At 63.9% G+C, this 53763-nt stretch carries 40 protein-coding genes; 14 read left to right on the forward strand and 26 right to left on the reverse strand.

Going from position 1 to position 53763, the window contains the following annotated elements; all coding sequences use genetic code 11:
• Nucleotides 1-176: 176 nt before the first annotated feature.
• Complete coding sequence (locus MLE18_RS16270; RefSeq protein WP_243439854.1) at nt 177-1082, reverse strand: sulfotransferase family protein; 906 nt, start codon at nt 1080-1082, stop codon at nt 177-179.
• A gap of 241 nt (nt 1083-1323) precedes the next feature.
• Nucleotides 1324-2349: a hypothetical protein gene (locus MLE18_RS16275; protein ID WP_243439855.1), complete on the reverse strand. Its 1026-nt coding sequence runs from the start codon at nt 2347-2349 to the stop codon at nt 1324-1326.
• Between the two features lie 299 nt (nt 2350-2648).
• Here MLE18_RS16275 and MLE18_RS16280 point away from each other — a divergent pair, with 299 nt between their 5' ends.
• A complete protein-coding gene (locus MLE18_RS16280) occupies nt 2649-3440 on the forward strand; it encodes a glycosyltransferase family protein (RefSeq protein ID WP_243439856.1) in 792 nt (263 codons plus the stop codon).
• 120 nt (nt 3441-3560) lie between these two features.
• On the opposite strand, the gene MLE18_RS16285 is transcribed toward MLE18_RS16280, so the two are convergent.
• The 13 genes from MLE18_RS16285 to MLE18_RS16345 all read right to left on the reverse strand — a co-directional run bounded on the left by MLE18_RS16285 (nt 3561) and on the right by MLE18_RS16345 (nt 20614).
• Nucleotides 3561-3899: a hypothetical protein gene (locus MLE18_RS16285; protein ID WP_243439857.1), complete on the reverse strand. Its 339-nt coding sequence runs from the start codon at nt 3897-3899 to the stop codon at nt 3561-3563.
• 39 nt (nt 3900-3938) lie between these two features.
• Entirely contained in the window at nt 3939-4634 is a 696-nt protein-coding gene (locus MLE18_RS16290; protein ID WP_243439858.1) for a hypothetical protein, read from the reverse strand.
• Nucleotides 4635-5055: 421 nt separating this feature from the next.
• The gene (locus tag MLE18_RS16295) at nt 5056-6507 is read right to left on the reverse strand and encodes an outer membrane homotrimeric porin (RefSeq protein WP_243439859.1); all 1452 of its coding nucleotides are present in this window, start codon (nt 6505-6507) and stop codon (nt 5056-5058) included.
• A 399-nt stretch (nt 6508-6906) separates the two neighbouring features.
• Nucleotides 6907-7416 (reverse strand): cyclic pyranopterin monophosphate synthase MoaC, encoded by a 510-nt coding sequence (moaC, locus tag MLE18_RS16300; RefSeq protein WP_243439860.1) that lies wholly within the window; start codon nt 7414-7416, stop codon nt 6907-6909.
• Nucleotides 7416-8537, reverse strand: a complete 1122-nt coding sequence (gene dnaJ / locus MLE18_RS16305; protein ID WP_243439861.1) for a molecular chaperone DnaJ — start codon at nt 8535-8537, stop codon at nt 7416-7418. The genes moaC and dnaJ overlap by 1 nt, the downstream gene beginning before the upstream one ends.
• Before the next feature lie 6 nt (nt 8538-8543).
• Entirely contained in the window at nt 8544-8771 is a 228-nt protein-coding gene (rpoZ, locus tag MLE18_RS16310; RefSeq protein ID WP_243439862.1) for a DNA-directed RNA polymerase subunit omega, read from the reverse strand.
• A 153-nt stretch (nt 8772-8924) separates the two neighbouring features.
• Nucleotides 8925-10880, reverse strand: coding sequence for an OPT/YSL family transporter (locus MLE18_RS16315; RefSeq protein WP_243439863.1), 1956 nt, complete (start codon nt 10878-10880; stop codon nt 8925-8927).
• Nucleotides 10881-10892: 12 nt separating this feature from the next.
• Nucleotides 10893-12872, reverse strand: coding sequence for a DUF6785 family protein (locus MLE18_RS16320; RefSeq protein WP_243439864.1), 1980 nt, complete (start codon nt 12870-12872; stop codon nt 10893-10895).
• A gap of 6 nt (nt 12873-12878) precedes the next feature.
• On the reverse strand, nt 12879-17693 hold the full coding sequence (locus MLE18_RS16325; RefSeq protein ID WP_243439865.1) for an FtsX-like permease family protein: 4815 nt from the start codon (nt 17691-17693) through the stop codon (nt 12879-12881).
• Entirely contained in the window at nt 17694-18434 is a 741-nt protein-coding gene (locus tag MLE18_RS16330; protein ID WP_243439866.1) for an ABC transporter ATP-binding protein, read from the reverse strand.
• 2 nt (nt 18435-18436) lie between these two features.
• The gene (locus MLE18_RS16335; protein ID WP_243439867.1) at nt 18437-19150 is read right to left on the reverse strand and encodes an ABC transporter permease; all 714 of its coding nucleotides are present in this window, start codon (nt 19148-19150) and stop codon (nt 18437-18439) included.
• Between the two features lie 103 nt (nt 19151-19253).
• Nucleotides 19254-19754 carry a hypothetical protein gene (locus MLE18_RS16340; protein WP_243439868.1) on the reverse strand — a complete coding sequence of 167 codons (501 nt, stop codon included), beginning with the start codon at nt 19752-19754 and terminating at the stop codon, nt 19254-19256.
• Entirely contained in the window at nt 19745-20614 is an 870-nt protein-coding gene (locus MLE18_RS16345) for a pseudouridine synthase family protein (protein WP_243439869.1), read from the reverse strand. Before MLE18_RS16345 ends, MLE18_RS16340 begins: the two co-directional genes overlap by 10 nt.
• 51 nt (nt 20615-20665) lie before the next feature.
• Here MLE18_RS16345 and MLE18_RS16350 point away from each other — a divergent pair, with 51 nt between their 5' ends.
• Complete coding sequence (locus MLE18_RS16350; RefSeq protein ID WP_243439870.1) at nt 20666-22801, forward strand: AsmA family protein; 2136 nt, start codon at nt 20666-20668, stop codon at nt 22799-22801.
• 70 nt (nt 22802-22871) lie between these two features.
• On the opposite strand, the gene MLE18_RS16355 is transcribed toward MLE18_RS16350, so the two are convergent.
• The gene (locus MLE18_RS16355; protein ID WP_243439871.1) at nt 22872-23189 is read right to left on the reverse strand and encodes a hypothetical protein; all 318 of its coding nucleotides are present in this window, start codon (nt 23187-23189) and stop codon (nt 22872-22874) included.
• Nucleotides 23190-23375: 186 nt separating this feature from the next.
• On the opposite strand from MLE18_RS16355, the gene MLE18_RS16360 reads away from it, so the two are divergent.
• Both MLE18_RS16360 and MLE18_RS18155 read left to right on the forward strand, forming a co-directional pair.
• Nucleotides 23376-26579, forward strand: a complete 3204-nt coding sequence (locus MLE18_RS16360) for a UvrD-helicase domain-containing protein (RefSeq protein WP_243439872.1) — start codon at nt 23376-23378, stop codon at nt 26577-26579.
• On the forward strand, nt 26576-29545 hold the full coding sequence (locus tag MLE18_RS18155; RefSeq protein WP_243439873.1) for a PD-(D/E)XK nuclease family protein: 2970 nt from the start codon (nt 26576-26578) through the stop codon (nt 29543-29545). The genes MLE18_RS16360 and MLE18_RS18155 overlap by 4 nt, the downstream gene beginning before the upstream one ends.
• 692 nt (nt 29546-30237) lie before the next feature.
• Here MLE18_RS18155 and cyaB read toward each other — a convergent pair.
• From cyaB to MLE18_RS16405, 8 genes are all read right to left on the reverse strand, one after another.
• Entirely contained in the window at nt 30238-30849 is a 612-nt protein-coding gene (gene cyaB / locus MLE18_RS16370) for a class IV adenylate cyclase (protein ID WP_243439874.1), read from the reverse strand.
• Between the two features lie 7 nt (nt 30850-30856).
• Entirely contained in the window at nt 30857-31936 is a 1080-nt protein-coding gene (locus MLE18_RS16375) for a protein-glutamate methylesterase/protein-glutamine glutaminase (RefSeq protein WP_336605593.1), read from the reverse strand.
• Nucleotides 31937-31947: 11 nt separating this feature from the next.
• Entirely contained in the window at nt 31948-32802 is an 855-nt protein-coding gene (locus MLE18_RS16380) for a CheR family methyltransferase (RefSeq protein ID WP_243439875.1), read from the reverse strand.
• 2 nt (nt 32803-32804) lie between these two features.
• A complete protein-coding gene (locus tag MLE18_RS16385; RefSeq protein ID WP_243439876.1) occupies nt 32805-34907 on the reverse strand; it encodes a chemotaxis protein CheA in 2103 nt (700 codons plus the stop codon).
• A gap of 13 nt (nt 34908-34920) precedes the next feature.
• Nucleotides 34921-35280 (reverse strand): response regulator, encoded by a 360-nt coding sequence (locus MLE18_RS16390; RefSeq protein ID WP_243439877.1) that lies wholly within the window; start codon nt 35278-35280, stop codon nt 34921-34923.
• Between the two features lie 3 nt (nt 35281-35283).
• Entirely contained in the window at nt 35284-35574 is a 291-nt protein-coding gene (locus MLE18_RS16395) for an STAS domain-containing protein (RefSeq protein ID WP_243439878.1), read from the reverse strand.
• A gap of 54 nt (nt 35575-35628) precedes the next feature.
• Nucleotides 35629-37419 carry a hypothetical protein gene (locus MLE18_RS16400; RefSeq protein WP_243439879.1) on the reverse strand — a complete coding sequence of 597 codons (1791 nt, stop codon included), beginning with the start codon at nt 37417-37419 and terminating at the stop codon, nt 35629-35631.
• A 168-nt stretch (nt 37420-37587) separates the two neighbouring features.
• A complete protein-coding gene (locus MLE18_RS16405) occupies nt 37588-38220 on the reverse strand; it encodes a DedA family protein (protein WP_243439880.1) in 633 nt (210 codons plus the stop codon).
• Between the two features lie 841 nt (nt 38221-39061).
• On the opposite strand from MLE18_RS16405, the gene MLE18_RS16410 reads away from it, so the two are divergent.
• The gene (locus MLE18_RS16410) at nt 39062-40957 is read left to right on the forward strand and encodes a methyl-accepting chemotaxis protein (RefSeq protein ID WP_243439881.1); all 1896 of its coding nucleotides are present in this window, start codon (nt 39062-39064) and stop codon (nt 40955-40957) included.
• A 137-nt stretch (nt 40958-41094) separates the two neighbouring features.
• Nucleotides 41095-41349, forward strand: a complete 255-nt coding sequence (locus MLE18_RS16415) for a hypothetical protein (protein WP_243439882.1) — start codon at nt 41095-41097, stop codon at nt 41347-41349.
• A gap of 413 nt (nt 41350-41762) precedes the next feature.
• Here MLE18_RS16415 and cls read toward each other — a convergent pair whose 3' ends face one another.
• Nucleotides 41763-43217 carry a cardiolipin synthase gene (cls, locus tag MLE18_RS16420; RefSeq protein ID WP_243439883.1) on the reverse strand — a complete coding sequence of 485 codons (1455 nt, stop codon included), beginning with the start codon at nt 43215-43217 and terminating at the stop codon, nt 41763-41765.
• A gap of 155 nt (nt 43218-43372) precedes the next feature.
• Here cls and MLE18_RS16425 point away from each other — a divergent pair, with 155 nt between their 5' ends.
• The 8 genes from MLE18_RS16425 to MLE18_RS16455 all read left to right on the forward strand — a co-directional run bounded on the left by MLE18_RS16425 (nt 43373) and on the right by MLE18_RS16455 (nt 53192).
• A complete protein-coding gene (locus tag MLE18_RS16425; RefSeq protein ID WP_243439884.1) occupies nt 43373-43606 on the forward strand; it encodes a hypothetical protein in 234 nt (77 codons plus the stop codon).
• A 184-nt stretch (nt 43607-43790) separates the two neighbouring features.
• Complete coding sequence (locus MLE18_RS16430) at nt 43791-44939, forward strand: GGDEF domain-containing protein (protein WP_243439885.1); 1149 nt, start codon at nt 43791-43793, stop codon at nt 44937-44939.
• A 356-nt stretch (nt 44940-45295) separates the two neighbouring features.
• Nucleotides 45296-45379 carry a K(+)-transporting ATPase subunit F gene (kdpF, locus tag MLE18_RS18235; RefSeq protein WP_419714899.1) on the forward strand — a complete coding sequence of 28 codons (84 nt, stop codon included), beginning with the start codon at nt 45296-45298 and terminating at the stop codon, nt 45377-45379.
• Entirely contained in the window at nt 45376-47154 is a 1779-nt protein-coding gene (gene kdpA, locus MLE18_RS16435) for a potassium-transporting ATPase subunit KdpA (RefSeq protein WP_243439886.1), read from the forward strand. The genes kdpF and kdpA overlap by 4 nt, the downstream gene beginning before the upstream one ends.
• Before the next feature lie 13 nt (nt 47155-47167).
• Entirely contained in the window at nt 47168-49240 is a 2073-nt protein-coding gene (gene kdpB / locus MLE18_RS16440; protein ID WP_243439887.1) for a potassium-transporting ATPase subunit KdpB, read from the forward strand.
• A 9-nt stretch (nt 49241-49249) separates the two neighbouring features.
• Nucleotides 49250-49837, forward strand: coding sequence for a potassium-transporting ATPase subunit KdpC (kdpC, locus tag MLE18_RS16445; RefSeq protein WP_272881732.1), 588 nt, complete (start codon nt 49250-49252; stop codon nt 49835-49837).
• A 9-nt stretch (nt 49838-49846) separates the two neighbouring features.
• On the forward strand, nt 49847-52534 hold the full coding sequence (locus MLE18_RS16450; RefSeq protein WP_243439888.1) for a sensor histidine kinase: 2688 nt from the start codon (nt 49847-49849) through the stop codon (nt 52532-52534).
• On the forward strand, nt 52506-53192 hold the full coding sequence (locus MLE18_RS16455) for a response regulator (RefSeq protein ID WP_243439889.1): 687 nt from the start codon (nt 52506-52508) through the stop codon (nt 53190-53192). Before MLE18_RS16450 ends, MLE18_RS16455 begins: the two co-directional genes overlap by 29 nt.
• 166 nt (nt 53193-53358) lie before the next feature.
• Here the strand turns inward: MLE18_RS16455 and MLE18_RS16460 are convergent.
• Nucleotides 53359-53763 (reverse strand): sulfite exporter TauE/SafE family protein (locus MLE18_RS16460; protein ID WP_243439890.1); only part of this gene is annotated, 405 nt, incomplete at its 5' end.

Genomic DNA, 53763 nt, shown 5'->3' on the forward strand with positions numbered 1-53763 from the left:
CATACCGCCTTTGACGGACAGCGGCCCATGGACGTCTACCGGGAAGGAACGGCCTCCCAGAAGGCGGCATGACAATCAACCGGACTTTAGCTTAGAAACGCCGCCAACCTGTCCAACCTACCGGGACACCTCAACACTTCGCTCCTTTGCTCCAACAGTTTCGAGATGTTTTGGATCTACTTCCGCATATTGAGATGGGGAAATTCAACATCTGGCACGGGCAGCTCAAGGAACGGACAAATCTTATCCCATCCATCTCCCTTAGTGAAATCAACTTCTATTAAATCATTTGGGCGCAATCTAAAGTAGGAGCGGACAGCGTCATAATGTCTGAAATATGCCCTGATAAACAAATCACGATCAAATTTGACATCTCCATACAACAACATCCTTCTCTTTATGGGCTCGTCTTCATTCAAAGACGTCACAGGGTGCTTGTCAAGAATGTATTGTATCGAATGAAGCCAAGAATCAAGATCTCTGATAGTTAAAATAAATTTTGATTGTGGGAATTTATAATCCAGATATTTAAAATAAATTGCAACATTGTTGTCGGCAGCGGCATGCAGACTCCGCAACTGATCAAAATTAGGGTTGTGGGCGACTTGGGCGTAACCCAGGACCCTCATGGCCTGACAAAATGTAGTCGTGCCAGTGCGGGATAGTCCGACCCCCCAGCAACGGAACTTGGGCTTCCGGAGGTTAGACTCAGTATGCCCGCGCCCCCTCTCATTAGTCATGATTACCGTAGGCCCAGCCATACTTTGCGAATCTCCGTGCGCCCCCCCACCAGCGTCGCCCGTGGAAGCCTGAACTCTCCAAGGGGAATTGACCAAGTGCCCCCCATCTGGGAACAGAGCCTCGATCACATCCCCTGCCTTGATGCCGGAGAGGATCAAGCTGAATCCAGCATCAATCGAAATGCCGGCAGCTTCAAGATCGTGGCGAGTGGTACCGCTCAGTTGCGGCAGGAGCAATTGCCCATTCAATTTAATCGTGACTGGGCAAGACTGGCGACCATTCGCCGCCCACCCAGTGATGCGACCGTTTAAATCTACCGTGTCAAGGTACCCTCTGAACATGGTCTCAATCCTCCGGGCCATCTTGCTGGCAGCTTGGTGAGAATGCTGGCAACACAGAAATGAAGCCACAGGATTTAAAAACTACAAATTCAATCCAGTACTCGTCATAGATCCTGACATGCATGAGCCAAACTTTGCCTCGGACGCGACACACGAAAACAACAATTACTTCAACCAAGCTGACTACACATTATCTTCAAAGGACCACGAGTTAAGACCAATCGCGGAGATGACACCCATGTCACGGCTGCGACAGCTCGTCTAAGTTATTTGTAAGCCAATCATATTTGTCAGCATCAAGCATAGAACCAAAAGTTTTCAAAGTATCAAGAAACACACCCCTATCAAATACACCATGATAGTGCACTGATACGCATTGCGACAGCCTGGCACGCCAATCTGAATGCGGAAAACATCCATACAAATGTATCGGAACATTATATGTATCAGGAAGAATGAAAACATTATCACATAATGATGATACCGTTGACGCCAATACAGATTGCTCAACAAAGAAATCGCCACAGCTTGGCCTTGAACAACTATGCCACACTTTACGGAAATTCTGGAGCCATGCACCAAGCAATTTCATGTTAGCAGAAGCGAATATCATCCCAGAGTTATAGTACTCGACAATCACTTCGCGCTCAATTGTCGTTTCAACATATCTATAGCTACTGACTCCACACGCACAATGAATTGATTTCCAGTATCCTCCATTACCGCTATCAAAGTCGGCAGCACCGCAATTCCGGACGTCAACAGGCCTAGCGGCGAAGGTGCGCCCACCGAGGCCAAGCAACACAGAGGGCTCCCGCAGTATAACTTTGTCGCTATCTAGGAACAATAGAGGTCGAAATGGTAGCGTTTTCTCAGCATGGGCCAATGCAACAATCTTGTTGGCCAGTCCGTAGGACTCGAAATCTTTGTTAAGTGGTTCAAAAACCATCTGCACGTTGAGCATGTCGAACTCATCCTGACAAGCGCATGATGGAAGTTTACCTGAACGCGGGGAATAACTCACAATGTAAGTATCTTTTACTCTGCCACCAAACTTACGAATACTGCGAACAAGCAGGCGCGACTTCCATTCAAATTCAGGCTCTGTGCAAATCACGATTGTTGGGATAGCAAGACATGAGATATTCGTCATCAGACAACCCCAAGCACAAACAAAATAAACAAACAAAAAGCCGACCATGTTTAAACATTCTGCACTGACGACTGCAGCGACACCAAGCAACTCAAAGCCATTAACAAGAAACATATAAGTATCATAAAAAAACAAACATAAGCACAAAATACGAAACAAAAAAACATACTGTTGCGGTTTAAGCGACACAAAAGATGATCACATTATCAGGAACACTACCACATCACCAGTGCATAGACTACGGCAACACAGAACACAGCAATCAATTGGTTACGCTAGACAAACAACATAATACCATTCTGCCACATCATTTATTTAAAGATACCATGTCATCACAACACTTGAAAACAACAAAAAGAAAGGCTATGGTAACACGAGACACGGCCACTAACCAAAAGCCAAAGGACAGATAAATGCGAAGCACCGGCATATTATTCTCAGCTAGCGGCGAACACTACATCGAGGAAGCAAATAAAGCAATAAATACATCGTTAAAGCACAACGAATGCCAGCACGCTTTATTCTGCGACATAGAACCACAACACAAGCACGACGGCGTTATCTATAAAATATTCAACCCCGCTGAAACACCGTACGCCGACAAACTCCATAGTTGCCTTACAACACCGTTTGAAAAAACTATCTACCTCGACTCAGACATACATGTCATCAGGCCAATTACAAATCTTTTTGACGTCCTTGACCGATTTGACATTGCAATCGCACACGCCCCAGGGTACAGAGGACTCGAAGATCCAGATGTACCTGAGGCTTTTTACGAATTCAACACCGGCGTAATTGCTTACAGAGCCAACACGGCTATACGGAATCTCTTCCGCAAGACAATTGACACATATTTATCGTGGCGTGCCGACCCGCCAAGACTCTACTACGATGAGCACGGAACATTAAACAGAAAAAAACTTGAGTACCTAGCCGATCAACCCGCATTTCGAAATTGCCTTTGGAATAGCAATGTCCGGATATGCACATTGGGGCCGGAATATAATTATCGAGCCACCAAGCCTGGCTTTGCCGTTGCTGCAATTCGTACCATTCACGGAAGACTTGAGAATATTACGCAAGCATCAACCATCCTCAACGATAAACTCGGGCCAAGGATATTTCAACAATTCCCACTTGCACAAGGGATTGATGAGTTCCGAAGCAGATGGCACGATCAAAATAAATGCAACAACACCTAGCAAGGCACCCCAAATACTTACCTTATGCCAGATTTTGTTAACCAAAAAGCTTAGGCTCGACACATTTTGTGCCGAGCCCAAGCCGATTCACCCTAGAATCTCAAATAAACTCTACTCTCGTTAGGGAGCAGGCGTACTGGTCATCACCATACTAGCCACCGGAGTCATCGCAGCAGTGGAAGAAGCCTTGAAAGAGACCTGCTTACCAGCTGCAAGGGCCGAAAGACAGGTAGCCAGCATACCATTAGCGTTAGCACCAGCCAGTGAGAAGGTGTAGGTTCCAGTTGTGGGCACGTTGTTTGCGGTAACAAGACTCACCTGGACCATGGGAACACCTGAAGCATTGTACCCTGTAAGCAAAACAGAGGCGTTGTAGTTAACGAGCGTCTGGCTAAATGCCAGCGAAGACATACCTGCCACCAAGATCAACAACACTAAAGAAGCAGCGATTTTTTTCATACAAGCCTCGCGAAGGTTGAGGTTTTAATCCGGAGGAGATCAGTCAAATTCGCCTGACTTTCTCGCCTTTTCTACTATCTTTGCATAATCATTCTCTGCCTGCAAAGCAATATCTTTCATCTGCCGAAGCGTCATCTTCTTTCCATCCAATTCATCAACCACATCGTCATCGTTTGGGCGCATATTCTCCATTCGTTTCGTCAATTGCTGCAACTCAAAGTATGTTATAGGCTTTCCGTCAAACTCATCTACAATATCATTTGGATTCGGGCGGTATATTTCTGCAAAATCCTTTGCTTCGTTGAGTTGCCGCATAGTCAAACCATCTTCGACAACTTCATCTAGACCGAATTCCTCTGGACCAACACTAACTGTACCACTTCTCGAAATCTTGCTAAGTGTCGTCTCCGACTTGACCTCATTTTTCTTCTCTTCGAGCCTGTTGCTACCTAGGGAAACTGGGTTTACGGCCGCTGCTTGTCCGATGGTCAACCCGTTAAAGCCATTGGAATTCTTGGCTGCCCCACCCATGCGGAAGTCCGAGAGCAAAAAAACAGTAGCATGTTTCTGGCCCTCGTCAACCTGTAAAGCGAAATTACTCCCCCCCGCCGCCACCACCGCGCGGTCGATACAGGTGGACAGGGCAACATTGTCAGCCCTGAAATATGTCGGGTTCCCGGACAGTTCGGAAGGGAGGTCAATGACAACCCCCGCTTGGGTGGCAAGCTTATCCATGCACCCCCTGAGAGACTCACCCGAGCACTCAAGGCGCTCGACCAGAGGAAATCCCGCCGCCTCGGCAGGTAACGGGACGGACCAAGCCGCTAAAGACAAGAGACAAAGAAGCAAACCACTTTTCATGTCCAACCCCCCGCAGTCAAACCGACCACTGGCAGCATCAAGAGGTTTGCCGGTCAAGGCTGATGAACTTCCAGACATATCCTTCGCTTTGGTTCAAGATCTGGCCGCCTGAATGTTATACAAAACAATTTCTTGGAGCCAGATCAACTTCTTATTTCTATTTATTAGTAATATCTATTTACTGCGCCTTAGTCAACTGAAACTGGGTTAATTTTCCACCCCCAACACCAAACACAAATAAAAGGCGGCTAAAAGGTGAACCCTTTAGCCGCCTTAGTCGCAGATGACAGATCCTTTAGAATCTGTACGTCACACCGAAGGCGACCTTCCAGGCGTCTCCGCCATTGGCTGCGTTCACAAACCTGCGGCCCCACACGGACTTGTCGAAATTGCCGTGAGCCCAGCCGGTTTCGACGACTGCAGAGAGGTTCTCATAGATTTTGTACTCGTTATCGAAGTTAATAGCGAGGAGATTTTCAGTAGTGGCCAAGTCCCTGCCAAGCTGCACGTAGTTGCCGGTTCCGGCCAGCAGGTTGGCGTTGCGCAGAGCGCGCGGGGAGTTGGTACCCTGGGCGAAGGTGAAGGTCAGCCTGTGGGTGAAGTCCTTGATGAAGCTCACCTTGTTCAGGCTGACGGCGAAGCCCCAGGAACCGGTGGGGTTGAGGGCCATGTGCCCGTTCACCATCTGCTGGGTGCAGTCGAACAGGAACGAGTTGCTTGGGCCCCAGTTCTGCACGATGGAGGGCATACGCTCGGAACCGTTGGTGGTGGAAGAGTCCTCGCCGGTGGCGTACCAGAAGGTCACCTGGGGGGTAACGACATCCAGACCGGTGTATTCGGCGGCCACGTCGAAGAACAGTCCGCTGCGGCGGTTCTTGCTGCGATCGTTGACGTTGCCCGCACCGTAGATCACGTCGGCGTAGAACTTGAAGGGGTCAAGCGCCGTAACGCTCATGGAGGTGCCCACCCAGAAATAAGGATTCTGGACGTTGCTGAAGTTCCTGGGGGCCAGATAGATGCCGGCCGAGAACAGGTTCGAGGCCAGGGACTCGGCCGAATTGCGCATGGAGCCGGTGCCGACGGTGAAGTAGCCAGCGTCGCGGCCGGCCACGCCGATCATGGCCCAGGGAGTAGCGGCGAAGCCCTGCAGGGTGATGGGCAAGGTCAGGAAGTAGGCGTCGAACTCGTCGGCAACCTGCGTGGTGGTGGGGTCGAAGTCCTTGTTGGTGTCCAGCAGCCTGGCGAACCCGCCCTTGACCATGAAGGCCTCGTTCACGGGGATGGCCACGGCGGCAGCGGCGACGCGGGTGCCGCCGAGCACGGGGCTGGAAGCCAGCATGGGGTTGGACATGGGCAGGTCGAAATCCTGCAGGCCGACGGTGAACTCAACGTTGGTGCCGGGCCACTTGAACTGCAGGAAGCACTGATACACGTCGAGGGCGGTGGTCGGGTTGTCCACAGTGAATGTGTCGTTACCCCAGATCCTGTTCTGGACGCGGATGCCCAAGCGGAACTTCAGGCCCTCGTTGGCGATGAAGTCGGTGCGCAGACGAAAGCGCTCCCAGATTGTGGTGGGGTCGCCGGTCCGGGTGCCGTTGGCGTTCCAGCCGGTGTAATCGATGTGCGACCAGACGTTGGCATGCACACGGGCGTCGCCCACCATCCTCACTTCCGTGGCAGCCTCGCTCTGGCTCGCAAGCCCGAGCAGAAGCGCGAAACACAGACCCAATAGCCCAAGACGTTTCATGAACCTTCCTCCTTAGAAATGTCACAGCAACAAAGGACTTCTCACAATATTCGCAATCACTCGGCAACCAGGATGCCAAGCGAATTGGAACCGGATGGATGGAGGCGATGGAGGAGCGGTCAGGACGCAGGCTAACAACCCCAAAAAGCATGCTCTTTCAGCTAGATACGACCAGACAATCAAGAATCTGTCAATCGTGCCCAAGGGGAGCGGCTGCCACTCTCTGCTTTGTTTGGCTCATAAAATAATTGAACAGAAAAGGAAAGAACTTCCACTTTTCATACCGAAACGGTGTGAAATACAGCTTGAAAATGAAAAAAGCCGCGGGCATGTGCCTGCGGCTTATGGAGCGTCCACAATCTCCTCCGCGAAAATTCCGCGGGGGAACGTCGATGAGGTTCAGGGGGTGGCTGTCTCCGCCCCGGCAGAAGCGCGGAACTCACCGCTCTTGCCGCCGGACTTGTAGAGCAGCCGGACGGAATCGATGACGATATCCTTCTGAACCGCCTTGCACATGTCGTAGATGGTAAGGGCCGCGACGCTGGCGGCCGTCATAGCCTCCATCTCGACCCCGGTGCGGGCGGTAACCCGGGCTTCGGCCTCCACACGCACGACGTGACGGGTGTCGTCCAGATGGAAGCGCACATCGACGGAGTCCAGCCCCAACGGGTGGCACAACGGGATGAGGCTTGCGGTGTTCTTGGCGGCGAGGATCCCGGCGATCCTGGCAGTGGCCAAGGCGTCGCCTTTGGGAATGTCCCTGCTGGTCAGCCGGGCGAAGGTTTCAGGGGAGAGACGCACCACGGCTTCAGCCACGGCCACGCGGGCGGTGACGGCCTTGCCGCCCACGTCCACCATGCGGGCCTGGCCCTTTTCGTCCAGATGGGTGAAGCCGTCCGGACCGCCCATCAGGAACCCATGGCCTTGTCTTTGGCTTTCTTGAAGAAATCCTTGACTTTGTTCAGGGGTTTGCCGTTCTCCAGTTCCAGGAACTCGCGCAGCAGCTCTTCCTGCTTCTTGGAGAGGTTCTTGGGCGTATGCACGATCACCTCCACCAGGAGGTCGCCGCGCTGATTGCGCCCGGGGTGCGGCAGGCCCATGCCGCGAAGGGAGAACACCTCGCCGGACTGGGTGCCCTTGGGGATGTCCATGGTTTCCTCGCCTTCGAGCGTGGGCACCTTGATCTTGTCGCCCAAGGAGGCCTGAACCATGCCTATATCCAGCGTAACGACGAGATCCTGGCCTTGGCGGCGGAAGGTCTTGTCCTCTTCCACGTAGACGACCACGTAGAGGTCGCCCGGGGGGCCGCCGTGCATGCCGGGCTCGCCCTCGCCGCGCAGCCTCAGGCGCGATCCGTCGTCCACCCCGGCGGGGATGCGCACCTTGAGTTCGCGCACGTCCTGCAGGAGCGCCCTGCCCTTGCAGCGCGGGCAGGGGCTGGCGACGACCGTGCCCTCGCCCCGGCAGACCGGGCAGGCCACAGCGATGCGGAAGAAGCCCTGGGACTGGTGCACCTGCCCCATGCCCCCGCACTGGCGGCAGGTTTCCGGCTTGGTGCCGGGAGCGGCGCCGGTGCCTTCGCAATCCGGACAGGGGACGTGCTTGGGAATCTTGAGGTTGACTTCGGTCCCCTTGGCCGCGTCCCGGAAGGAGACACGCAGGTCGTAGCGCAGGTCGCTGCCGGGCTGGGGCCTGGGGCCGCGACCGCGCGCGCCGGCGCCAGCGAAGCCGAAGAATTCCCCGAAGATGTCCGAGAAAGTGCTGAAGATGTCCTCGGCGTTGGAGAAGCCGCCGAACCCGGTGTCACCCAGGCCCTGATGGCCGAAACGGTCGAAGCGGGCGCGCTTTTGCGGGTCGCGCAGCACTTCGTAGGCCTCGGCCGCTTCCTTGAACTTCGCTTCAGACTCGGGATCGCCAGGATTGCGGTCGGGATGGTATTTGAAAGCCAACTGGCGGTAGGCTTTCTTTATCTCATCCTCGGTCGCTTCCCGGGAGACACCCAGAACGTCGTAATAATCAGCCTTGGACATGACCTTTTACTGCTTCTGCTCGGGAACGTAGATCCCGGCCTCCTCGATGGACTCGGCCGGGAGCACTTTCTCGCCGGCGATCTCGCGCAGCGAGGTGACGATTTCCTTGTTGTTGCATTCGACCAGGGGGTCGTAGCCTTCGCGGTACTGCTTGACGCGCTTGATGGCCATCTGCACGATCATGAAGCGGTTGTTGATCTTTTCCAGGCAGTCTTCAACAGTGATGCGAGCCATATGGTCCCTCGTATGAGCTGCCGGCGCTGGTTGCACCGGCCCGATTTCAGGAAATAAGCAGCCGGGATGATTCGTCAAGGGGCGGAACCAAAATCTCACCCCCAGCGAAACGAACAGAACTTTTTAGACGAACCCCGGCGGCCGGTCAAGCCGTCAATAGGCCATCTTGCCCAGGCTCTTGAGGATCAGCGTGCAGCCCATGGCGAACATGCCCGTAAGGCCCATGCCGCAGGAGAAGCCCGCCAGGAGCACCGGGGCGTACTGACGCCACATCTTGCCGTATTTCTTGTGGAAGTAGTACCGGCCCAGGAAGGCTCCGATCACCTCCAGGATGAGGCCGTGGGGAATGTGCTGCCCCAGGCCGCGCACCACGCCGTACACCAGCAGCACGGGCAGCCCGAACAGGTTCAGCACGGCGTAGGTCACAAGCCCCAGGCCAAGCCCCGCCCCCAGGTAGCCGCCGTTGAGCGCCTGGAAGAACAGGGAGTTGCCCTCCAGGGTGGCGGTCTGCATGAGCAGGCTATTGAGGGCCTGCAGATGCCACAGCTCCTGGGCGTAGGGGTAGCTGGCCGAGGGGATGGGGGCCAGCTGCCAGATAAACTGCGAGAACAGCAGGCTGGCGATCATGACCACGGGGAAGACCACGATCTCCGCCTTGATGATGCCGCGCAGGCTGGTGCCGGTGAGCTCGATCTCGCGGAAGTCCACGGTGGCCTTGCCGTAGTTGTGGATGGGTATGGGGGCGTACCAGATCTCGATGCCGTGGTAGCCGAAGAACTTGGCCCCCGCTATGAAGCTGGCCTCCCGCACCAGGGGCAGGCTCACGAACTGGCCGGCTATGCCCTCCATGCGGGCCGTGATGTAGGAGATCACCGGGGTGTAGATGAAACCGTAGAGCACGAAGAAGATCCAGGGGAAGTCCGGCACGAGCAGGAGGCACAGGAGCACGTACGCGGCCGTGGAGGCCAGGTAGATGGCTATGGAGACCCAGAAGTTGATGTCGCCGCGCCCGGGGTGGCTCTTGAATACGTCCCGGTAGTTTACGCCGCCGGGCCCCTTGCGGAAGCTCTTGACCACCTGCCACACGCCAATGACGCCGATGGCCAGGCCCAGACCCAGGCCGAAGCTCAGGTAGAAGTCGAAGTTGTTGGCGAACACCGTGTCCACGGTGCCCATGCCCTTGTGCCAGCGGTGCAGGATGCCGTGCTCATAAAGGATGGGGTTGGCCACGAAGGTGATGATCTGGCCGATGAGCCCGCCGATGACGGCCCAGAACGGCAGGACCATGCCCGTGAACACCAGGCCCAGGTCCAGTTGGAGGCCTGTGGCCACGGCGGGCATCACGTCCTCGGTGTGGCGCGTCAGATCGATCCAGGGGATGGGTATCAGGCGCACCGGCTCCGTGAAGATCAGGCCCGAGAGCACCGGGAAAAGCACGTATATCCCGCCGAAGAGGATGCCGATCACCCCGCCGATGGAGAACACCCTCCACTTCCAGCCGGTCTTTCGCTCCTCGGTGGTCTCGGCCAGCGCCATGGTGCCGAGCGCACCCACCGGGGCCATGGGGAAGGGCAGCTTCTCCACGTCGGAAGTGATGCGGTACAGGGCGTAGCCAAGGCCGAAGTGGTCCACCCGCTGCACCAGCTGGGAGCCGATCAGCAGCAGGACCGGCATGAGCCAGTCCTTGTGGAAGAACGTTCGGGCGGAGAGCGAATCCGAGCCGAGGCCCGGCGCCACCCAGGACGGGATGAACTCGGTCAGCCCCAGCATCTTGGCCGCGTCGGACTGCACCAGGTATTGACTCCAGAGCAGTCCCTGGAAAGGCGAGTGCATGGCCGCGCCGGCCATGTAGTACAGCAGGAAGACCTCCTGCTGCTTGAGGTCGGAGTAGGCGCGCTTGGCCACCTCGGCGAAAAGGATGATCGTCACCCAGCGCGCGGCCGGGCCGATGCCCGCCCCGATCACGAGGTTCAGGTACATGGACCCCGGCATCATGAGGAAGCCGATGAAGATGGCGCCCGCGATGGTCTTCCAGTTGAACCCCTCCTCGAAGTGACTGGGGGTTTCCAGAAGATCGCGGTATTCTTTCAGTTCTTTGTCGTCATACATTGCCTGACCCCGTCATGACGGCAGCACCTGGTAGCTCTGCCCCATCCACAGTCCCACCCCTGCGAACACGCCGCCCATGAGGAAGTCGCCCAGGATGAGGCCGATGAAGAACATGCGCACCCGATTGAAAAGCTCCACCCCGCCGTAGCGCAGCGTCACCTGGTTGCACAGCCAGCCCAGGAAAAAGCTGAACCATAGTATGCGCATGGAGGAGCTGTACATGGTCAGGTAGCCCACCGGGTGCAGCGGCCACCAGTAGAAGCGCTGGAAGCAGAGCACCAGGCCCAGCATAACGGCCGCGCCCACGGCGGCGAAGGCCAGAATCCAGTTGTTGCGGCCAGCGGGGGCCTCCAGGAGTTTCTGCACGTCCTCGTAGACGCGCAGCACGGAGGCGGTCTCCCACTCAACCTGCATGTCGCGCATGCCCACCTTGTGGCAAAGCACCAGCATGGCAACGAACGCGGCCACTATGCCGACGCCGAGAACGACGCAGATGCCCAGGAAGTAGAGCCGCTTGCGCGTGATGTTCTCTCCCACCTTGGAGGCGTGCACCAGCGAGGGCATCAGGGATTCGCGCAGGTCAAGGAACTGGACCTTCTGGATCACCGCGGCCATGAGCAGGCTCGCCCCTCCCAAGAATCCTGAGCCGAACACGGCCAGAAGGCCGTCCAGTGGCGCGGCGGTGAGGGTGAAATAGGCCAGGCCGCCCTGGCAGATGACCCGGGTGGCCACCACGAGCACCACCAGGAAGATGCCCAGCAGGATCACCGTTTGGGCCAGGGGCATGCCGAACCAGGCGCACCAGGCAGTAAGCCCCGCCCCGCCCAGGGCGAAGCCCCAGAAGGAGGTCCGGGCCGAAATCCATTCGGACTCCTTGGGCTGGCTGGAGCCCCTGCCGAAGGCGTCGCGCAGCACCTCCAGCAGGTGGTGCCTGGCCAGCCAGACGATGAACAGGAAGAACACCCCGTAGGCCCCGATCATCTGGGTCTCCTCGGGCAGGGTCAGCGTGGGCCCGAAGGTGACGCCCAGCGCGGACTGGGGCACCTGCAGCCCCACCATGGAGAGGGCGCCGGTGAGCAGCCCGCCCATGATGAAGAACATCCAGAAACTCAGCGATATCTGGCGCGAAGTCAGGAAGGCGAAGCCGATGTAGGCCGGGATGAAATAGAGTTTGAGCTTGGCGAACCCGGAGAACAGGCCCGTCTTGGCGAAGTACGGCCCGGCCAGCAGCACCGTGGGCACCTGCGGCACGGTGGGCAGGTAGAGGGAGAGCCCGTTGAGGGTGTGCAATAGCACAGGGATGGCCACGCCAAGCAGCAGGAAGCGGTCCGAGAAGAAGCGCCCCACCCTGCCCTCCTGGAAGGATTCCTCCATGAGGTAGGGCAGGCGCAGCAGCGGAAAGTTCATGCGCTCGTTGACTATCCACTGGCGGCTGAAGATGTTCACCGTGCAGACCATCACCAGCACGCACAGGGCGATGAAGCTGCCCCAGGCCGCCAGGGGCGCGGTCCAGGCCTTCCAGGGCACGGCTTCGAGCACCTGAAGCCAGCCAAGCCCCCTGCCCCCGGGCAGGCCGTTGTACAGCAGTTCCACGGCGGCGGTGTCGCCCACTGCCCAGGCCTGGGGCATGAGCGGGGCGAGGGTTTCAGCCCAACGGTTGCCCGGGCTGGCGAAATGCTCCAGTGCGGTGATGTTGATCAGGAACGTGCGCATGAGCCCGGTGTAGGCAACGCCGGAGACCACCACGCAGAGCATCCAGGCGGTAAGCAGCTCCGCCCCGGTGAACAGGGGCTTGCTGCGGGTCAGGCGCGCCAGCGAGGCCACGAACACGGTCATGCACACCAGCAGGACGAAGGGGGCCAGCGGGAAGTGGCCGCCGCCCAGGGGCGTGGCCGCCAAGTACATGTTGTTGTAAGGTGTGGCCAGGCACAACAGGACCCCGGACAAAAGGCCCGCGGCCACGGCGCGCAAACGGATGCTGCTTGATTTCATGTCCGGCTATTCCCGTGTGTCCGGTGGGTTCTTGGTGCTCGTGTCCACGCTGGCCCCGTAGGAGTCGCGCCGTTCCTGGTCCAGGGAGCGCCAGACGAGCATCTGCTTGCGCAGGTCGTCCAGGAAGCCCTTGTTGAGCCGTTTCCACATACCGGCCTCACCCGCCTCGCGGGTGAGCGTCACCTCGATCTCCAGATAGCCCGGATGCCACATGGCGGGCGTGAAGGAGATCATCACCCGCTGGTTGATGCCGAAATCGAACGGCGCGAGCCAGACACGGGCCTGGATGCGCAGGCAGGACTCCAGGGTGCAGAACTCGCCGTGGACTTCCTTGGGGTGCGGCCCCTTGTCCGGTTCGTTCCAGGGGCAGACGAAGTCCTGCGTGACCTCGCCCGTGGAGAACAGCCCGTGGGACACGTCCTGGTGGGCCTTGTAGTATTCCAGCAGGAAGCCGCCCGCGCAGTCCTGCTCTCGAATGTGCATCAGGAATGGCAGCACGGCCTGGATGGTGTTGCCCTTGGGCTCTGGCAGCGTCCAGGAGCGGTTCACGTCCGGTATGGCGATGTTGGCCGCCACCCGCGAGGGGTAGACCACCGAGAGCAGCACCACCAGGATCACAAGGCCCAGCGCGGCCACGCCCGAGAGCGAGCTGTAGTTGGCGGTCATGCCCTTCCAGAGGAACGTGCCGGAAAGGAACTCCGCCGCCACCTGGGCCAGCAGGTAGCCCATCACCGAGGAGAGCACCGCGAAGGCCAGCGCCTCGGCGATGAACAGGAAGGAGACATGCGTGGGGGCCAGGCCCACGGCGGTGTACACGGCGATCTCGCGTTTGCGCTCGAACACGGCCCCGATCATGGTGTTGAGCACGATGAGCATGGCGATGGCCAGGGGGATGACGATGTTGGGCACGCCCGCGTAGTTGATCGTGTCGGAGGACTGGAAAACGAAGGTGCCGGCCGGGAGCCCGGCGTAGATGGTCAGACCGAAGCGGTCGGCCAGGGTTCCGGCCAGATCGCTCGCCGCGCCGTCCTGCAGGGCCAGGCTCTTGAGCTGCCCGCCCATGCCCATGGCCGTCTCGTAGGGCAGGATGACCAACTGCTCTCCGGGCACATGCTGGTAGCGACCCTGGTAGGTCACGATGTCCTCGCCGGAGTCGATGGCGTCCTTCTCGCTCTCCGTGACCTCCACGGCGGTCTCGCTGGGGTAGACCACAGGGGTCAGGGGCTCGCCGTCCAGGTCGGTTATGCGCTCAAGCTCCTTGCCGGAGAATATGCCCGCCACCTCGAAGGGCCTGCCCCACAGCGTCACCACGGAGCCGGGGGCCGCGCCGATGCGCGCCGCCAGGCCGTCCGGCAGCAGCACCGCCTCGCGCTCGTTCTCCTTGAACCAGCGGCCTTCGGTGAGGATGCGGTCCATCTTGGAAACCGCGGGCTCCGCGTAGGAGAGGCCCAGCACGCCCTGAACGGTTTCGTGCCGCTTGGGGCCGCTGACCTGGGTGACGAAGGCGCTGACCCTGTCGCGCGATTCGATCACCGCGCGCGGGGCCGCCCTGCCCTGCCCCGCCTGGTCCGAGAGCACGTTCTCGGCCTCCACGGGGATGGACTTCCAGCCCAGGTTCTTGAGCATCACGCCCTGGTAGCTGCTCGAATCGGAGAAACGCACCGCGTGGTCCGTGCGGGCGCTGCGCACGGAGGTGAAGCTCATCACCGTGAAGGTGAGGATCACCAGTGTGGCGCAGGTCAGCGAGGTGCGGATCTTGCGGCGGCGCAGGTTGGTGACGCCGATGGCGAAAGAGGCCGCGAAGGCCTTGAGCTTGCCTATCTCAGAGGCTTTGACGTGCTTGGAGCGCCGCTGCAGCTCCTCCATCTCCTGCTCGAAGCGCATCACGATGATGAACCCCACAAGCAAGGCCAGCCCGATGATGAAGAAGGCCATTATGACGACCATGGGGCTGTAGGTCAGCTTGAAGGCCGGGTGCACGTTGTAGATAACGGCGATGACCGTGGTCAGGATGCCCAGGAAGCCCAGGAGGCGCTTGTGGATGTCCGTGAAGGCGAAGACCAGGCGCTCCATGCAGTAGGCGAAGGGAATGAACAGCGCGATGTAGAACAGCACGCCGATGAGCACGTCCTTCTGGGTCTTCTCCACGTCGTTGTAGACGCGGGTGGCGTAGGCCCAGGAGGAACGGGCCTGGGTCATGGCCTCGTCGTAGCGTTTGGCGGCGCGCAGCGATTCGGCCTTGTCCAACTCGCCGCGACCCTTGCTCCGCATCTCGCGGATGCGCTCGTTGAAGATGCCGTGGGTCTCCAGGTTGGCGATGCGTGGCTCCAGCAGGTTCCACATGTCGCGCGCGGCCCTCAGCTCCGTCCAGGAGAGGAGGGGCCAGTTGTCCACGGTATAGCCAGAGCCGGTGGGATTCTCCGGCGTGGAGTCCAGCAGGAGCATCTTCCTGGCAAGCACCGAGTCGGAGAGAATGAGCTTGTAGCGGCTGCCCGGCTCCATGAACAGGCTGAAGCATGTGGAGCTGAGCGTATCCAGCCGAGAGAACCAGTAGTGCATGGGTTCGGCCTCGCGGCGGGCGTCCAGCAGCTCCACCTTGGTGAAGTAGCGGAAGGTGCGCGGGTCGAAGGCGGAAAAGCCCGTGCTCTGGCGGCAGGCGAACATGGTCAGGTCGGTCTCGTTCACCAGGCGGCGCAGGCGCACGCGGTAGTTGTCCTTGACGGTCTGCTTCTTGTCGATGGCCCACTCGGCCTCGCCCGTCTCCTGCGAGAAGCGGAAGCCCTCCACCACTGCCTTGTCCAGCACGTGCTTGCCGTCGGCCAGCCCGGCCACCCTGAAGGAGCCGTCGGCCCCGGCGGCGGCCATGAAGCGGGATTCGCCCTGGAAGACCAGGAACACGGCCCCGGGCGCGGGCCTGTCCGGGAAGAGCTCGCCCTGGCGGATGAAGCGGGCGCGGCCGTTGATCGTGGCGAAGCCGTTGCGCGGCATGGTTGAGGGCGGCTCCCAGCCGCCGTTGGCCAGAGCCCCGGCCAGGCCGGCCACCATCTCGCACTGGCGGAGCAGGTTATCGCGGTCCACGGCGGCCGGCACGTCGTGCGGGGTGCCCCAGAGGAACCTGCCGTCGTTGACAGTGGCCAGGGTCAGCCCCAGCAGCCCGGCCATGGCGCTCACCTCGCCGCCGAGCTGGGGCGCGTCCACGAAATAGCTGCGCCAGGGGCGCACGCGGTCGGCGCGCAGGCCGTTGACGAAGCGCAGGTCGCTCTTGGGATAGCCGAGCTTCGCGGCCGCATCCGTGAGAAAGCCGGAGAGGCCCGAATAGGACTGCACCCGGTTGATCTCGGGCTTGAGGGCGTAGAGCCAGCCGTCGTTCACGGCCCCGATGCCGTCGCCGTGGCTGGAGATGTGCAGCGACACGGCGGAAACGATCTCGCCGTCGCCCAGCATCTGGCGCAGTGTCCGGCTGGACTCCACCTCGGCCAGCTGCCGGGCGGCGTCGGCCTGGATGTCCTTGTAGCGCTCGCGCACCGTGGGCAGCAGCCCCTCGAGCAGGGCCGACTCCTCGGCGTTCAGGCCGGTGAACCCCCCGCGCCAGCTGAGGGTTCGCAGCTTCTGGCGGCGGTCGGAATATTCGGCCACCTCCTGCTGCGTCTCGGCGCGGCCCTCCAGGCGCAGGCGCATGAGCCGCGTGGAGACGCGGTCCACCTCGTCCTTGAGGGCCACTTCAAGGCCCGGGGCCAGCAGGGGGTCGCCAAGGGGAGCGCCGCCCTTTTCCAGCAGGGCCAGCACCTGGGCGGCGTTGTCCTGCTTCTCGGCCAGCTCCTTGCGCTGGGTGCGCAGCTCCTTGCCCTTGACCTTGAAGGCCGCCAGGAACTCGCGCCACCCCGCCAGGGACTGGGCGTGCCCGGAGGTCGCCACCAGCAGCACGCCGCGCTTGGGCTTGTTCTGGGCGAAGCCGCGCGCCAGATGGGCCAGCGCGGTCAGGGAACCGGCTTCGTCAGCGCCCGGTGCGCGGCCGGACACGTAGGCGCGGGTGTCGTAGAATGCCTCGAAGGCCACCACCTGCCGGGCCAGGGCCGGGTCGGAGCCTTCAATGTAGAGGTAGATGTTGTCGTGCAGGGCCTGGCGCCACATGGACTTGCAGGAGAGCGTGGCTGTCTGGCCCAGGGTTCCGGCCAGTTCGCGCTCAGCCTGTCCGCCTTCGATCCAGTAGCGTGGGAACTGGACGGGGGTGAGTTCGGTCTTGTCCCGGTAGAACACCTTGGAGGCGGGCTTGCCGTCCTCCATGGGCCTGTCCACGTAGACGACGGCGCGCGCGCCGAGCAGGGCCGCGTTGGTCCAGTTCTTACCGGAATCCAGGCGCATGAGCACGATGGCCCCGGCCACGTCCTTGCCGTTGAAGTCAGCCAGTTCGCCCGCCCCGCCGTCGATGAGCGGGCCGGTGATGTCCTGGGCGGCCTCCGTGGAGAGGGCGTTCAGATCAGTGGGCTGGACGCTCACGCTGCGCCCGGCCACCCGCAGCACGGCCGGGCCGTTCTCCTTGACGGGCATCTGGAAGGATTGCCGCCCCGCCTTGCCAGCGCCAAGGCCCTCGAACCAGGCCTGGATCACGTCGGCGGCTTTGGCGGCCCCCGGGGTGCCGCTGCTCCTGTCGCCCAGGGAGGCCAGCGCGGCCACGGGGTCGGCGTCGAACGCCGCCAGCAGCCCCGCATCCACCCGATGGGCGTCCGCCTGGGGGGCGGCCTGCTTCTTTGCCCAGCAGGGAACCGCGGCCAACGCCAGCGCGGCCAGGAAAAGCAGGACTGTCGCTGCCGTCCGCCGCATCTAGTATTCCTTGGCCCCGATGCCGCCCAGGGTGATCTTGAGCTGGTCGCGCTCCTCGATCTTGTCGATCCGGCCGTCGCGGATCCAGACCACCCGGTCGGAGACGTTGAGCATCTTGTAGTCGTGGGTGGCGGAGATGATGGTCACGCCGCGCTCGCTGGACAGGCTCTTGAGCAGGGCGATGATCTCCTCGCCGGTGGAGAGGTCCAGGTTGCCGGTGGGTTCGTCGGCAAGGAGGATGGCCGGGTCGTTGGCAAGGGAACGGGCGATTGCCACGCGCTGCTGCTGGCCGCCGGAAAGCTCCATGGGCTTGTGGGCGTGGCGCTCGCGCAGGCCGACCAGGCCGAGCAGCGTGAGCCCCTTCTCGGCGGCCTCGTCGTCGGGCACGCCCGCGAAGGTCATGGGCAGGGTCACGTTCTCCAGGGCGGTCATGACCTGGATGAGGTTGAAGGTCTGGAAGATGTAGCCGATCTTGCGGTTGCGCAACCAGGCCAGCTCGTAGGCGTCCAACTGGGCGATGTCCACCTCGTCGATGAACACCTTGCCGGAGGTGGGCTTGTCCAGCCCGCCGATCATGTTGAACAGCGTGGACTTGCCGGAACCGGACGGCCCCATGATGGAGAGGTACTCGCCTGAATGGATGCCCAGGTCCACGCCCTTGAGGGCCTGCACGGTGATCCTGCCCAGGTCGAAAGTTTTGGTGACGCCTGAGACACGCACGATGTTGTTCATCTGGGACATGACTATTCCTCGGCCCGCATGGCCACCACCGGGGGCATGCGGGAAGCCACCAGCGCCGGGTAGGACACGCCGACAAGGCTGAGCAGGAAGCCGACTCCCACGGCGATGCCCATGCTGGCCAGGGCATCGGCGGCGGGCAGGTATTTCAGGGCGGCGAAGCCGAACCGGGCCATGCCTATGAGCACGCCCGCCAGCCCGCCCACGAGCGCGCCGATGAGCGAACCCGCCAGGCCCTGCATCCCGGCCTCCAGCAGGAACAGGCGCAGCACGAAGCTGTCCAGCGCGCCCAGGCACTTCATGGTGCCGATTTCGCGGAAGCGTTCGGTCACGGCCATGAGCTGGGCGTTGACGATGCCCACAGCGCATACCAGCAGGGAGAGGATGACGATCCAGCGGTCCTTGGCGCTTGCCGCCACCTCGTAGGTACCGGGGTAGCGCCCCGGGGCCAGGTCGAATCCGGCCTTGACCAGTTCGGACTGCAGGCTGGCGCTGCCCGAGGCCAGCAGGCCCATGGCGACGTCGTGCCCGATGAGCGTGAAGCCCAGGAAGGCAACGGCCAGCACGAGGCTCATCACCGTGATCAGCGAGCGGGAGAAGCGCACTTTCAGGCTCTTGACGCTGATCTCGAAGGATTTGCCCAAGGGCAGCCGCACCTGTCGGGCCACATGCTCGCCGGAAGGGGCGAATGGGCGCTGCGTGGGGGGTGTCTGGGCCATTGCGTACAAAATCCCATCTGCTTGAGTTTCCGATGAGACAACCACTTAGCCCACTTCGCCGCCGGAGCACAAGCCCGGGATGGCAGGGCCGCCCCACTTTCGGCTATTTCTGCTCGACGGGCTGTCCGGCAATGCCTCGGAGGTTGGTCCAGGTCTCCTGGTCCAGCTCCTTGACCTTGGCGGAACGCGCCTCGAACTCGTCCTCCAGGCGCTTGCGCTCGGCGGGATCGGCGGCCCGGCGGGAAGCCAGCAGGGCGGTCAGGGCGAAGCTCTCCTGGATCTTGGCTTGCCTGTAGGCCCGCTCCTTCTGGGGGTAGCGGTTCTGGTTGGCCTCGAACACCTGTTGGGCCTTTTCGTTGTCCGCCCTGGCGGCGGCGAATTCCTTGAGCACCAGATACACGGTGTTGCGGGTCAGGTAGCTGCGGTAGTCGTCCGGAGCCTCGGCCACAAGTTCGTCCGCCGCAACAAGGGCGGCCTTGGGCTTGCCAGCGTCCAGGAACTCCAGCACGCGGTCCTGCTTGGTCATTTGTTGGGGTTTGCCCCCTCCGAACATGGAACAGCCGGTGAGGGCCAGCGCAAGCGCGGCCACGAGGATCAGGCGCATGGGTTCTCCTCCATCACGCGTTGGATGACGTCTTGAAATTCGGCCCAGCCTGGGGCGCAGGCCGCGCACAGTCCCGGAAGGCTCACGCGCCAGTGGTGCAGGCGCAGCCCATGGACCGCCGCCGCGCCGGGGTCGCCGTAGAGGGCGTCCCCGGCAATGGGGTGCCCTGCCGCGGCCAGGTGCGCCCTGATCTGATGGCGCGCCCCCTTGGCGATGCGCGCCTCGACCAGCGTGACGCCCTCCCCTTCGGCCAAGGGCCGGACCCCGGTGGCGCGCAGCGGGTCGGGGCTGTCGCCCGGCAGCACCTTCACCCTGGCCCGGCGCGCCATGTCGACCTCGCGGCGCAGCAGCAGAGGGGCATCCAGGCTGCCGAGCACCACGGCCAGGTAGCGCTTGTCCACCTGCCCGGTGTCTTCCAGAATCTTGTAGCGCGCGGCAGCGTCCCGGTCGAGCGCGGCCAGCACGATACCTGAGGTATCCCTGTCCAGGCGGTTGACCAGCACGGCCCCCTCGCCGGGGAACAGCTCTCCCAATGCGGCCTCCACGCTGTCCCCGCCGCCGCCCTTGAGCGCGGCCGTGTGCAGCCCAGCGGGCTTCTGAAGAGCCGCGAAGCCGCCGCCGCGAGCCAGCAACCGGACGGAGGGCTCCCCCTGCGGCCTGGGTGCCTCGATCAGGGCCACGGTCTGGCCGGGCCGCACCTTGTAGGCGGGGGGCCTGGGCACGCCGTCCACCAGGGCGCGGCCCTCGCCGGCAAGGCGCTTGGCCCCGCGCAGACCCAGCCCCAGCAGCGAGGCGAGCACGGCATCCAGCCTCTCGCCGCCGGCTTCGGCCCCAAGGGTAAAGGCTTTTTCCTTTGTCATGTCCACAGCCTGAGCTTATAGAACATTCAGACTCTTTCCAAGGAGCATGAGATGACGCGCACAACCAACATCCTCATCAAAGTCATGGGTTGCGCCGTGCTGGCGGCGACCCTGCTGGTCGGGGCCATGCTCAGCCTGGACAAGAGCGCCATCACCGGGCGCGTCGCCCTGCTCATCAAGGACACCACCGGACTGGATGTCTCCTTCCACGGGCCGGTGAGCCTGCGTTGGTTTCCCCGGGTCGGCATCGAGTTGCGCTCCGTCAAGGTGGCCTCCCCCGCCGGTGGCGACGTTCCGCCCTTGGTCAGTTTCGACCGCGCTGACGTGAGCCTGCGCCTGCTTCCCCTGATGACCGGCCGCGTGGAGACCGGCAAGCTGACCTTCGAGGGCCTGGAGTTGAACCTCGTGCGCGACGCATCCGGCAAGCTCAACCTGCCCAAGCTCAAGATCAAGGACGTCAAGGTGGAGGGCCGCACCGTGGTGGTGACTACCGAGGACGACACGACGTTCCGCATCGATTACGAAATCGCGGGCCTCGACATCACCGGGGCGAGCGTGGCCTATCAGGACCAACGCAGCGGCTTCAAGGCTGGGATCTCCGGGTTGTCCCTCCACGCGGGCGCCGTGAAGCGCGGCCAGCCCTTCGACGTGTCCCTGGCCCTGGACTACTCCGCCTCGTCGCCTGAGCTGGCCGGACATCTCCAGTTGGAGGGCAAGGCCATGGCCGTGCCCGAGGCCATGCGCTACTCCTTCGACAAGATATCGCTCAAGATCGGCGCGAAGGGCGCGGCCCTGCCCGTGGAGTCACTCGAATCGGTCAGCGGCGGCTCCCTGGCCTTCGACGGCAACGCGGGCACCATGCGCGGCGACGGCCTGAACACGTCGCTCAAGGGGTTCGGGCAGACCCCGCTCAGCCTGGGCCTCAATTTCCTGCTGGACCAGAACGCCGACACCCTGGAGGTCAAGAACCTCACGGTTGCCTCAAACGGCATGACGCTCACGGGCTGGACGCGCGTGGCGGGACTGACCGCCTCTCCGTCGACGGAGGCCGAGTTTTCACTGCCCAGGACAAACCCTCGCGCCGTGCTGGCCGCGCTGGGCGTGAACCTTCCCGAAACCGCCGGACAGGGGACGTTCGGAGCGCTGCAGGGGGAATTCTCGCTGAAAGCCAAAGGCGGAGCGGCATCCCTTCGTTCCAAGGGGCTGGAGTTCGACTCCACGAAGCTGAGCCTGGCGGCGGACTACTCGCCCGCCGCAGGGCAGAGCCGCCCCAGGCTGGCGGTGGCCCTGAAGGCCAACGCCCTGAACCTGGACAATTACCAGCCCAAGGCCGGGAAGGAGCCCGCAAAGGGCAAGAAGGAACCCGCCGCTTCTGATCCCTCCGCCCTGCCCCTGGACATTGAGGCGGACCTGGAGCTTGGCTCCCTTGTCGCATCCAAGCTGCACATGGGGTCCATCACCGCCAAGGCCGCCCTCCGGGAGGGCGTGTTCACGGCCGATCATTTGCAAGTCGCGCTTTACGAAGGGCTGGTCAAGGCCGTCCTCCGGGCGGACCTGCGCAAGGGGCAGAACGCGCCGCTGGCCGTTACGGCGACGGTGGACGGCGTGCAGTTGGAGCCCCTGCTGCGCGACGCCACCGGCAACGCCCGAGTCGCCGGCCGCGCCACGGCCAGCGCGTCGCTGACCGCCACGGGCCTGGACCCGGCCAAGGCGCTGGCGACGCTTGGCGGCAAGGCAGCCTTCTTTGTGCGAGACGGCGCGCTGCTCGGGCTGGAGGTCTCGCCCGGCGCGCTCGAGAGCGGGACGGGGCGGGCCAAGCCCCAGGCACGCACGTCCTTCGAGCGGGTCTCCGCCAGCGCGGCCATCAGCGGGGGAGTGGCCAACACCTCCGACCTGCTGGTTGTCATGTCGCCGCACAGGATCACGGGCCAGGGTTGGGTGAATCTGGTCAGCCAAACCCTGGACATGCACCTCTTGGCCAGCTTCCTGAAGTTGCCCTCCATCCCGATCCATCTCACAGGCAAGGCGGACGACCCTTCCGTCTCGCTGGACAAGGGTTCCCTGACCAAGGGCATGGTGGATTCCGTCATCAACGCGCCCAAGGAGGTGCTCAAGTCGCCCGGAAACGTGGGAAAGGGAGCTTTGGACGCTGTGGGAGGCTTCCTGGGTAAGCAGCAGAACAGGTGAGTCCGGCCTTTGAAAGCGAAAACCGCAGCCGGAGGCATCCGGCTGCGGTTTTTTCACGGTCTATGACAAGCTAGTGATAGGTGTGCGGCTTCACAGCCCAGTGGCTGCCCGGGACTCGCACCAGGTGCAGGTTGCCCTCGGAGGCGGCGCAGAGCACGAGCTCATCGGACTTCTCGATCCAGTAGGCCTTCAGGCCAGCTTCGGCCTCCGGGTTCTTGCTGATGATGTTCGCGCTGATGTCCTCAAGTGTCTCCATCACGGTGTCGGAAACGGAGAGGTCGTCGATATCGACTTCGTTGAGGGTTCCGCCCGCAAGCCCGAGGCTCGTGGCGATGCGGATCGACAGTTCGGGCCTCGCGGAATGCGGGGCATGGGGAGAATCTTTCATGGTCCGCCTCCTTTCGTCGAATGCAACACATTAAGCAAGATACATGCCGCTTCATGTTTTCAAGCGTTTCCGGGGATCATACCTCAAAAATGTAATACCGGATTTACAAAAAGGAACACCGCCTGGCGATTGCCCATCCGGCCCGAACGGATTACAAGCTCCCGGGCGCAAAGGCTCAATGCACACATGATCGAACAATTGCACGCATCCGCCGGTTCCGGCAAGACATACCGCCTCACCAGGCGTTTTTTGAGCCTGCTCATGGCTTCAGGCGGCTCCGCGCCCTCCTGCGGCCCGGTTCCGGGCCAGGGCTACGGGCCGGAGAGCATCCTGGCCATCACCTTCACCAACAAGGCCGCCGCCGAGATGAAGGAGCGCGTACTCGCCGCGCTCAAGACCCTGGCCTTGGGGCAGCCCGATCCCGATTTCAAGGCATCCGACGCGCGCATCGTGGCCCGCTCCTGGCTGGAGCGCACCCTGCGCCACCTGCAGACGCTCAACATCCGCACCATCGACAGCCTGCTCAACCAGCTGGCCCGCCTCTTCGCCCTGGAGCTTGGCCTGCCACCCGACTTCGAAACCAGCCTCGACGAGGACATGGTCTTCGAAGCCCTGCACGACGCCGTGAACGCGCGCAGCGCCGGGCCGGACCCTCAGCTGGAGGAGCTCACCGCGCGCATGGCCGACGCCCTGACTGTCCTTGAAGGGCGGGACGGATTCTGGCTGGCGGGCAAGGTTGAGGCCCGGCTGCGCCAGGTGTTCGGCCACCTGCTGGACAACCCCGAGGCCCCGGCCTGCGATCCGGCCGAACTGGGCGCCCAGTTGGACGCCATGCAGACCGAACTGTCGGAGAACGCCGGGAAGCTGCGCCAGGCTATGCTGGCAGGCGGAGTCAAGCCCATGGCGGCCTTCGAGGCGCTGCTGGCCGGGCTCGAATCCGGCAGGCCCCTTGCCGCCCTGAGCGATTCGGCCTACGCGGCCAAATCCAGCCTGGACCAGAGCGTCAGGGTGAACACCCAGGCCCAGATCACCCCCGCGATGGAGAATCTGTTCCAGGCCTTCCGCGCAAGCTACCTCACGGCCAAGACCCAGGGCGCGCTGCTGACCAAGGCCCTGGCCTGGCAGCCCTTCCTGGAGTTCGGGGCCCTGCTCATGGAGGCCTTCGAGGCCTACCGGCGCGACAAGGCCCTGGCCCTGCTCTCCCAGCTGCCCGGGCAGGTGGCCCGGCTTCTGGACGAGGGCGGCGGCGTACCCGAGGCTTATTGCCGCATGGGCTCTCGCCTGAACCACCTGCTCATCGACGAATTCCAGGACACCAGCGTCAGCCAGTGGGACGTGCTCAAGGAGCTGGCCGTGGAGTGCCTCTCCAAGGGCGGGTCGCTCTTCTACGTGGGCGACGTGAAGCAGGCCATCTACTCCTGGCGCGGCGGCGAGGCCGAGCTTTTCGAGCGCGCGGCCGCCAGCCCCGAGCTGACCCGGCTGGCCCAGCCCCGCCGCGAGGCGCTGGCCCACAACTGGCGTAGCGCGGCGGAGATCGTGGGCTTCAACAACACCGTGTTCGGCGCGCTGGAAGACCCCGAGGTCTGCGCCCGCGTGGCCCGGGCCATGCTCTCCGGGGCTTCGCAGGCCGCCGAGGGCGATTTCGCCCGCACCCTGTGCGAATCCTTCCACGGCTGCGCCCAGGAGCTGCCCCCGGGCCGCGAGCCCGGCGGAGGCTTCGTGCGCATCCTGCGCCTGGAGGCCGACACCCCCGGCGAATACACCGCCCAGGCGCGCCTGGCCTTCGAGGAGCTTTTCCGGGACGAACTGCCCGCCCGGCGCGACTGGTCCGAGGTGGCGGTGCTGACCCGCACCAACGGGCAGGCGGCCCTGGCCGCCCAGTGGCTGGTGGACATGGGCGTCCCCGTGGTCACGGAGAACAGCCTGCGCCTGGCCGAGCACCCCGTGGTCCAGGGCGCGGTGAGCTTCCTGGCCTTCCTGGACTACCCGCCGGACAACATGGCCCTGTGGGGCTTCCTCTCCTGCCGGGAGCTTTTCTGCCGCTCCCAGCTGCTGGACCGCGACGCCCTCTCGGACTGGCTGGCCGCACAATCCGCGGGCCCCCTGCGCCGCAAGTTCCAGCGGGACTTCCCCGAGGCCTGGCAGCGCCTGGTGGAGCCCTTCCTGCGCGGCGCGGGCCCGGCCAGCCCCTACGACCTGGTGCACGAGCTGTTCGACGCCTGCGGCGTGTTCGAGGCCTACCCCGACGACGAGGTTTTCCTGCGGCGCTTCCTGGAGCTGGTGCACAACGCCGAGACCCAGGGGCACGGCTCCCTGTCCGCCTTCCTGGAGTTCTGGCGGGCCAAGGGCCGCGAGGAGAAGATCCCCCAGCCCGAGGACGCCCGTGCCGTGCGCGTGCTGACCATCCACAAAGCCAAGGGCCTGGAGTTTCCGGTGGCCGTGGCCCCATTCCATCTTTTCTCCGCCCCGCCCGACACGGAGCTGTGCGGCGCGGAGTGCCGGGGCCTGGAGCTGACCCTGCCCCTGTGCAAGGAACTGGGCGAGCCCTACCACGCCGCCCGGGCCAGGACGCTCCTGGAGCAGATCAACCTGCTCTACGTGGCCTGGACCCGCCCCGAGCAGGAGCTGCACCTCTTCCTGCATTCCGGCGAGAAGCTGGCCAACCGCTACCCCCTGGCCAAGGCCGTGGACATCATCTTCGAGGCGGCCGGCATCCCCGTGGACGAGCCCGAGGTGGTCTTCGGCGCGCCGCCCCCAAGCCAGGCCGCCCTGCTGCCCGCGGCGCCGCCGCAGCAAGCCTCGCCGCCCGCGCCCTTGCCCGAGGCGCCGCTGCAGGCCTCGCCGCCGCTGGACTGGCTGCCCGGCCTCAAGATCGCCCGGAGCGAACTGGGCGACCCGGAACAGCGCCTGCGCCTGAGCGAGCGCATCCGCGGCGTGGTTGCCCACAAGGCCCTGGAGCTGCTGGCGCTGCCCGAGGACGCCTCCGACTCCGCCGGGCTTGAGCGAGAGGCCCTGCACGCAGTGCGCCAGGCCCTGGCCTTCTGCGGCCTGCAGGACGAATCCCTGGAGCCGGAGCTGGCCGAGAACCTCGCCTGGCTGGCCGTGCAGCCCTTCTACGCCCAGGGGCGCCACCTGGGACTGCGCGAGGCCGAGATCATGGACGAGGACGGGACCGTGCACCGCCCGGACCTGATCGTGTTCGCGCCCACGCATACCCTGGTCATCGATTACAAGACCGGCCGCGAGGACCCGGCCCACGCCGAGCAGGTGCAACGCTACCTGCGCCTCGTCCAGGCCCTGCCCGCCTGCGAGGGCCGCCCGGCGCGCGGCATCCTGGCCTATCTCGACCAGCGCCTCGTGCGCGAAATCCTGCCGGAGGCTTCGCGGTGAACCCTGTTTCGGTGATCCCCTGGGACCGTGATTTCCTCACCGGCCTGGGCACGCACCTGGTGGAGAACTTCCAGGACCGCTTCCAGTCCACGCTGGTGCTTTTTCCGCACCGCCGCCCCAAACGCTACCTGCTGGACAAGCTGGCCGCCGACGCCCGCCTGCCCAAGCCCTGCCTGCTGCCGCGCATCCTCTCCATCGACGAGCTCTTTGCGGAGCTCGCGGGCAGGCTCCACCCCACCCCCCTGCGCCAGCTCACGGAACTGGACCGCGTGGGCGTGGCGCACGCGGTGGTCACGCGCCTGGGCGTGGGGCTGCGCGGGCCGGACAACGCCTTCCCCTCCGAGATCAAGGATTTCTTCCCCTGGGGCCTGCGCCTGGCCCAGCTGATGGAGGAGCTTTTCCAGCACGGCGTGGCCGCCTCCGACCTGGACCACGTGCAGGACCAGGTGCTGCCCACCGCCGCCGCCCTGTTGGGCAGCCTGAAATCCATCCAGAAGGCCTACCGCGAGGAGCTGCTTGGTTCCGACACCGCCACGCCCGGCCTGCTGCGCTCCATCGTGGCTGACCGGACCGCCGAAGCCGTAGAGCTTCTGGAAGGACAGACCGTGCTGGCCTGCGGCTTCCACGCCCTCTCCGGCAGCGAGGAGAAGCTGCTCAAGGGCCTGTGGCGCAAGGGCCGGGCGGACATCCTCTGGCACACGGACCCCGCAGTGGCCACGCCAGGCGGCTCACCCCACTGGTCCTGCGAGGAGCACGCCCAGTGGCTCAAGCACTGGAAGGCCCGCGCCGTGCTGCTCACGGACGAGAAGCGTTCCCCCCTGCCCGCCTGGCGCAAGCGCACCGACCAGTTGAGCCTCTTCGCGGCGGAGCCCGCGCAGGAACCGGCCAGCCGGGCCAAGATCGTCTTCCACCAGGGCTTCGACCTGCACTCCCAGCTCGTGGCCCTGCGCCGCGAGCTTGACGCCAGCACGGAAACCGCCGGGTTCGCCGTGGTCCTGCCGGATACCAGCATGCTCATGCCCGTGCTGCACCATCTGCCCCGGCGCGACGTGAACATCTCCATGGGCTTCGCCTTGAAGCGCTCCCCGCTGCACACCCTCATTGAGACCATCCTGCGCCTTCAGGACGGCCGCATGCCCGGCGGCTACCACTGGCGGGAGGTCATAGCGCTGCTGCGCCACCCGCTGATCAAGCTGCTGCGCATCGGGGACGACACCCCGTTGCGCATGGCCTTCCACGACTGGGAGGCCGCCATCCGCCAGGGTGAGAAGCACCTGGACCCAACCGCCTGGAATCCGGCCGAAGCCCCCACCCAGGCCGCGCCCGAGGTGGCGGCGCTGTGTGCGCGCGTGGTGGAGGTCTGCTTCACGGCCTTCGAGAACACGGACAGCCCCCGAGCCATGGCCCTGGCCCTGCTCGGGCTGGCCCGGCTGCTGCTGGACCCCGAGCACTCCGGGGGCCGCTGGGAGCGCTTCGTCATCGACGCGGCCTGCCTCTCCCGCCTCATCGACCAGGTCATCCCCGAGTTGCACGACAGCGCCATCAGCCAGGAAATTTTCCAGCCCGAGGCCGTGCGCGCCATGACCCGGGGCATGCTGGACCGCCAGCGCGTGCCCTTCGAGGCAGACCCCCTCTCGGGGCTGCAGGTGCTCGGCATGCTGGAGACGCGCCTGCTGAGCTTCGAGCGGGTGTTCATCCTTGGCGCTGGCGAGGATGTGCTGCCGGGCGTGCCCCGGCCCGACCCCCTGCTGCCCGACCCGCTGCGCCAGGTGCTGGGCCTGCCGGACCAGCGAACCCGCGACATGACCGCCGCGCACACCTTCTACCGCTTGATCCAGGGCGCGCGGGAGGTGGGCATCTTCTATTCCTCGGGCATCCAGCCCGGCGTGCTGGACGGCAAGAGCCTGCCCAGCCGCTACGTGGAGCAGCTCATCTGGGAGGAGGAGAAACGTCTCCAGGCCCTGCTCAAGCCCGGCGAAGGCCCGCGCAGGCTCATCACCCTGCCCATGCGCGGGGTGCGCTCCCACTCGCCGGCGGTGGAGAACTCCCGAGCCTGCCGCCTCAAGCTGGAGACCAGGCTGCGCTACCGGGGCGTGAACCCCTCCCTGCTGGACAGCTTCCTGGCCTGCCCGCTGGCCTTCTTCTACAAGTACCTCACCCCCCTGGAGGCCCTGGACGAGGTGGCCGAGGACGGCGATCCGCCTGCCCTTGGCCAGCTGGTGCACTCCGTGCTGCAGGACTTCTTCCAGCCACTGCTGGGCACGCGCGTGGAGGCTGGCGGCCTGGACGCGGCCAGACTCACGGACATGTTCTCCCGCAGGCTGCGCGCGGAGCCCTTCTTCGCGCAGATGCCCGCGCAGGCGCGCCTGATGCTGGAGCGCACCGCCCTGCGCCGCCTGGAGGAATTCGCCAGGACCAGCCCGGCCTGCATCCCCACCCAACTGGAGATGCGCCTGGACACCACCCTGGACCTGGGTGGAGCGCGCTACGGCTTCAACGGCGTGATCGACAGGCTGGACCAGCGCGACGAGGGCATGGTCATCCTGGACTACAAAACCGGCAAGCCCCGCAAGCAGACGAGCACCTTCTGGGACGACCAGGACATTTGGGACACCGTGACCGCGGGCGACGTGGAATCTGGGCTGAATATGCTGGACCGCCTGGGCGCTGGCCTGGGATCCATCCAGATGCCGCTCTACATGCACGCCTACTGGAAGGCCACCGGACTGGACGCCGCCGACGCGGCCTATGTCTGCCTGGGCATGGGCGGGAAGGAGGCGGCCCTGTTCGGGCCCAAGGTCAGCGAAGAGGTGCGCGAGGAGCGCGTGAGGGAGAAAACGCCACTGTTCACGGGCTTCATCGTGCGCATGATGCTGGAGACGCCGCGCTTCGCCCCCCTGCCCTCGCGAGGCTGCGGCTGGTGCGCGTACGCGCGGGTGTGCGGCAAGGAGCCGGCGGAGAGATAGTTCATGATTGACGGCCGTGAGAGAATCTTCCAGCCGTGATTCAAGGTCCGTGCGGGGGGCAGCTGGGCGATGACCACGCATCAATTGCCTTCAACACCACACAGCCTGGGAACAAACGCCGCGCTATAGAACTCCGAAACTCTCCACAAAGGCCAGCACAATGACAAGACACTTGTCCGCATCGGCCATATTTCCAGCATTCTGTATCATCTTGTCACTCCTGCTGGCATCACGTGTCACAGCAACCTGCCCAAGAGAAAAGATAGACGCCGCAGACGATGCTGTGGCCTCCATAACAGAATGGAACCATCTATATGAGTTTTTTACAAAGTTTTCTGATTGTGACGATGGCTACATGGCAAGTGGCATTGACGACATCATAGAAGGAATGTTCCTCTCGCAGTGGGACAAGCTGAATACGCTGAGTAGCATCATGACATCAGACCCTGCGTTCCACACGTTCGTAATCAGGCATGTCACTGAAGCGTATTCCATGGAAGGTGGGAAGGCTATACTCAAGAATTCTGCGAATAATTGCCCGGCTGGATCCGAATACCTTTGCCATGTCATACGTGAAAGACTGAAATACTAGCCCGAGTTCCTCATTGTCCTACATGCTTGCAGGATGGGTTCCATAGCGGGGCAATCGCGCTTGTCGCATACCCGCCTCCGCTTGCTGAGAATAATGCCCGCTATTTTTCTTGAATCCCCCCTCCCTCGGCCAGGAAGGCCTCAACGCACTTCTTGTCCTTCTCCTCGAAGGTGAAGCTGTCCTCGGGCGGCAGGCCCAGTTCTTTGCGGTGCTGTTGGAAGAGGTCGTGGTAGGTCACGGCGCTGGCGTCGGCCATGCTCTGGCCCAGGGCTTCGGCCGTGCGGGCGATGGCATCCGGTTCGGCCTCGATCTCCATGAAGGTGCCGAAGGGCAGTAGGTCCAGGCAGACCACGGCATCCTTGGTGCGCCACACTTCCCGGCATTTCTCGTACCAGAGGGCTTCCACGTAGCCCAGTCCGGCCAGGATGCGGCGCATGGCGTCGAAATCCTCCACGTGGGTCTCGATCTCGTCCATGGCCTTCACCCCGGCGGGCGCCGGCTCCAGGCTGGGTTTCTTGAAGGTGAGGGTCACATGCCCGGCCTGGCGCAGCCTGAGCAGCTCTCCCTTGGCCTGCAGCTCACGCGAGGGGGTGTCGAAGACCACGTTGCGCTCGAAGCGGTTGCCCGCGAACCGGGCGTCCATGCCCTTCAGGGCCGCCCGCACCGCGGCGAACCCCTGCACAGTGAACTTTGCCTCCAGCTCCCTGGCCATGCCGCCCCTAACCTTGCGCGCAGGCCCGCAACACGTCGCGGGCGATATCCGTGAGTGAGAGCACCTTGTCCACCCCGCCGAGCTTGATGGCCTCCTGCGGCATGCCGAACACCACGCAACTGGCCTCGTCCTGGGCGATGGTGTAGGCCCCGGCCTCTTTCATCTCCCGCATGCCCTCGGCCCCGTCGTCCCCCATGCCGGTCATGATCACGCCCACGGCGTTCTTGCCCGCGTAGCGCGCCCCGGAGCGGAAGAGCACGTCCACGCTGGGGCGGTGGCGGCGCACCAGGGGGCCGTCCTTGACCTCCACGTAGTAGCGCGCGCCGGAGCGCTTGAGCAGCATGTGCTTGTTGCCCGGCGCGATGAGCGCCTGGCCGCGCAGCATGGCGTCGTTGTCCTGGGCCTCCTTGACGGTCACGCGGCAGATGGAGTCCAGCCGTTTGGAGAAGGCCGCGGTGAACTGCTCCGGCATGTGCTGCACGATGGCGATGGCCGGGCAGTCACGAGGGAGGGACTCCAGGAACACGCGCAGGGCCTCGGTCCCCCCCGTGGAGGCCCCCACCAGCACAACCTTCTCCGTGGTGCCGAACATGGCCTTGCCTGTGGGGCCCGGCAGCATGGCGTCCGCCGAGAGCTTGGGCTCCACGCGCACGGCCGCGATCGACGGCATGGCCTTGAGCTTGGAGCGGGCGGCCGCCTTCACGGCGTCGCAGATGCGGATGCGCGACTCGTCCAGGAACTGGCGCGTGCCCATCTTCGGTTTGGTGATGATGTCCACCGCGCCGTACTCCATGGCCCGCAGCGTGGTCTCGGAGCCGGACTCGGTCAGCGTGGAGCAGATGACCACCGGGATGGGGTGCTGGGTCATGATCTTCTTGAGGAAGGTCAGCCCGTCCATGCGCGGCATCTCGATATCCAGCGTGATCACGTCCGGGGCTTCCTCGGCCATGCGCGCGGCCGCGTGGAACGGGTCCGAAGCTGCGCCGATCACTTCTATTTCGGGGTCGTGCGAGAGCACGTCCATGAGCGCCTGGCGCACCAGGGCGGAATCGTCAACGATGAGAACCTTGATCTTGCCTTCCTTCACGCGCCGCTCCGTTATTTTTTCCTGTAGACGGTGGGTGCCACGGGTTCCAGGGGCAGGTCCATGCCGGTGATGCTCTCCGAATGGCCGATGAACAGATGCCCGCCAGGGGCAAGGCAGGTGCAGAAGCGGCTGAGCAGCCCGTGCTGGGTGGGGCGGTCGAAATAGATGATCACGTTGCGGCAGAAGATGACATGCATGGGTTTCTTGAAGGCGAACTCCTCCATGAAGTTGAGCCGCTGGAAGGTGATGCGCCTGCGGATCTCCTCATTGAAGCGCACCAGCCCGGCGGACCGGTTCTTGCCGCGCAGCATGTAGCGCTTCTTGTATTCCATGGGGATGGCGTGGGTCCTGTCCTCGGGGTAGACGCCGTGCATGGCCCGCTTGAGCACTTGGGTGGAGATGTCCGTGGCCAGCAGGGAGAAGCGGAAACCCTGGTTCAGCCGCGCGAACTCCGAGAGCACCATGGCCAGGGTGTGGGGTTCCTCCCCGGTGGAGCAGCCCGCGCTCCAGAGCCGGAAGGTCCCGGTCACGCCCTGCTTGCGGACGTGGCCGGGCAGAACCTTGCCGGAGAGTACATCGAAGTGTTTGGGTTCCCTGAAGAATTCCGTCGTGTTGGTGGTCACCGTGTCGATGAGGTTCACCAGTTCGAGCTCGGTACCCTTGGGGGAAAAAAGATATTCACAGTAGCTGGAATAGGAGTCGAGCTCCAGGGCGCGCAGCCGCTTGTGCAGGCGCGCCTCCAGCATGGTCTTCTTTGCCGGGGGGAGCTTGATGCCGCATTCGGCGTAGATGAACTCGGCAAGCCTTTTGAATTCTCTTTCAGGAAGGCCGGATGGCGTGGGCCGCCCCTGGGGCTGCAACGTCATGCCTAGCGCTCCGACTCCCGGCCGGCCTGCTCCAGGGCCATGTTGACGATGCGTTTGACGTCCAGAATCAGGGACATGCTTCCATCGCCCTGGATGGTCGCGCCCGAGAAGCCGTCAAGCTTGCGGAACACGGGGCCCAGGCTCTTGATGACGGTCTGGTGCTCGCCCACGACGTGGTCCACAACCAGGCCGACGCGCTGGCCGTTCATCCCAAGGATGACCACCTGCTCTATGGCCGGAACCGGCCCGGGGAAGCAGAACCACTCACGCAGGGAGATGTAGGGCACCACCTGCCCGCGCAGGTTCACGATGCGCTTGCGAGTGCAGACCTCCAGGTTCTGTTTGTCCAGCTCCACGCACTCCTCCACCAGTTCCAGGGGCAGTACGTAGCCCTGGTCCCCCACGCGAACCTGGAGCCCGTCGATGATGGCCAGGGTCAGCGGCAGCCGCACCGTCACGCTCGAGCCGCGGCCCTGCTCGCTGGAGAGCGTGATGTTCCCCCGCAGGGATTCCACCACGCCCTTGACCACGTCCATGCCAACCCCGCGCCCAGAAACGTTGGACACGGCCTCGGCCGTGGAGAATCCAGGCAGGAAGATGAGCTCCAGCGTCTTCTGCTGGCTCAGCTCCGTATGCTCGGTGATGAGGCCGCGCTCCAGGGCTTTGGCCCGCACCTTCGCGGGGTCGATGCCCTTGCCGTCGTCGATGACCTCGATGACCACGTCGCCCCCGGAGTGCTCCGCCTGGAGGCGGATGGTCCCTTTCCTGGGCTTGCCCGCTGCTTCGCGCTCCGCCGGAAGTTCGATGCCGTGGTCGATGCTGTTGCGCAGCAGATGGATCAGGGCGTCCGCCAGCCTGTCCAGCACGGTCTTGTCCAGCTCCGTGTCCTCGCCGGTGGTCACCAGGTCGATCTCCTTGCCCAAGGAGGAGCAAAGGTCGCGCACGAGGCGGCGGTAGGTGCTGAAGGTCGAGCCGATGGGCAGCATGCGGATGGAGAGCGTGGAATCACGGATGTCGTCGCTCAGGCGCTCCAGTTCCTCGGCCAGGTTCACCACCGCCTCGTTGCCCAGCAGCGCGGCGGCCTGCTTGATCTGGGCCTGCACGATCACCAGTTCGCCCACCAGGTCCTGCAGGCGGTCCAGTTTATCGGTGGAGACGCGCAGGCTGGAGGCCGCCTCGGGGGCGGATTTCCTGGCGTCCTGGCGGTCGCGGGCGATGGATTGTTCGGCCAGCGCGGCTTCAACGCTCTTAGCCGGGACAACCCCGGATTCGGCAAGTATGGAGCCGAGCCTGCGCTGTCCGGCGACGGCCCGCTCGATCTGTTCGGGGCTGATGTCGCCGCGCTCCACGAGAATCTCGCCCAGCATGGGCACCTTTTCCTCGCAGGCGGCCTCCACCGGGGTCACGCTCAGGTCGCATTCGTCCTCGACGAACATGAATACGTCACGCACGGCGGATTCGGAGGAGGTTGTGGCGAGCAGAATGTCCCACCAGATGTGGCAGCTTTGGGGATCGAGTTCGCGCAGAGGGGGCACGTCCTCGAAGTGGGCGAACACCTTGGCGGAACCGAGGGCCTTGATGTCCTCCAGGAAGTATTCCGGGTTGTTGCCCGTGGAGTAGATGCCGGGGCGGGGCTTGAAGCGGATCCTGAACATCCGCTCGCGCTCCGCCTCCTGGGCAGGGGCGGGTGCGGCCGGCGCCCCGTGCTCCGCGCCGGAAGCCTCCCCCTCACCGGCCAGGGCCCGGAACCCCTCCAGGATTGTGGCCCCGGAGGCAATATAGGCCGTTATGTCTCCGCCGTCGTGTTCGAAGAGCAGGCGGACATGGTCCTTGGCCTGGAAGGTAAGATCCAGCAGGGGTCTGGTGACCGGCAGCAGGCCGTCGCGAACCTTGTCGAAGACGGTCTCGACTTCGTGGGTGAACTGGGCGATGTCGTCGAAGCCGAACATCGCCCCGGAGCCCTTGAGGGTGTGCATGGCCCGGAATATCCTGTTCACAAGCCCGGAATCCTGCGGGGCGTCTTCGAGCTCCAGCAGGGCCGTCTCCAGTTCGGCCAGCAGATCGGCCGCCTCATCGCGGAAGGCTTGGCGGTGGATATCTTCCATGTGCTTGCCCCAGCTAGCGCAGCACCTTCTGCACGACGCTCAACAGTTGCTCCGGCTTGAACGGCTTGACGATCCAGCCGGTGGCGCCGGCGTCCTTGCCCTCCTGCTTTCTCCCTGCCTGGGATTCGGTGGTGAGCATGACAATGGGGATGAACTTGCAGGCGGGCAGGGCGCGAAGGGCCTTGATGAGCGAGATGCCGTCCATGTTGGGCATGTTGAGGTCGGTGATGACCATGTCAATCTTGGCCCCAAGCTTCGTCAGCGCGTCCTTTCCGTCCGATGCTTCAATCACTGAATATCCGGCGTTCTTGAGCGTGAAAGCGACCATCTGGCGTACGCTTGCCGAATCGTCCACGGTCATGATGGTTTTCATGGCTTAATCCCCTGGCGCAAAGGCCTGGTCAAAGTCCTGCTGGGTGATGCCCATCTCGGCCGCCGCCCCGCTGCAGGCGGGATGCAGGCCGCCGCTGATGGCTACTGCCTTTCCGTCCAACCGGGCTTGCGCCGCGAGCCCGAAGAGCAATTGAAAAAACGTCAGGCTGGCCGCGTCCACCTGGGACATGTCCAGGAACAGCCTGCCGGTGCTTGCGTTCAAGGCGTCGGATAGGGCCTGCTTCAATTCGGCCGAATCGCCCAGGCTGAAGCCTCCGGCGAGTTCAAGCGTCACGCGCCCTTCTGCGTCAACACGTTGCAACATCGATCCCATGTGCGCCTGCCTGGATCAGAAAAGTTCCACGTTGTCGCCCAGTCCGTCGTCGCCGCCGGACACCGGGGCGCCGGCTGGGCCGCCGAGGCCGAGGGCCTGCTCGTGCACCAGACGCTCCTCGTCCATGGTGTAGCGCTGCAGCATCTGCATGAGCGTGGGCGCTCTGGAGGCCCTGTGACCAGGCGGCAGGGCCACGCCGAGTTCGTCCACAAGCTCCTGGAGGCGGGTTTCCGCGGCTGTGACGGAATCGATCAACCCCCAGCGGAAGTCCAGGGACTCCACTGCGGCGGCGATGTCGCTCGAAAGCTCCTCCGCCGACTGCTGGACCATCGCCGCCCGCGAGGCCGCCTCGTGGTCCAGGGCCTTGATGCTCGCCACTTCGGCGTCGAGATCGGTCACCACCGCTTCGAGCTGCGCGCCCTGGTCCCTCTGGGCGACGGCGCTGAAGGTTGCGGCGTCCACCGAGCCGAGCAGCTCAAGAATGCGGGCGGTCTGTCCCCTGGCGTCCACCGAGAGCTTCTGGATGGCCGAGGCAAGCACTCCCAGGGCCTTGCCTTCATCCCCGGTATGCGCGGCCTTGATGCTCGCGTTGATGGCGATAAGCTCGATCTCGGAGCCGACCTCCTCGATTTCTCCCACGATGGAGGACATGACGGCGATGGAGTCTGCCACCTGGGCCATGACGGTGCTCATGCCGCTCTCCAACCGGGCGTATTCACGCAGGGAGCCTGCGATCTGCCCCACTCCCGTTTCGATCTGCGTGAGCACGCCCTCCTGCCCCGCCTCCTTGGCGGCCAGGGAAGCCGCGCCGGAGGCCATCGCCCGCACCTGGCTGCCGATGGAGGTCATGCTATCCTCAAGGGTCTGCATGGCCCGCGCGAATCGGGTCCTGGCGTTTCCGAGCTGCGAACGCTGCAGGTCAGCTATGCTGCGCAGCCAGTCGCAGACCTCCTCCCAGTCGGCCGCCTCGGCGGCGAGGCCCACTCCGGGACCGCTGCGGGCGATGTCGCGCGCCTCTTCGGCTGCCTCGGCCACGTGCTCAAGCTGCTGGCGGATGATGTCATGGAACTGCATGGAGAGAACGGCTTCCGAAATGTTGCTCACCACGCTCCGCGAGAGACCGGATACGGAATCGGCCGCCTCGCGCGATGCCCGGGTGAGGCCGTCGAGAGCGCTCAGGTCGGCTTCGAGCATGCTGAGCGCGGACATGGAGCAGCCTCTACGGGCGTCATCCATCTGTTTCAGGCTGATCGATGCGCTTCGGCACTGACCGCTGAGTTCCCTGGCGCTGAAAAGGATTTTCTCGGAGGATTCGCCAATTTTTCCGGCCAGCTTCTCGACATCGTCGGCCAAGGTCGCGAATCCCGCGCCCTGGTCCCCCAGGCGCGCGCTCTCAATGCGGGTTGAGACGCCAAGCATGCTCAAATGTTTCACCAGCCTGGCAAAATCACTCATGATTTCGCCAAGCTTCACACCCATTGACCCTACGGAGGCAAGTTCCGCGAGCTGCCGGTCGGTGGCCGCGGTGTCGCAGATGCTTCCAAGGCGTTCGAGATTGGCGGCGAGCCTGGCGGTCGCACCGAGAACGGCTTCGCCCGAGGTCAGCTCCGTGAGGCCGGAGGCCAGGGCCGATATCTGAGAGGAACGGGAACTGAACCCCTCGAGCTGGGCCCCCAGGCGCAGGAAATCCTGCTCGGTTCCGTGAAAGGACTTCAGGAATCCGAGACTGAAACCGTCAAGACCTCCAGCGCAAAGGCTGGCTGCCTGGGGAAGGCGGTCGCAGTCCGACGGGGGTGTTGCAGCCATATCACTCCATGCTTGCGTTGACATGATGGCTCAGCCGAAAGCGATGACTTTCGGGCATGGCTTATGGTCACGAGCCATCAGATTGGCCGAAGAGCAAGGAAAAGGCAAGTTGACGCCCGTGGTTAAGAACATATTCACTGCCATGCACACCGAGAGTGAGCGCAGGAGCTATTTGTCCTGTCCGGGTTTGGAATCTTCGGCAGGGGCGGCGCACTCGCCGGTCAGGGCGGCCTCCTGCTGCTCACGGACACGCTTGCGGTGCCGGTAGAACCACACGCCCCCCCCCACAACCACGGCAACGATGAGGATGATCATTTCGATGTGGTGGATGTCCTTGAGGACGTTGGCCACCACTGTACCGAAGAAGTACCCGGCGTAGGCGAAACTCACGGCCCATATGCCCGCGCCGATGGCGTTGAGGACGAAGAACTTGACCCCTGAAATATCCGTGGTGCCGAGTATGAAAGGAGTCAGGTTCCGAAGGCCGTAGAAGAACCTGAAAGAAAGGATCAGGGCTTCGTGGAAGCGCTCCAGCATGGCATGCACGCGCTCAACCTGGCATTTCCACTTGGGGCGGTTCTCCACGAACTTCTTGCCTTTGAACCGGCCGATGTAGAATGCGGCCTGATCGCCAGAAAGGCTGCCCAGAAACGCCCACAGGATGCACAGCGAGATGTCGAGCTGGCCGCTATGCGCCAGAAAACCGGCCACCAGGAGGATGGTCTCTCCTTCGAGAAAGGTGCCTATGAAGAGAGCGAGATAGCCGTAATTGCTTATCAGACCTTCAAGAGTTTCCAACATTTTTGGCGCAACCTGCTTGAGTTGGGTTCCGGAAAGGCAGACCGGGCGCGTCCGCCGCGGCGTTGCCTGCATGCCTCAGGCGTGGAATGATTATGCGGCCCCACCCTTTCTGTCCATTCATATCTCCACCCCGGCCCGGCCGACGTCCCGGGGGACCGCCGGGAATTCGCACGCTTGCCGGAAACCAGACAATGGATATAGCTGCGCAAAATATTTACCAAATCGTCACGATTTCAACACAATCGAGGCTTGCCAACATATCGTGACGAAACAGAACGACATCAATCACCAGATCAGCCCGCCGATATGAACCAATTGTACATTTACGCAACACTAAACATTGAAGGCCACCGCACAAACTGCACATATATTATACGTAAAAATGCAGCTGCGCCATCATGATACGGAACAACAGCATGGCAGCACCCGTGCAACACAAATACAAAACGGACCGCCCACAAATGTCGGCGTTGCACTCTGATCCATTTGGAATTATACAAATCAAGACAGGAATGAATCTTAAAGACTGATATCCGGGCCATATGCGCAAAAGGCACATATGATCGCTGCACTGGCTACTCCAACTCAAGCAGGGAGGGTATGAGCGATGTCAAAATTTAGGACCGTATCCATTTTTTGGCGCCTGAGCACCTTTATAGCCCTTGGAATCCTTGCCCTCTCGGCGTCCATCTATATTTCAGCCAAATATCTCATCAACAATACACTGACGGAAAAGGCATATTCAGACCTTGCCGGCGACGTTAACACCCTCGATGCGTTCCTGAACGACAAAGGTCAATATTGTCTTGCTGTTGCCGAGATGGTCCAGCAGCTCCGGCGAGTGCAGGGCGCCTACGCCGTGTCCCCCATCGACAAGGACGCTCTGCAGACCGTCGCGGACGAGGTTTACACACAGTTCAAGCTCGGCGCCGTGACATTCACCGACGACAAGGGGATCGTCATGGCAAGAGGCAAAAAGCCCGGGCAGAACGGCGACAGCAATTTCAACCTTTTCGGCATGCAAAAGGTATTCACCACGCGCAAGCCGTTCATAGGGTTCGACACGGCCCGAGCCATCCCCTTCCTCTTCGTCTGCCGGTTCCCCCTCACCGACAAGGACGGCAAGCTCATCGGCGTGTTCACCGCCGGGTACGACCTGGGCACCGAAGTGTTCATCGACTCCATGAGGGCCGTCACCGGTGGAGCGGACATCTCCCTGTTGGTCAAGAACGAAAAAGGGGAGTTCATCCGCCATCAGACCACCCTGAAGGACAAGGCCGGCAAGCGCGGGACCGGCACGGTGCTTGAGAACCCGGAGGTGCTGCAGAACGCCGTGGCCAAGGCCCAGCCGTTCACCACGACCCAGAAGATCGACGGGCGGGAATACTACTCCACCTACAAACCCCTGATGAAGGACACCGAGGTTTTCGGCCTGATGGCAGTGCTCAACAGCACGGACGAGAACTATACCGCCCAGGGTAAAATCGCCACGCCCCTGCTGTTCATCGTGCTCGGACTGGGAGTGCTCATCATCGGTGGAACAATGGTCATGATCCGCAAGATCACCAAGCCCCTGGTGAGTATCGCGGACACCTCAGGCCAGGTGGCCCAGGGCGACTTCGACGCCCAGTTCCCGCCAGAAAGGGTATTCTTCGGAGAACTGCTGACGCTGTACGGCTCCCTGAAAACCATGGTCGAATCCCTGAAGGCCAAGATTGCGGAGGCCAACCAGCAGTCCGAGGCGGCCGCACGCGAAGCCGAAATTGCCAGCAAGGCCACGGCCGAGGCCGAAAAAGCGACTCAAAGGGCTGAGATGGCCATGGTCGAGGGTATGCGCCAGGCTGCGGGCAAACTGGAAGGCATCGTGGACGTCGTGTCTTCAGCGTCCGAGGAGCTTTCCGCCCAGATCGAGCAGTCCAGCCGGGGCAGCGAGCTTCAGGCCTCCCGCGTGTCCGAGACGGCCACCGCCATGGAGGAGATGAACGCAACCGTGCTGGAGGTTGCGCGCAACGCCTCCCGCACGGCCCAGACAGCCGACCAGGCCAGGGCCAAGGCTCAGCAGGGCGCCGACATTGTGGGCAAGGTCGTGGCCGGCATAGGCGACGTGCAGACCCACGCCCAGGAGCTCAAGACCGACATGGACTCACTGGGCAAGCTCGCAGCGGGGATCGGTCAGATCCTCAACGTCATCTCGGACATAGCCGACCAGACCAACCTGCTGGCGCTCAACGCGGCCATCGAGGCAGCACGCGCGGGCGACGCCGGGCGCGGCTTCGCGGTGGTGGCCGACGAGGTGCGCAAGCTTGCCGAAAAGACCCAGACAGCCACCAAGGAAGTCGGCGACGCCATTCGGGACATCCAGTCCGGCACGCAGAAGAACATCGGCAACGTGGACAGGACCGTGCAGACCATCGAGTCTACCACGACCCTGGCCACCAGATCCGGCGAAACCCTTGGGGAGATCGTCTCGCTCATCGACACCGCCACCGACCAGGTCCGCTCCATCGCCACGGCCTCGGAGCAGCAGTCCTCGGCCAGCGAGGAGATCAACCACTCCATCGAGGAGATCAACTCCATCTCGGCCCAGACCGCAGAAGCCATGACCCAGGCGGCCCAGGCCGTCTCGGAGATGGCCCACCAGGCCCAGGTGCTGCGGGGGATCATCCAGGATATGCAGTCAGAGAGCGGTGGCGGGACCCAAGCCCTGGCTCCCGGCGGGAAGGCGCTTCCACGCTAGGGCCGGGCCCTGTGAAAGGGCAGCCGTTTTCCGGCTTCAATTCCCATGGTTTCTCGTGTTACGCAGGGAAACCGTAGGAACGGGAGTTACGGACGCCGTACAAGCCGGACTGCGTGCAGTCGACCTGGGAGGAGAACATGAAGATGCCCGTCCGAGACGCCGGCCAAGGCGCCGCCGAGAGGGCCGAAAAAATTGCCGACGCCAGGGAGATGTGCATCTCCCGGCTGCGCGCCCTGCCCCGCGACAGGCGCGAGGCCGTGGCCGACGCCATCCTGGCCCTGGCAGACCCCGAATGGTGGGACTTGCGGCGCAAGGGAGCGGACGTGTTCCTGCTCATCATGGAGACGCACAAGGCCCGGGTGCTCAAGATCATGCAGGGGGAGGCGCGCTGACCGGCCGCCCTCCCCTGGCCCGCTTCCGCCCCGGCGTGTAACCAAGCGCGCCGGGCGCACGTCTCGTGTTCATGGGAAATACAGCAGCCGAACACGAGGGATCCGCCATGGAACGCGCACTCACCGCAACGATGGAAGTGCTGGCTTACGCCTTCATCCTCGGCCTGGTCGCCATGACCCTGTTTGAGAACCTCTAGCCCGCCCCGATTCCCGCGCCTCAGCCTAGGCGGGACCGGCCGCCCCCGCGGCAGGCCCTTGCACCCGCCGGGTGGGACTGCACCCACTTCCCGGCCAGGGCCACCGGATTCATGCCGTCATCTCTCCTTTGCGGGCGAGGTCGGCCTCTGCGGCCCGCACTCCCTTGGACGTGACTTCCCGGCACATGGTCACAGGGAATTTCATGGCCGCCCGGCTTACAGAACGGGGCCGAGCATGGCTATTGTGTTGCCCCAGAGCCGCCGCGCTGTGCTCCACTGCTCCACCTGGGCCGCCGTGACCTGGTGCGACCGCCCGAGGTAGGCCTTCTGGCAGCGACGCACTTCGGCAGTCAGGGCGGCGTCGTGGAAGAGGACGTTGTTCTCGAAATTGAGCTCGAAGCTGCGCCTGTCCATGTTCGCGGAGCCGATGAGGGTGACCTCGCCGTCCAGCGTCAGGGTCTTGGCGTGCAAAAGCCCCCCTTCATACTCGTAGATGCGCACCCCGGCCTCCAGCAGGTCGGGGTAGTAGCTGCGGCTGGCCGCCCCCACCACCCATGAGTCGTTGCGCGCGGGAAACACCACCGTCGTGCTCACGCCCCGGCGCGCGCAGGCGCACAGCGCGGCCTGCATGGCCTCGTCCGGAACGTAGTACGGCGTGGTGATGAACAGCTCGCGCCGGGCGGCGAACATCAGGTTCGCGAACACCTCGGGCATGGCGGAGTGCCGCATGGTCGGCCCGGTGCCGATCACCTGGGCCGTCGCCCCGGGCTGGCCGGGCGGTAGGGGCTCCCTGAGCAGGAAGGTGATGTCCTCGTCCACCATGCTCATCCAGTCACCGGCGAAGAGGCTCTGGTTCTGCCGCGCCACCGGGCCCTCGAAGCGCATGAGCACGTCCACCCAGGGCGCGAAGCGGGCCTTGATCCTGAACTCGGGGTCCGCGCAGTTCTGGCTGCCGCAGTAGGTGACGGAGTTGTCTATCACCACGATCTTGCGGTGGTTTCTCAGATCGATGCGACCGCGCAGCATGCGCAGCAGCGGATTGCCTATGGGCAGGGCCGTGGCTGTGCGGACGCCTGCCTCCCGCATGGACCGCCAATGCTTGGAGCGCAGCATCGCGCGCGAGCCCAGGGCGTCGGCCATGACCCGGCATGTCACCCCCCGCCTGGCCGCCCGTTTCAGGGCCTCGGCCACCTTGAGGCCGTTGTTGTCACGCAGCCAAATGTAGAACACCAGGTGGACGTGGTTCTTCGCGGCGTCGATGTCCGCCACGATGGAGTCGATGCCGGCGTTGGAGTCGGTGAACAGCCACCCTTGGTTGCCGCCCACGGGAGGGAAGCCGTTCACGGATTGGCCCATCTGGAAAAGATGAGGGTAGCACGCTGCCATATCGGGCTTGTAGCAAGGGTCCAGCGCACCTGGGATGCATTCCAGATCCGGCAGTTTCTCCCGGGCCTTGAGGGCTCTCTCCACGCGGGCGTTGCCGATGTTGGTCTCGCCGAGCAGCAGGTAGGCCACGATGCCCACCACGGGCAGCGCGACCATCACCACCACCCAGGCCACGCGGGACGCAGGCTCCCTGTGCGGGCGCAGAATTGCCCGGCCCATGAAGACCAGATGCACGGCCCAGAGTAATCCCGTGCCCAGCGCGAAGAGCAGACTTTCACCAGCCATTGCGAACGGTTGTTACTGAAAGGTGAGAGCGTCCGTCAACGGCTGAATCGAACGGCTGTGTGATGTCGTCCTGCACGAAACCTCGGATTGACATCCGGGCCGGATGGTGGCTCATACTTACCGTGACCCCCAACCCCGCAGACAGGAGGACCGACATGACCACTTGGATCTGGGTCGCCCGCTGGATCAAGAACACAAGCAACGAAGCCGCCGTGAAGCAGGCTGCGGCGGGCATCCGCAAGCACTGGGAGGAGGTCGCCCTGGACCAGGGCCTGGACCCCGCGAAGAACGTCACCATCGCCGAGGGAGAGAAGGAAATCCGCGTCGGAATATCCGAGGAGTTCGACGAGGAGATGCGCGAAGGCCCGGGTGAATGGCGTTACTACTAACCGGACGATAAAAAGGTCTTCATCAGATCGCCCCAGGGTAACCTGGGGCGTTTGTGTCAGCGAGTCCTGACCACCCTGCTCCGACCCCAGACACGTCGCTCTCGACTACAGTCCGTCCAAGGCGTATAAACCCCGAAGGGCTTGGCAGCCTTTGTAACAGAGCTGCATGCCGGGGTAAGACTCCATGAACACTGTTGACCTGACACAACAGTCTCCTGTGAAGGAGCAGGTCAAGCGATCCATCCTTGACGTTGTAGAAAAACAACAATCGCTCGGCGCTGTTTCAACAGCATTTCTCTCGGTCCTTATCACCCTGACCGTTTCCAGCGACCATATCCTTCCCACGGCGACAGCGTGGACCGTCTGCGTGTTCCTGGCCAGCGCGTACAAGGCTTTCCTCTCGTGCTACCATCGCCATGACAGGTTCAAAGCAGTATCCCTGCGGACGCGCGGCGCGTTGGTCATCGTCAGCGCCGCTACCACGGGCATCCTGTGGAGCATACCGATGACGTTCGTTGACTTCAATCACCCTGTGGAGCTGGCAACTGTCATACTTATCACCAGCGGTATAATATCAGGATCAGTAAACACCTATCTCGGAAACATAATATGCATGGCGATCATCTCCACAGCACCGATCGCTTCCATCATAGCAGCCATGTCCATCAGGATGACACCCGTCCCGACTACGGCGATCATCAGCATCATAACATTCTATGCCTACATCATGTCCGTAAGCGTCAAAACGGCTAGAGGCTCCAAGGAACTCTTCTCCGCGAAATTCGAGAACGCGGAACTCATCGAGCACCTTGAATCCGCGAAGAAGGAATTGCAGGAACTGGCCAACCGCGACGACCTCACGGGGCTCCCCAACAGGAGGCTCCTGGCCGAACTCTTCGACCAGGCAGCACGCGAAGCCGTTCGAAGCAACACCAGGCTGGCCGTGCTGTTCATTGACATGAACGATTTCAAACACATCAACGACAAGTACGGCCACGAGATCGGGGACAAGGCGCTTGTCGCGGCGGCAAGCATCATGCGCAGGGCCGTCAGGGGGGCCGATATCGTGGCCCGGCTGGGTGGTGACGAATTCGTAGCCATCGTGAGGGACATCGCCACGCCAGGCGACGCCGCCCTTGTATCCGGCAATCTCTCCAAAGCATTGAAAACACCGGTGGCCATAGACGGCTACTCTATCGACGTCAGCGCGAGCATCGGCGTGTCGATCTTCCCGGACCATGCCCGGTCCCTCGACACCCTGCTGACGCTCTCGGACGCCGCGATGTACCATGCGAAAGGCAAAGAGGGCCAAGGTCCCTCGCTGCACGAGTGACCCCCCCCTGCGCCGCCTGGGGCATGCGCGTGCGCGGCGCGTCCTGTCGCAACGCCCCTGCTGGCCGATACCAATCCCCCTGAGACCTCCCGCCTTGAGTGTCAGTTGGAAACACAGGCTCCGAACGAGTTGATGGGGAGACGCACGGGCCAAGATAAGGGTATCGCCCGGTAACGCCGTTTTTACCTTCCGGCAGCCAGTTTTTACACCATTTTTACCTTTCCCTGGCTATTCCCTTGCCATCGACTCTTGACGGAGGTTTCGATGGACATGCTTTTCGCGGCCCTCATCGCGGGCCTGGTCTTCACGCTCTTCGGTCTGATCGGCCTGGTCTCCAACCTGGAGAGGAAATAGCCATGGATTCCCTGGCCCTCACCATCGCGGCCGCCCTGTTCGTGTACCTGCTGGCGGCCCTGTGCAAACCGGAGTGGTTCGAATGAAAACGACCGACCTCATCCAATACCTGTTTTATCTGGCCCTGCTGCTCGGGGCGTCCTGGCCTCTCGGGCTCTACATCGCCCGGGTGTACCAGGACAGGCCCTGCGGCCTGGACAGGGCGCTCGGCCCGGTGGAACGCCTGCTCTACCGCCTCTGCGGGGTGGACGCCTCCAAAGAGATGGACTGGAAGACCTACGCCGTCGCCGTGGTGGCGCTCAACGCCCTGGGCCTTGTGGCCGCGTACGCCATCCAGAGGCTCCAGGGCGGGCTGCCCCTGAACCCGGCCGGACTCCCCGGGGTGGACCCGTACGTGGCCTTCAACACTGCCGTGAGCTTCGCCACCAACACCAACTGGCAGGCCTACGGCGGCGAGACCGTCATGAGCCACCTCACGCAGATGCTGGCCCTGACGGTGCAGAACTTCGCCTCCGCCGCCACGGGCATGGCCGTCATGGCCGCCCTCATCCGGGGCCTGGCCCGTCGGGAGACGGACAAGCTCGGCAACTTCTGGCGGGACCTCACGCGCTCCACGCTCTACGTGCTGCTGCCCCTCTCCGTGCTTCTGTCCGTGGCGCTCGTCTGGCAGGGCGTCCCCCAGACCCTGGCCAGCTCAGTCACGGCGAAGCTCGTCGAGCCCACGGCCTACCAACAGCCCGTGCTGGACAGCTCCGGCAATCCTGTTCTGGACGCGGCCGGGAAGCCCCGGACCCAACCGGCCTCCCGGACGGAGCAGGCCATCGCCCTGGGGCCGGTGGCCTCCCAGGTGGCCATCAAGCAACTGGGCACCAACGGCGGCGGCTTCTTCAACGCCAACTCCGCCCATCCCTTCGAGAACCCGACCCCGCTCACCAACCTGTTGGAGCTCCTGGCCATCCTGCTCATCCCGGCGGCGCTCTGCCACACCTTCGGGGTCATGGTGGGCGACAGGCGGCAGGGCTGGGCCGTGCTCATGGCCATGACCATCCTGTTCGCGGGCTTCGCCTTCCTGACCATCCTGGCCGAGACCACGCCCAGCCCCCTGCTGGCCAAGGCGGGCGTGGCGGCCGGGCCGAGCCTGGAGGGCAAGGAGGTCCGCTTCGGGGCGGCCGGGTCCGCCCTGTGGGCCGCGGCCACCACGGCCGCCTCCAACGGCTCGGTGAACGCCATGCACGACAGCTTCACCCCGCTGGGCGGCATGTGGCCCATGCTCCTCATGCAACTGGGCGAGGTGGTCTACGGCGGCGTGGGCTCCGGCCTGTACGGCATGCTGGTGTTCGCCGTGGTGTCCGTGTTCGTGGCCGGGCTCATGGTGGGGCGCACGCCGGAGTATCTCGGCAAGAAGATCGAGCCCTTTGAGACCAAGATGGCCGCCCTGGTCATCCTCATCCCGCCCTTCCTCTCCCTGATGGGCACCGCGCTGGCGGCGGTGGCCGGGCCGCCAGGCGCAATCTCCAACCCCGGGCCGCATGGCTTCAGCCAGATGCTCTACGCCTTCTCCTCCATGGGCAACAACAACGGCAGCGCCTTCGCCGGGCTCACGGCCACCTCCCCCTTCTGGACCGTGGCCGGCGGCGTGGCCATGTTCGTCTCACGCTACTGGCTCATCATCCCGGTGCTGGCCCTGGCCGGGTCGCTTGCTGGCAAGAAGCGCCTGCAGGAAGGCCCCGGCACCCTGCCCACCCACGGCCCTATCTTCGTGGCGCTGCTCATGGCGGTGGTGCTGGTGGTGGGCGCTCTCACCTTCGTTCCCGCCCTGGCGCTGGGCCCCGTGGCCGAGCACCTGGCGCTGTTCAAATAACGAGGTTTCAGACATGTCCAAGAAAGACACATCGCGCCCCCTCTTCGACCCCGCCATCGTCCGGCAGGCAGGTGTGGAGTGCTTCCGAAAGCTCACCCCCGCGAGCCAGGCCCGCAACCCGGTCATGTTCACGGTGTACGTGGGCTCAATCCTGACCAGCTTCCTGGCAGTGCAGGCCTACCTCGGCCAGGGAGAGGCCCCGTTCGGGTTCGTGGCCTCCATCTCGGCCTGGCTGTGGGCAACCGTTCTCTTCGCCAACTTCGCGGAGGCCATGGCCGAGGGCCGGGGCAAGGCCCAGGCGGCCGCCCTGCGCGGCCTGCGCCAGGACGTTAGCGCCAAGCGCCTGGTGCACCCCAGGAGGGATTCCCCATACGTACAATTCTCCGCCCAAAATCTGCACCGTGGCGACCTTGTGCTGGTGGAGGCCGGAGACATCATCCCCTCCGACGGCGAGATCGTCGAGGGCATCGCCTCGGTGGACGAAGCGGCCATCACCGGCGAGAGCGCCCCGGTCATCCGGGAGGCCGGAGGCGACCGCAGCGCCGTCACCGGCGGCACGCGCCTGCTGTCCGACTGGCTGATCGTGAAGGTGGCGGCCGAATCCGGCGAGACCTTCCTGGACCGCATGATCTCCCTGGTGGAGGGGGCCAAGCGCCGCAAGACCCCCAACGAAATCGCCCTGAACATCCTGCTGGCCTCGCTCACGCTGGTGTTCCTGGTGGTGTGCGCGACGCTTCGGCCCATGTCGGCCTACGCCGTGGCCATGACCGGCCAGGGCGCGGCCGTGACCATCACCGCCCTGACAGCCCTGTTCGTGTGCCTGGCCCCCACCACCATCGGCGGGCTGCTCTCGGCCATCGGCATCGCGGGCATGGACCGCCTGATCCAGTCCAACGTCATCGCCACCTCGGGCCGCGCCGTGGAAGCCGCCGGGGACGTGGACGTGCTGCTTCTGGACAAGACCGGCACCATCACCCTGGGCAACCGGCAGGCCACGACCTTCCTGCCCGTGAAGGGCGTGGACGAGCGCGAACTGGCCGAGACCGCCCAGATGGCATCCCTGGCCGACGAAACCCCCGAGGGCCGCTCCATCGTGGTCCTGGCCAAGGAGCGCTTCGGCATCCGCGGCCACGAACTGCACGACCTGAGGGCCACGTTCGTGCCCTTCACCGCGCAGACCAGGCTCTCCGGCGTGAACCTGCCGGGACGCAGCCTGCGCAAGGGGGCGCCCGACGCCATCAAGGCCCTGGCCGAGCAGTCCGGCGAGCGCATCCCGGAGGAACTGGACCGCTTCATCCACGATGTGGCCAAGTCCGGCGGTACGCCCCTGCTCGTGGCGGAAAACGGCCGGCCGCTCGGCGTGGTCTGGCTCAAGGACATCGTGAAGGGAGGCATCAGGGACCGTTTCGCCGAACTCCGCTCCATGGGCATCAAGACCATCATGGTCACCGGCGACAATTCGCTCACGGCGGCGGCCATCGCGGCCGAGGCGGGCGTTGACGACTTCCTGGCCGAGGCCACGCCGGAGGCCAAGCTGGCGCGCATCCGCCAGTACCAGGCCGAAGGCAAGATGGTGGCCATGACCGGCGACGGCACCAACGACGCCCCGGCCCTGGCCCAGGCGGACGTGGGCGTGGCCATGAACTCCGGCACGCAGGCCGCCAAGGAGGCCGGGAACATGGTGGACCTGGACTCCAACCCCACCAAGCTCCTGGAGGTGGTGGCCATCGGCAAGCAGCTGCTCATGACGCGCGGCTCGCTGACCACCTTCAGCATCTCCAACGACATAGCCAAGTACTTCGCCATCATCCCGGCCGTGTTCGCGGGCATCTACCCGCAGCTCGGGGCGCTGGACGTGATGGGGCTGGCCACGCCGAAATCGGCCATTCTCTCGGCCGTGGTGTTCAACGCCCTGGTCATCATGTTCCTGATCCCCCTGGCCCTCAAGGGCGTGAAGTACGTGCCCCTCCCGGCGGCCGTGGCCCTGCGCCGCAACCTGCTCCTCTATGGGCTGGGGGGGCTCCTGGTGCCCTTCGCGGGCATCAAGCTCATCGACATGATCATCGCCGCCCTTGGCTGGGCGTAGGAGGCGTCCATGTTCTCCATCTTCATCAAGCAGTTGAAGCCCGCCGTCCTGATGCTCTTTTGGATGACCCTGCTGACCGGCCTGGCCTACCCCCTGGGCATGACCGGGCTGGGCGCGGCCCTGTTTCCCGCCCAGGCGGGAGGGAGCCTGATCAAAACGGACGGGGGCGTGGCCGGTTCGGCCCTGATCGGCCAAGCCTTCGCCTCGGACAAATACTTCCACGGCAGGCCCTCGGCCACCTCGCCCTACGAATACAACGCGGGGGCGTCGGCGGGCTCGAACCTGGGGCCGTCCAACCCGGCGCTCTTCGAGGCCGTGGCGGAAAGGGCCGCCGGGATCACCGCGGAGAACGGCGGCGGGCCCGTGCCCATGGACCTCGCGACGGCCTCGGCCAGCGGGCTGGACCCGCACATCACCCCCGAGGCCGCGGCCTTCCAGCTCGCCCGGGTGGCCAAGGCCCGGGACATGTCGCCAGGTACGTTGGCCGAACTGGTGGCGAAGCACACCCGGGACAGCCTGTTCGGGTTCTGGGGTGAGCCCCGGGTGAACGTGCTGCAACTCAACCTGGCCCTGGATGCGGCGGGAAAGAAAGAGTAAGGCGCAACCATGAGAGACGAGGACCAGCGCCCCGATCCTGACGCCCTGCTGGCCATGGTCCAGCGCGATGAAGCCGACAAACGCAAGGGACGGCTGAGGATATTCCTCGGCATGGCCCCCGGCGTGGGCAAGACCTACGCCATGCTGGAGGCGGCCCGCCTCAAGATGTCCGAGGGCCTCGACCTGCTGGCCGGGATCGTGGAGACCCACGGCCGCGAGGACACCGAGGCCCTCACGTACGGCATGCCGGTGCTGCCGCGCCAGGCCATCGACTACAAGGGGCACGCGCTCCAGGAGTTCGACCTGGACGGCGCGCTGGCGCGCCGGCCGGCCCTGATCCTGGTGGACGAGCTTGCCCACACCAACGTCCCCGGATCGCGCCATCCCAAGCGCTGGCAGGATGTGGACGAACTTCTGGAGCACGGGCTGGACGTCTGGACCACGCTCAACGTCCAGCACCTGGAGAGCCTGAACGACATCGTGGCCCAGATCACCGGGGTGCGCGTGCGCGAGACCGTGCCCGACGCCATGCTGGAGAAGGCCGAGTCCGTGATTCTGGTGGATCTGCCGCCCGAGGACCTGCGCCAGCGCCTGAGCGAGGGCAAGGTGTACCTGCCCAGGCAGGCCGAATGGGCCGGGGAGAACTTCTTCCGCACCGGGAACCTGAGCGCGCTGCGCGAGCTGGCGCTGCGCTCCACCGCCAACCGGGTGAACACCGAGGTGCTGATCTACCGCCAGGGGCACTCCATCCAGACCACCTGGCCCACGGCGGAGCGCATCCTGGTCTGCGTGGGTCCGTCGCCCACTTCCGCCACCCTGGTCCGCGCCGCCAAACGACTGGCCGACGGGCTGCACGCACCCTGGCACGCCCTGTACATCCAGCAGCGGCCGGAGGGAGAGGTCACCACAAGGGCCATGGTGAACCTGAACCTGGCCCAGGAGCTGGGCGCCCAGACGCACGTGCTGGCCGGGGGAGACGTGGCCCGGCTCATCGTGGGGTTCGCCAGGCAGCACAACGTCACCCGGATCGTGATCGGCAAGCCCGTCAAGCACACCCTGCTGGACATGCTGCGCGGCAGCCCCGTGGATCAGCTGGTGCGCCTTTCCGGGGAGATCGACGTCCACGTCATCAAGGGCCAGGACACGAAGGGCTCCGCACCCGCCAAGCCCAGAGCGATTCCCCGGCCGCAGTGGAAGGATATCGCCTGCGCCGTGGGCGTCGTGGGTTTGTGCACCGCCGCGAGCTTCGCCATGTTCCCCTATCTGGCCCTGGCCAACCTGATCATGGTCTACCTCGTGGGGGTCATGGCCGTGGCGGTCTGGCTCCCCAGGCGGGCATCGGCCCTGGCCTCGATGCTCTCCGTGCTGGCCTTCGACTTCTGCTTCGTGCCGCCGCGCTTCAGCTTCACGGTGTCAGACGTGGATTACCTGGTCACCTTCGTGGTGATGTTCCTGGTGGCCCTGGTCCTCTCCGGCATGGCCTCCCGCATCAAGGCGCAGGCGGACAACGCAGGGCAGCTGGAACGGCAGGCATCCGATCTCTCCGACCTCTCGCGGCATCTGGCCTCCACCCGGGGCACCGCCAACCTGCTGCGGGTGGCCCACGAACATCTGGCCCGGGTGTTCGGGTGCAAAGCCGTGGTCTTCACTCCGGGCGCCCCGGGCAGGCTGGAAATCGTGTTCATGCCGGACAGCGACGACGTGCTCTCCGAGAAGGACCTGGGCGTGGCCCAGTGGGTGTTCGACAACGGCAAACCGGCCGGGCTGTCCACCCAGACGCTTTCCGATTCGGAGGCGCTCTTCCTGCCCTTGCCAGGATCGGAGGACACCATCGGTGTGGTCGGGCTCAAGCCCTTCGATGAGGAAGCCCGGGAGGCGATCCTGCTCCCGGACAAGCGCAGGCTCCTGGACGTCTTCATCCAGCAGACGGCGCTGGCGCTCGATGTGGACAGGCTGGAGGAAAAGGCGCGGGCCACCCTCGTGGAGGCCGAGCGGGAGAAGCTCCGGGCCTCGCTCCTGTCCACGGTGACCCACGACTTCAAGACCCCGCTGGCGGCCATCTCCGGTTCCGCGCAGAGCCTCATGGCCCTGGGGGAAGCCGCCGGGCCGGAGGTGCGCCGCGCCCTGGAGGAGAACATCGCCGGGGAGGCGTCCCGGCTGGAGCGCCTGGTGGACAACCTGCTGCGCATCGCCGCACTGGAATCCGGCGCGGTCGTCCCGGACCTGAAGCCTGTTCCCCTGGAGGAGGTCCTCGGCAGCACGCTGTCCCGGCTGGAGTCCGTTCTTTCGGGGCGGCAGATCGGGCTGCGCATCCCCGGCGACCTTCCGCCCATCCCCATGGACGAAGTGCTCATGGAGCAGGTGTTCCTGAACCTCCTGGAGAACGCCGCCAAGTACACGCCCCCGGGCACGAGCATCGACATCGTGGCCCACACCCGCAAGAAGAGCGTGGTGATCGAGGTGCGCGACAACGGACCGGGGCTGCCGCCTGGCGACCACGAAAAGCTCTTCGAGCGCTTCCAGCGGGGCGACCGGGGCGGCCAGGAAGGCTACGGACTGGGCCTGGCCATCTGCCGGGCGGTGGTCAAGGCGCACGGCGGGACCATCTCCGCGCGGGACAACGCCCCCTCCGGGGCGCGGTTCACACTAACCCTTCCCCTGCATGAGCATGAAGAAAGCAACCATACTGGTCGTTGACGACGAGGCGGCCATCAGGCGTTTCCTCAAGCCCTTCCTTGAAGCGGAGGGCTATTCCGTCCTCGAGGCGGCCAGCGGCCGGGAGGCCCTTTCCATGGCCTCGTCCCACGACCCGGAGGTGATCCTCCTGGACCTGGGCCTGCCGGACCTGGACGGGGAAGAAATCCTCGAGGGCCTGCCGCCCTGGGCCAAGGCGCGGGTGATCGTGGTCTCGGCGCGCGGCAATGAGCAGGACAAGGTGTCGGCCCTGGACAAGGGCGCGAGCGACTACCTGACCAAACCCTTCAGCCTGGCTGAACTGGCCGCCAGGATACGGGTGGTCCTGCGGCGCGAGGCAAACCGCGAGGCCCCTCAGCCGACCCGCTATGCCTTCGGCGGCCTGGTCATCGACCTGGATGGCCATGCGGTCAGCCTGGACGGGGAGGAAGTCCACCTGACGCCGACCGAATTCAAGATGCTGGCTTATCTGGCGGGGCACGCGGGCAAGGTGGTGACCCACGGGCAGCTCCTGCGGGAAGTCTGGGGCAAGCACAGCCAGGGGCAGGAGCACTACGTGCGCATCCACGTCCACAAGCTGCGCCAGAAGATCGAGAAGGACCCGGCCCGCCCCAGGCATCTGCACACCGAGACGGGGGTGGGGTATCGTTTCAAGGAGTGACGCTGGACGGACGTCCGCGCGTTCGCCCGCTTCACGCCCGGCACCGCTTCATTCTGTTGCGGATTTGGCGTGACTCCGTCTTGAGGGGGCTACCCTCCCCGCCCCCCCCTCAGTGGTCCCATCCACCCGGTAAAGGCTCTAGTTGGAACGCCCGCGGTCCGGAGGATTACCAATCTAGCAAGGCCATCTGCCCCAGGGAGCGCGCCAGCAGGAACCCGCCCACCCCGATGCAGACCATCGCGACCAGCGTGCGCAGGTGCCTGCTCCTGATGGAGTGCGCGAAGCGGATGCCGATCACCAGCCCGGCCAGCTGCACCACGCTCAGCCAGGACGCGGCCCTGAAGTCGATGAATCCGTGGATCAGGTTGCCCACGGTGCCCGAGCCCGCCGCAGCCACCTGGATCACCTGCCCGGTGGCCACGGCCGTGATGGGCGCGAAGCCCAGCACCACCATGATCGGCACCGAGAGTACCGGTCCGCCCACCCCGGTCAGGCCGGAGATGAACCCCACCACCGCGCCGATGCCGCCAAGCAGCGCCAGATGCGCCGGGGAGCGCCGGTCGAAGGCGAA

Origin of the sequence: Fundidesulfovibrio soli (assembly GCF_022808695.1) — a bacterium.
Lineage (GTDB): Bacteria > Desulfobacterota > Desulfovibrionia > Desulfovibrionales > Desulfovibrionaceae > Fundidesulfovibrio > Fundidesulfovibrio soli.

Bases quoted from the DNA above. Each gene is read 5' to 3' on its own strand.
- kdpB (WP_243439887.1), top strand. From the start codon at position 47,168: ATGTCCAAGAAAGACACATCGCGCCCCCTCTTCGACCCCGCCATCGTC.
- MLE18_RS16330 (WP_243439866.1), bottom strand. From the start codon at position 18,434: ATGTCCCAGATGAACAACATCGTGCGTGTCTCAGGCGTCACCAAAACT.
- MLE18_RS16450 (WP_243439888.1), top strand. From the start codon at position 49,847: ATGAGAGACGAGGACCAGCGCCCCGATCCTGACGCCCTGCTGGCCATG.
- MLE18_RS16270 (WP_243439854.1), bottom strand. From the start codon at position 1,082: ATGTTCAGAGGGTACCTTGACACGGTAGATTTAAACGGTCGCATCACT.
- MLE18_RS16390 (WP_243439877.1), bottom strand. From the start codon at position 35,280: ATGAAAACCATCATGACCGTGGACGATTCGGCAAGCGTACGCCAGATG.
- MLE18_RS16295 (WP_243439859.1), bottom strand. From the start codon at position 6,507: ATGAAACGTCTTGGGCTATTGGGTCTGTGTTTCGCGCTTCTGCTCGGG.
- MLE18_RS16405 (WP_243439880.1), bottom strand. From the start codon at position 38,220: ATGTTGGAAACTCTTGAAGGTCTGATAAGCAATTACGGCTATCTCGCT.
- MLE18_RS16430 (WP_243439885.1), top strand. From the start codon at position 43,791: ATGAACACTGTTGACCTGACACAACAGTCTCCTGTGAAGGAGCAGGTC.
- moaC (WP_243439860.1), bottom strand. From the start codon at position 7,416: ATGGGCGGTCCGGACGGCTTCACCCATCTGGACGAAAAGGGCCAGGCC.
- MLE18_RS16320 (WP_243439864.1), bottom strand. From the start codon at position 12,872: ATGAAATCAAGCAGCATCCGTTTGCGCGCCGTGGCCGCGGGCCTTTTG.
- MLE18_RS16290 (WP_243439858.1), bottom strand. From the start codon at position 4,634: ATGGATAAGCTTGCCACCCAAGCGGGGGTTGTCATTGACCTCCCTTCC.
- kdpA (WP_243439886.1), top strand. From the start codon at position 45,376: ATGAAAACGACCGACCTCATCCAATACCTGTTTTATCTGGCCCTGCTG.
- dnaJ (WP_243439861.1), bottom strand. From the start codon at position 8,537: ATGTCCAAGGCTGATTATTACGACGTTCTGGGTGTCTCCCGGGAAGCG.
- MLE18_RS16275 (WP_243439855.1), bottom strand. From the start codon at position 2,349: ATGTTTCTTGTTAATGGCTTTGAGTTGCTTGGTGTCGCTGCAGTCGTC.
- kdpF (WP_419714899.1), top strand. From the start codon at position 45,296: ATGGATTCCCTGGCCCTCACCATCGCGGCCGCCCTGTTCGTGTACCTG.
- MLE18_RS16345 (WP_243439869.1), bottom strand. From the start codon at position 20,614: ATGACAAAGGAAAAAGCCTTTACCCTTGGGGCCGAAGCCGGCGGCGAG.
- MLE18_RS16455 (WP_243439889.1), top strand. From the start codon at position 52,506: ATGAAGAAAGCAACCATACTGGTCGTTGACGACGAGGCGGCCATCAGG.
- MLE18_RS16415 (WP_243439882.1), top strand. From the start codon at position 41,095: ATGAAGATGCCCGTCCGAGACGCCGGCCAAGGCGCCGCCGAGAGGGCC.
- MLE18_RS16385 (WP_243439876.1), bottom strand. From the start codon at position 34,907: ATGGAAGATATCCACCGCCAAGCCTTCCGCGATGAGGCGGCCGATCTG.
- cyaB (WP_243439874.1), bottom strand. From the start codon at position 30,849: ATGGCCAGGGAGCTGGAGGCAAAGTTCACTGTGCAGGGGTTCGCCGCG.
- MLE18_RS16315 (WP_243439863.1), bottom strand. From the start codon at position 10,880: ATGTATGACGACAAAGAACTGAAAGAATACCGCGATCTTCTGGAAACC.
- MLE18_RS16380 (WP_243439875.1), bottom strand. From the start codon at position 32,802: ATGACGTTGCAGCCCCAGGGGCGGCCCACGCCATCCGGCCTTCCTGAA.
- MLE18_RS16280 (WP_243439856.1), top strand. From the start codon at position 2,649: ATGCGAAGCACCGGCATATTATTCTCAGCTAGCGGCGAACACTACATC.
- MLE18_RS16340 (WP_243439868.1), bottom strand. From the start codon at position 19,754: ATGCGCCTGATCCTCGTGGCCGCGCTTGCGCTGGCCCTCACCGGCTGT.
- rpoZ (WP_243439862.1), bottom strand. From the start codon at position 8,771: ATGGCTCGCATCACTGTTGAAGACTGCCTGGAAAAGATCAACAACCGC.
- MLE18_RS16285 (WP_243439857.1), bottom strand. From the start codon at position 3,899: ATGAAAAAAATCGCTGCTTCTTTAGTGTTGTTGATCTTGGTGGCAGGT.
- MLE18_RS16360 (WP_243439872.1), top strand. From the start codon at position 23,376: ATGATCGAACAATTGCACGCATCCGCCGGTTCCGGCAAGACATACCGC.
- MLE18_RS16325 (WP_243439865.1), bottom strand. From the start codon at position 17,693: ATGCGGCGGACGGCAGCGACAGTCCTGCTTTTCCTGGCCGCGCTGGCG.
- MLE18_RS16350 (WP_243439870.1), top strand. From the start codon at position 20,666: ATGACGCGCACAACCAACATCCTCATCAAAGTCATGGGTTGCGCCGTG.
- kdpC (WP_272881732.1), top strand. From the start codon at position 49,250: ATGTTCTCCATCTTCATCAAGCAGTTGAAGCCCGCCGTCCTGATGCTC.
- MLE18_RS16355 (WP_243439871.1), bottom strand. From the start codon at position 23,189: ATGAAAGATTCTCCCCATGCCCCGCATTCCGCGAGGCCCGAACTGTCG.
- MLE18_RS16425 (WP_243439884.1), top strand. From the start codon at position 43,373: ATGACCACTTGGATCTGGGTCGCCCGCTGGATCAAGAACACAAGCAAC.
- MLE18_RS16335 (WP_243439867.1), bottom strand. From the start codon at position 19,150: ATGGCCCAGACACCCCCCACGCAGCGCCCATTCGCCCCTTCCGGCGAG.
- MLE18_RS16400 (WP_243439879.1), bottom strand. From the start codon at position 37,419: ATGGCTGCAACACCCCCGTCGGACTGCGACCGCCTTCCCCAGGCAGCC.
- cls (WP_243439883.1), bottom strand. From the start codon at position 43,217: ATGGCTGGTGAAAGTCTGCTCTTCGCGCTGGGCACGGGATTACTCTGG.